The organism is Cellulomonas sp. P1_C4 (assembly GCF_056406355.1).
Genome location: NZ_JBFUAI010000019.1, coordinates 1 through 56,832, shown reverse-complemented (window position 1 = coordinate 56,832; position 56,832 = coordinate 1). Strand labels below are relative to the sequence as shown.

Annotated in this window: 51 protein-coding genes and 4 tRNA genes; 22 read left to right on the top strand and 33 right to left on the bottom strand. The window is 71.5% G+C overall.

The window, feature by feature from the left end:
- Window positions 1-32: 32 nt before the first annotated feature.
- Genes AC1DYZ_RS15345 through AC1DYZ_RS15330 form a run of 4 tightly spaced genes read right to left on the bottom strand, consistent with a single transcriptional unit; the run spans window position 33 to window position 4,020 of the window.
- Window positions 33-689 (bottom strand): LuxR C-terminal-related transcriptional regulator, encoded by a 657-nt coding sequence (locus AC1DYZ_RS15345; protein ID WP_477066037.1) that lies wholly within the window; start codon window positions 687-689, stop codon window positions 33-35.
- Window positions 686-2,152: a sensor histidine kinase gene (locus tag AC1DYZ_RS15340; protein WP_477066036.1), complete on the bottom strand. Its 1,467-nt coding sequence runs from the start codon at window positions 2,150-2,152 to the stop codon at window positions 686-688. The genes AC1DYZ_RS15345 and AC1DYZ_RS15340 overlap by 4 nt, the downstream gene beginning before the upstream one ends.
- Window positions 2,153-2,156: 4 nt before the next feature.
- The gene (locus AC1DYZ_RS15335) at window positions 2,157-2,513 is read right to left on the bottom strand and encodes a response regulator (protein ID WP_477066035.1); all 357 of its coding nucleotides are present in this window, start codon (window positions 2,511-2,513) and stop codon (window positions 2,157-2,159) included.
- Between the two features lie 46 nt (window positions 2,514-2,559).
- Window positions 2,560-4,020, bottom strand: coding sequence for a TRAP transporter substrate-binding protein (locus tag AC1DYZ_RS15330; protein WP_477066034.1), 1,461 nt, complete (start codon window positions 4,018-4,020; stop codon window positions 2,560-2,562).
- Window positions 4,021-4,159: 139 nt separating this feature from the next.
- Here AC1DYZ_RS15330 and AC1DYZ_RS15325 point away from each other — a divergent pair, with 139 nt between their 5' ends.
- Window positions 4,160-5,854: a histidine kinase gene (locus AC1DYZ_RS15325; protein WP_477066033.1), complete on the top strand. Its 1,695-nt coding sequence runs from the start codon at window positions 4,160-4,162 to the stop codon at window positions 5,852-5,854.
- Between the two features lie 84 nt (window positions 5,855-5,938).
- Here AC1DYZ_RS15325 and tuf read toward each other — a convergent pair whose 3' ends face one another.
- The 9 genes from tuf to AC1DYZ_RS15280 all read right to left on the bottom strand — a co-directional run bounded on the left by tuf (window position 5,939) and on the right by AC1DYZ_RS15280 (window position 22,584).
- The gene (gene tuf, locus AC1DYZ_RS15320) at window positions 5,939-7,132 is read right to left on the bottom strand and encodes an elongation factor Tu (protein ID WP_028045070.1); all 1,194 of its coding nucleotides are present in this window, start codon (window positions 7,130-7,132) and stop codon (window positions 5,939-5,941) included.
- A 125-nt stretch (window positions 7,133-7,257) separates the two neighbouring features.
- On the bottom strand, window positions 7,258-9,360 hold the full coding sequence (fusA, locus tag AC1DYZ_RS15315) for an elongation factor G (RefSeq protein ID WP_477066032.1): 2,103 nt from the start codon (window positions 9,358-9,360) through the stop codon (window positions 7,258-7,260).
- A gap of 89 nt (window positions 9,361-9,449) precedes the next feature.
- The gene (gene rpsG, locus AC1DYZ_RS15310; protein WP_028045072.1) at window positions 9,450-9,920 is read right to left on the bottom strand and encodes a 30S ribosomal protein S7; all 471 of its coding nucleotides are present in this window, start codon (window positions 9,918-9,920) and stop codon (window positions 9,450-9,452) included.
- On the bottom strand, window positions 9,920-10,291 hold the full coding sequence (rpsL, locus tag AC1DYZ_RS15305; protein ID WP_013770160.1) for a 30S ribosomal protein S12: 372 nt from the start codon (window positions 10,289-10,291) through the stop codon (window positions 9,920-9,922). The genes rpsG and rpsL overlap by 1 nt, the downstream gene beginning before the upstream one ends.
- A 468-nt stretch (window positions 10,292-10,759) precedes the next feature.
- Window positions 10,760-14,629 (bottom strand): DNA-directed RNA polymerase subunit beta', encoded by a 3,870-nt coding sequence (locus AC1DYZ_RS15300; protein ID WP_477066031.1) that lies wholly within the window; start codon window positions 14,627-14,629, stop codon window positions 10,760-10,762.
- A gap of 106 nt (window positions 14,630-14,735) precedes the next feature.
- Entirely contained in the window at window positions 14,736-18,242 is a 3,507-nt protein-coding gene (gene rpoB, locus AC1DYZ_RS15295; protein ID WP_477066030.1) for a DNA-directed RNA polymerase subunit beta, read from the bottom strand.
- Window positions 18,243-18,727: 485 nt separating this feature from the next.
- Window positions 18,728-19,117 (bottom strand): 50S ribosomal protein L7/L12, encoded by a 390-nt coding sequence (rplL, locus tag AC1DYZ_RS15290; RefSeq protein WP_477066029.1) that lies wholly within the window; start codon window positions 19,115-19,117, stop codon window positions 18,728-18,730.
- Window positions 19,118-19,203: 86 nt separating this feature from the next.
- A complete protein-coding gene (gene rplJ / locus AC1DYZ_RS15285) occupies window positions 19,204-19,737 on the bottom strand; it encodes a 50S ribosomal protein L10 (RefSeq protein ID WP_456826276.1) in 534 nt (177 codons plus the stop codon).
- 267 nt (window positions 19,738-20,004) lie between these two features.
- Complete coding sequence (locus tag AC1DYZ_RS15280) at window positions 20,005-22,584, bottom strand: CHAT domain-containing protein (RefSeq protein ID WP_477066028.1); 2,580 nt, start codon at window positions 22,582-22,584, stop codon at window positions 20,005-20,007.
- Between the two features lie 134 nt (window positions 22,585-22,718).
- Between AC1DYZ_RS15280 and AC1DYZ_RS15275 the strand changes: the two genes are divergently transcribed.
- The 3 genes from AC1DYZ_RS15275 (at window position 22,719) to AC1DYZ_RS15265 (ending at window position 25,330) form a co-directional block, all read left to right on the top strand.
- Window positions 22,719-24,125, top strand: coding sequence for a S8 family peptidase (locus AC1DYZ_RS15275; RefSeq protein ID WP_477066027.1), 1,407 nt, complete (start codon window positions 22,719-22,721; stop codon window positions 24,123-24,125).
- A gap of 67 nt (window positions 24,126-24,192) precedes the next feature.
- Window positions 24,193-24,822 (top strand): RNA polymerase sigma factor, encoded by a 630-nt coding sequence (locus AC1DYZ_RS15270; RefSeq protein ID WP_477066026.1) that lies wholly within the window; start codon window positions 24,193-24,195, stop codon window positions 24,820-24,822.
- A complete protein-coding gene (locus tag AC1DYZ_RS15265; protein ID WP_477066025.1) occupies window positions 24,803-25,330 on the top strand; it encodes a hypothetical protein in 528 nt (175 codons plus the stop codon). Before AC1DYZ_RS15270 ends, AC1DYZ_RS15265 begins: the two co-directional genes overlap by 20 nt.
- A 73-nt stretch (window positions 25,331-25,403) precedes the next feature.
- On the opposite strand, the gene rplA is transcribed toward AC1DYZ_RS15265, so the two are convergent.
- The 5 genes from rplA to AC1DYZ_RS15240 form a co-directional block, all read right to left on the bottom strand.
- A complete protein-coding gene (rplA, locus tag AC1DYZ_RS15260; protein WP_456826271.1) occupies window positions 25,404-26,123 on the bottom strand; it encodes a 50S ribosomal protein L1 in 720 nt (239 codons plus the stop codon).
- A 136-nt stretch (window positions 26,124-26,259) separates the two neighbouring features.
- Window positions 26,260-26,691, bottom strand: coding sequence for a 50S ribosomal protein L11 (rplK, locus tag AC1DYZ_RS15255; RefSeq protein WP_056023364.1), 432 nt, complete (start codon window positions 26,689-26,691; stop codon window positions 26,260-26,262).
- A gap of 82 nt (window positions 26,692-26,773) precedes the next feature.
- Window positions 26,774-27,595 carry a transcription termination/antitermination protein NusG gene (nusG, locus tag AC1DYZ_RS15250; protein WP_477066024.1) on the bottom strand — a complete coding sequence of 274 codons (822 nt, stop codon included), beginning with the start codon at window positions 27,593-27,595 and terminating at the stop codon, window positions 26,774-26,776.
- Window positions 27,596-27,702: 107 nt separating this feature from the next.
- Window positions 27,703-27,993, bottom strand: a complete 291-nt coding sequence (secE, locus tag AC1DYZ_RS15245) for a preprotein translocase subunit SecE (protein ID WP_456826269.1) — start codon at window positions 27,991-27,993, stop codon at window positions 27,703-27,705.
- Window positions 27,994-28,143: 150 nt separating this feature from the next.
- Window positions 28,144-28,216: transfer RNA gene (locus AC1DYZ_RS15240), tRNA-Trp, on the bottom strand.
- A gap of 226 nt (window positions 28,217-28,442) precedes the next feature.
- Between AC1DYZ_RS15240 and AC1DYZ_RS15235 the strand changes: the two genes are divergently transcribed.
- The 6 genes from AC1DYZ_RS15235 (at window position 28,443) to AC1DYZ_RS15210 (ending at window position 34,381) form a co-directional block, all read left to right on the top strand.
- The gene (locus AC1DYZ_RS15235) at window positions 28,443-29,672 is read left to right on the top strand and encodes a pyridoxal phosphate-dependent aminotransferase (RefSeq protein WP_477066062.1); all 1,230 of its coding nucleotides are present in this window, start codon (window positions 28,443-28,445) and stop codon (window positions 29,670-29,672) included.
- Window positions 29,673-29,736: 64 nt separating this feature from the next.
- Window positions 29,737-31,266, top strand: coding sequence for a sensor histidine kinase (locus tag AC1DYZ_RS15230; RefSeq protein ID WP_477066023.1), 1,530 nt, complete (start codon window positions 29,737-29,739; stop codon window positions 31,264-31,266).
- The gene (locus AC1DYZ_RS15225) at window positions 31,263-31,946 is read left to right on the top strand and encodes a response regulator transcription factor (RefSeq protein WP_477066022.1); all 684 of its coding nucleotides are present in this window, start codon (window positions 31,263-31,265) and stop codon (window positions 31,944-31,946) included. Before AC1DYZ_RS15230 ends, AC1DYZ_RS15225 begins: the two co-directional genes overlap by 4 nt.
- The gene (locus tag AC1DYZ_RS15220) at window positions 31,943-32,965 is read left to right on the top strand and encodes an adenosine deaminase (RefSeq protein ID WP_477066021.1); all 1,023 of its coding nucleotides are present in this window, start codon (window positions 31,943-31,945) and stop codon (window positions 32,963-32,965) included. The genes AC1DYZ_RS15225 and AC1DYZ_RS15220 overlap by 4 nt, the downstream gene beginning before the upstream one ends.
- 61 nt (window positions 32,966-33,026) lie before the next feature.
- Window positions 33,027-33,944: a hypothetical protein gene (locus tag AC1DYZ_RS15215; RefSeq protein WP_477066020.1), complete on the top strand. Its 918-nt coding sequence runs from the start codon at window positions 33,027-33,029 to the stop codon at window positions 33,942-33,944.
- Complete coding sequence (locus AC1DYZ_RS15210) at window positions 33,941-34,381, top strand: GntR family transcriptional regulator (RefSeq protein WP_477066019.1); 441 nt, start codon at window positions 33,941-33,943, stop codon at window positions 34,379-34,381. The genes AC1DYZ_RS15215 and AC1DYZ_RS15210 overlap by 4 nt, the downstream gene beginning before the upstream one ends.
- Here AC1DYZ_RS15210 and AC1DYZ_RS15205 read toward each other — a convergent pair.
- The 3 genes from AC1DYZ_RS15205 to AC1DYZ_RS15195 are packed head-to-tail and all read right to left on the bottom strand — an operon-like array spanning window position 34,303 to window position 38,123.
- Window positions 34,303-35,403 (bottom strand): UDP-N-acetylmuramate dehydrogenase, encoded by a 1,101-nt coding sequence (locus tag AC1DYZ_RS15205; RefSeq protein ID WP_477066061.1) that lies wholly within the window; start codon window positions 35,401-35,403, stop codon window positions 34,303-34,305. The genes AC1DYZ_RS15210 and AC1DYZ_RS15205 overlap by 79 nt on opposite strands.
- A gap of 58 nt (window positions 35,404-35,461) precedes the next feature.
- Entirely contained in the window at window positions 35,462-36,712 is a 1,251-nt protein-coding gene (locus AC1DYZ_RS15200) for an MFS transporter (RefSeq protein ID WP_477066018.1), read from the bottom strand.
- A gap of 37 nt (window positions 36,713-36,749) precedes the next feature.
- Window positions 36,750-38,123: an MFS transporter gene (locus AC1DYZ_RS15195; protein ID WP_477066017.1), complete on the bottom strand. Its 1,374-nt coding sequence runs from the start codon at window positions 38,121-38,123 to the stop codon at window positions 36,750-36,752.
- A gap of 181 nt (window positions 38,124-38,304) precedes the next feature.
- Between AC1DYZ_RS15195 and AC1DYZ_RS15190 the strand changes: the two genes are divergently transcribed.
- On the top strand, window positions 38,305-39,369 hold the full coding sequence (locus tag AC1DYZ_RS15190; RefSeq protein WP_477066060.1) for a LacI family DNA-binding transcriptional regulator: 1,065 nt from the start codon (window positions 38,305-38,307) through the stop codon (window positions 39,367-39,369).
- On the opposite strand, the gene AC1DYZ_RS15185 is transcribed toward AC1DYZ_RS15190, so the two are convergent.
- From AC1DYZ_RS15185 to AC1DYZ_RS15165, 5 genes are all read right to left on the bottom strand, one after another.
- Window positions 39,362-39,775, bottom strand: a complete 414-nt coding sequence (locus AC1DYZ_RS15185) for a MaoC family dehydratase (RefSeq protein WP_477052234.1) — start codon at window positions 39,773-39,775, stop codon at window positions 39,362-39,364. The two genes, AC1DYZ_RS15190 and AC1DYZ_RS15185, sit on opposite strands and share 8 nt — an antisense overlap.
- A complete protein-coding gene (locus tag AC1DYZ_RS15180; RefSeq protein ID WP_477066016.1) occupies window positions 39,772-40,221 on the bottom strand; it encodes an FAS1-like dehydratase domain-containing protein in 450 nt (149 codons plus the stop codon). The genes AC1DYZ_RS15185 and AC1DYZ_RS15180 overlap by 4 nt, the downstream gene beginning before the upstream one ends.
- A 10-nt stretch (window positions 40,222-40,231) precedes the next feature.
- A complete protein-coding gene (gene rpmG / locus AC1DYZ_RS15175; protein ID WP_029290226.1) occupies window positions 40,232-40,402 on the bottom strand; it encodes a 50S ribosomal protein L33 in 171 nt (56 codons plus the stop codon).
- A gap of 85 nt (window positions 40,403-40,487) precedes the next feature.
- A tRNA-Met gene (locus AC1DYZ_RS15170) sits at window positions 40,488-40,561 on the bottom strand.
- A 60-nt stretch (window positions 40,562-40,621) separates the two neighbouring features.
- Window positions 40,622-40,694: transfer RNA gene (locus AC1DYZ_RS15165), tRNA-Thr, on the bottom strand.
- A 128-nt stretch (window positions 40,695-40,822) separates the two neighbouring features.
- Between AC1DYZ_RS15165 and AC1DYZ_RS15160 the strand changes: the two genes are divergently transcribed.
- A complete protein-coding gene (locus AC1DYZ_RS15160; protein ID WP_477066015.1) occupies window positions 40,823-41,290 on the top strand; it encodes a hypothetical protein in 468 nt (155 codons plus the stop codon).
- A 102-nt stretch (window positions 41,291-41,392) separates the two neighbouring features.
- On the opposite strand, the gene AC1DYZ_RS15155 is transcribed toward AC1DYZ_RS15160, so the two are convergent.
- A tRNA-Tyr gene (locus tag AC1DYZ_RS15155) sits at window positions 41,393-41,474 on the bottom strand.
- Between the two features lie 168 nt (window positions 41,475-41,642).
- Between AC1DYZ_RS15155 and AC1DYZ_RS15150 the strand changes: the two genes are divergently transcribed.
- Window positions 41,643-42,149, top strand: a complete 507-nt coding sequence (locus AC1DYZ_RS15150; protein ID WP_477066014.1) for a YajQ family cyclic di-GMP-binding protein — start codon at window positions 41,643-41,645, stop codon at window positions 42,147-42,149.
- Window positions 42,150-42,239: 90 nt separating this feature from the next.
- Here the strand turns inward: AC1DYZ_RS15150 and htpX are convergent, their stop codons facing one another.
- Complete coding sequence (gene htpX / locus AC1DYZ_RS15145; RefSeq protein ID WP_456826254.1) at window positions 42,240-43,124, bottom strand: zinc metalloprotease HtpX; 885 nt, start codon at window positions 43,122-43,124, stop codon at window positions 42,240-42,242.
- 108 nt (window positions 43,125-43,232) lie between these two features.
- On the opposite strand from htpX, the gene AC1DYZ_RS15140 reads away from it, so the two are divergent.
- Genes AC1DYZ_RS15140 through AC1DYZ_RS15130 form a run of 3 tightly spaced genes read left to right on the top strand, consistent with a single transcriptional unit; the run spans window position 43,233 to window position 45,740 of the window.
- The gene (locus AC1DYZ_RS15140; RefSeq protein WP_477066013.1) at window positions 43,233-44,069 is read left to right on the top strand and encodes an ABC transporter substrate-binding protein; all 837 of its coding nucleotides are present in this window, start codon (window positions 43,233-43,235) and stop codon (window positions 44,067-44,069) included.
- Window positions 44,070-44,076: 7 nt separating this feature from the next.
- On the top strand, window positions 44,077-44,955 hold the full coding sequence (locus tag AC1DYZ_RS15135; RefSeq protein WP_477066012.1) for an amino acid ABC transporter permease: 879 nt from the start codon (window positions 44,077-44,079) through the stop codon (window positions 44,953-44,955).
- Between the two features lie 11 nt (window positions 44,956-44,966).
- A complete protein-coding gene (locus tag AC1DYZ_RS15130) occupies window positions 44,967-45,740 on the top strand; it encodes an amino acid ABC transporter ATP-binding protein (RefSeq protein WP_477066011.1) in 774 nt (257 codons plus the stop codon).
- A gap of 64 nt (window positions 45,741-45,804) precedes the next feature.
- Here AC1DYZ_RS15130 and AC1DYZ_RS15125 read toward each other — a convergent pair whose 3' ends face one another.
- Entirely contained in the window at window positions 45,805-47,178 is a 1,374-nt protein-coding gene (locus AC1DYZ_RS15125) for an FAD-dependent oxidoreductase (protein ID WP_477066010.1), read from the bottom strand.
- Window positions 47,179-47,390: 212 nt separating this feature from the next.
- Between AC1DYZ_RS15125 and rarD the strand changes: the two genes are divergently transcribed.
- Window positions 47,391-48,371, top strand: coding sequence for an EamA family transporter RarD (gene rarD, locus AC1DYZ_RS15120; protein WP_477066009.1), 981 nt, complete (start codon window positions 47,391-47,393; stop codon window positions 48,369-48,371).
- Here rarD and AC1DYZ_RS15115 read toward each other — a convergent pair.
- The 4 genes from AC1DYZ_RS15115 to eccD are packed head-to-tail and all read right to left on the bottom strand — an operon-like array spanning window position 48,358 to window position 53,063.
- Window positions 48,358-49,092: a PP2C family protein-serine/threonine phosphatase gene (locus AC1DYZ_RS15115; RefSeq protein ID WP_477066008.1), complete on the bottom strand. Its 735-nt coding sequence runs from the start codon at window positions 49,090-49,092 to the stop codon at window positions 48,358-48,360. The genes rarD and AC1DYZ_RS15115 overlap by 14 nt on opposite strands.
- Window positions 49,089-50,315 carry a S8 family serine peptidase gene (locus AC1DYZ_RS15110; RefSeq protein WP_477066007.1) on the bottom strand — a complete coding sequence of 409 codons (1,227 nt, stop codon included), beginning with the start codon at window positions 50,313-50,315 and terminating at the stop codon, window positions 49,089-49,091. Before AC1DYZ_RS15110 ends, AC1DYZ_RS15115 begins: the two co-directional genes overlap by 4 nt.
- Window positions 50,312-51,706, bottom strand: coding sequence for a type VII secretion protein EccB (gene eccB, locus AC1DYZ_RS15105; protein ID WP_477066006.1), 1,395 nt, complete (start codon window positions 51,704-51,706; stop codon window positions 50,312-50,314). Before eccB ends, AC1DYZ_RS15110 begins: the two co-directional genes overlap by 4 nt.
- Window positions 51,707-51,713: 7 nt before the next feature.
- Window positions 51,714-53,063 (bottom strand): type VII secretion integral membrane protein EccD, encoded by a 1,350-nt coding sequence (eccD, locus tag AC1DYZ_RS15100; RefSeq protein ID WP_477066005.1) that lies wholly within the window; start codon window positions 53,061-53,063, stop codon window positions 51,714-51,716.
- Between the two features lie 300 nt (window positions 53,064-53,363).
- Here eccD and AC1DYZ_RS15095 point away from each other — a divergent pair, with 300 nt between their 5' ends.
- The 5 genes from AC1DYZ_RS15095 to AC1DYZ_RS15075 all read left to right on the top strand — a co-directional run.
- Window positions 53,364-53,675: a WXG100 family type VII secretion target gene (locus AC1DYZ_RS15095; protein ID WP_456826244.1), complete on the top strand. Its 312-nt coding sequence runs from the start codon at window positions 53,364-53,366 to the stop codon at window positions 53,673-53,675.
- Between the two features lie 17 nt (window positions 53,676-53,692).
- The gene (locus AC1DYZ_RS15090) at window positions 53,693-53,977 is read left to right on the top strand and encodes a WXG100 family type VII secretion target (RefSeq protein WP_477052909.1); all 285 of its coding nucleotides are present in this window, start codon (window positions 53,693-53,695) and stop codon (window positions 53,975-53,977) included.
- A gap of 158 nt (window positions 53,978-54,135) precedes the next feature.
- Window positions 54,136-54,558 carry a hypothetical protein gene (locus tag AC1DYZ_RS15085; protein WP_477066004.1) on the top strand — a complete coding sequence of 141 codons (423 nt, stop codon included), beginning with the start codon at window positions 54,136-54,138 and terminating at the stop codon, window positions 54,556-54,558.
- Window positions 54,555-55,823, top strand: coding sequence for a S8 family peptidase (locus AC1DYZ_RS15080; RefSeq protein ID WP_477066003.1), 1,269 nt, complete (start codon window positions 54,555-54,557; stop codon window positions 55,821-55,823). The genes AC1DYZ_RS15085 and AC1DYZ_RS15080 overlap by 4 nt, the downstream gene beginning before the upstream one ends.
- Before the next feature lie 58 nt (window positions 55,824-55,881).
- Window positions 55,882-56,832: hypothetical protein (locus AC1DYZ_RS15075; RefSeq protein ID WP_477066002.1), on the top strand; the 951-nt coding region annotated here is incomplete at its 3' end.

The following is a 56,832-nucleotide window of genomic DNA, read 5'->3' as shown; positions in this document are numbered from 1 at the left end:
GGGAGCTGACGCGTGAGCTCGACCGGCCCCGGTCAGGCCGGGTGGTCCGCACGCAGGTAGTGCAGGACGGCCAGGACACGGCGGTTGTCGCCCGCCGATTCGTGGAGGTCCAGCTTCCGCAACATCGTGCGGACGTTCGACTCGACCGTCTTCTCGCTCAGGAACAGCTGGTCGGCGATGGCGGCGTTGGACCGCCCCTCGGCCATGATCGCGAGCACCTCCCGCTCTCGGGCCGAGAGCGTCTCGAGCGGACCGGGGCGACGCGGTCGCCGCAGCAGGGTGCTGACGATCGTCGGGTCGACGACGCACTCCCCCGCCACCACCCGTCGGAGGGCATCGAGCAGCACGCCCAGGTGCGAGACGCGGTCCTTGAGCAGGTAGCCGATGTGGCCAGGGACCTCCTCGAGCAAGCCGGTCGCGTAGTGCGACTCGAGGTACTGCGAGAGGACGAGCACCCCGAGCTCCGGCCTCGTGGCGTGCAGGTCGCGGGCGGCCCGCAGCCCCTCGTCAGTGTGGGTCGGGGGCATGCGGATGTCGACGATGACCGCATCCGGTTCCGTCCGCACGACCTCGTGCATGAGCACAGTGGCGTTGTCGGCGACACCGACGACGTCGACCCCGCTGTCGGTGAGCAGCTTGGCCAGGCCGTCGCGCAGCAGCAGCGAGTCGTCCGCGATGACGACCTTCACCGCGCACCCCCCGTCGGGATGCTCGCGGCGATGACCGTGCCGTGCCCGGGCGGGCTGGTCACCTCGAACGTCCCGCCCAGGGCGGCGACGCGGTCGGCAAGGCCCTGGAGGCCGCCGCCGGCAGGGTCGGCTCCGCCGACGCCGTCGTCGGCGATCTCGACGTGCACCGAGCCGTCCACCTGACGTACGGCGACATGGACGTCCCGAGCGCGGGCATGCTTGGTGGCATTCGTCATGGCCTCGCTGCACATGAAGTAGACGGCCGACTCGATGATCTCGGGCAGTCGTCCCACCGTGACGGTCGCGTCGGCGGGCAGGACGGCCTGCAGGCCGTGAGTGGCGAGCACCTCGGGTCGCAGTCCATGCGCGAAGCGGCCCAGCTCGACCCGCGCCGCGGCCGTCGCCTCGCTGAGCGCCCGCAGCTCGGTCCGCATGTTGGGGTCGGCGGGAACAGCCGTTCGCAACAGCTGCTCGGCTCGTTCCAGGTCGCGTGCCGGGCCGTCGGCGAGATCGGCCAGCAGCAGGCGGCTTTGCTCGTCGGTCGCCTCGACCAGACGTCGTCGGGCGGCGGTCAGCTCCGTCGCCCGCGTGGCGATGTCATCCCGGAGCCGCTGGTTCGCCACGGCGAGCCGTAGGGCCGCGACGGCGCCGGAGAGGAGTGCCGGGTCGTCGAGCAGGCCGCGGTCGTGAACCAGCACCGCCACCACCTGCCCCTCGTCCGTCACGCGGGTGACCGCCTGTTCGCGCCCGTCTGTGTCGATCGGGTCGCCGGCCTCGTCGAGGAACGCCCCGTCCGGTCGGGCATACCCGAGGCGCAGCGTCGCGTCACCCAGGGCGCGGCGCAGCTCCGCTTCGAGGCCGGCATGCTGGTGGTCACCGCCGAGCTGGGTGACGAGGTCGGCGACGGTGGCGTCGGTCCAGCCACCGTGCAGCAGGTCGAGCGCCAGCCAGCCCGCGACGAGGATCATGACGGCGTCGTACGCCAGGGCCAGCGCGTCGTCGGCCTGCCAGTCCAGCAGCTGATTGAGGGCGCCGAGGCCGACGACCGAGGCGAACATCAGCGCGGCGATCAGCGCCGGCAGGCCCGCCTTGCGCGCCGGGCCGGACGTTCGCAGGTAGGTGTCCAGGGCAGCCAGCGCGATGACGACCGCCACCGCGGCCGTGATCGACGGCGCCGAGGCCCACCCCTCGGCGACCGCCCAGGCGTACGCGCCGACGACGACGAGCCGAGTCGGCCAGCGGTGCAGCCTCCCCGTCGGGTAGGACAGGTGCAGGTGGACCATCGGACCACGGTGCAGGAACACGAGATACGCGCTGGCATCGCCCAGGAACCAGGTGGCGGACGCCAGGCCGAGCAGCAGGCCGACCCGGTGGCCGGGCCTGCGGAACAGGACAAGCGTCGCGGCGCCCACCAGCACGAGCCCGACTGCCAGGTCGGCCGCGGCCAAGGTCCGCCCGGACACCGACTCACCGGGCCAGCTCGGCCACGGCGGCTGCCGTGAGGCGGGACTTGGGGACGAATCCGCGCGCCCGGGTGGTGGCCAGCCGGTCGGCGTACTCGGACGCGTCCCGGCTGGAGGTGAGCACGACCGCGGGCGGATCCGGATGCTGCGTCAGGTGCTCGCACACGTCGAACCCGTTGCCGTCCGGCAGCGCGACGTCGAGCAGGACGACCTCGGGGTGCAGCTCTGCCACCCGGGTGACGGCCTCGGCGGCGCCCGCGGCCTCGCCGACGACGTCGTACCCGGCAGCCTCGAACATCCGCCGCGCGACAGCACGGAAACCGGCGTGGTCGTCGACGATCAGGAATCGGACCGCTGTCACCTGTCGATGGTGGCAGCGGCCCGTCCTTCCCGCACCAGTGCTGGCCCTATTTCCCCTGCAGCACCCAGGGGTGACTCGCCCACACCACTTCGACGTCGCACCCGGTCGTCGAGCGCGGGTTCGCCAGCGTGAGAGTCGTGCCGTCGAACGTGAAATCGAAGACCGTCGGCTCGATGCTCGGTTGGTCCTCGGCCAGCTCGAAGTTGTCCCGGTAGGTCTTGTAGCTGCCGGACCAGCCGAGCTTCCGGCTGCCGGTGAAGTAGTCGTACTGGCGGATCTGGTCACCCTTCACGTCCATCTCGACCTTGAACGGCTTGGAGCTCGTTGCGGCCGGGTTGTAGAAGGGGTCCCCGGGCTCGCAGTACTTGGGGATGTCGCCTGCCAGGTCGGCGGTGTACCCGTACGTGCCGTCGGGCAGGACGCCACCGGGCTGCGGCGCATCGTCGACACCATCGCAGGTGACCGTGTCGGGCGGGGTGGCCGATTCGGCCTTCAGGGCGCGGATCTGCTCGAGCCACGCCTTGCTCTTCGCACTGGCGGCCGCGATCTGCTCGTACACCGGCTGGAACGCGGTCTCGAACTGTGCGAGCTGTGCCGGCGTCGAGGACGACAGGGTGATTCCCGCCTTGCACAGGTCGGGGACAACGTCCGTGTCCTCTGAGCGCGATGCGTCCAGCGCGGCGCTCTGGGTCACCTTCACGGCATCGCGGAGGGTCTCCTGCTGCCCGGCTGACAGCTGCTTCCACGCGTCGGGTGCAGCGATGATCGCCAGCGGGCGCGGCCACAGGTTGAGGTTGCCGACGACGTCCGTCGCTCCCTGCTCCTCGTAGTGGTTGCCCCACACGAGCCCGATCTGCGGGTCGTACGCGTCGACCTGGTCGATGGGCGCACCCGTGCCCAGGTGGACGGCGGTCGCGCCGAGCGCGCGGTACGCCGCTTCGGCCAGAGCCGCCGTCTGGGTCCCGACGACCTTGCCCTGGAATGTGTCCGGCGAGGTGAACGGGTCGGCCTTGCTCATCGGCCGACGCAGCGGCCCTGGCAGGACTCCCACCCCGACGACACCGATCTTGTCGACCCCGGCGAGCATCTCATCCGGGATCCCGGCGTCGAACACCTTCCCCTGGAGGTCCTGGCTGTCGATGAGCAACGGCGCGAGCATCGCCTGGAAGTCGGTATCGCCCAGGGTGTCGAAGACCCGCGGCCCGACCCATGCCAAGTCGTAGGTCCCGTCCTTCACGTCCTGCACGATGCTCGACTCGTACTCGGGCTCGGGGTGGTGGATGTCGTCCTTGAACTCGATCGTCAGGGCGCCGTGAGACAGCTTGTCGACGTTCTCGGCGAACGTCGACAGCTGTTCCGGCGGCGAGCCGTTGGCGTCCCCCAGGGTCAGCGTCGTGACCTCCGTGCCGGCGTTGCCACCGGCGCGGTCGTTGCTGGTACATCCCGTCGTCACGAGCCCGACGACCGCGACCGTCGCAGCCAGTTGAGCGATCCTTGTCCGTCGCATTGCGCACCTCCCCGTTCGGATGCACCGACGCTATGGACGCGTGGCCGCCGCAACACCCGGGGTAGCCCTCGTTGATCGGGCGTTCGGGCGAGTGCTGACCATCGTCCCGCGAGGACCCACTCGGTGCCACGATCTACTCATGCCGATCCGGCTGGCGATCATGGCGTGCGGCGTCCTGGTGGGCGCGTTCACGCTCTCGGTCGCGCGCGACGGGCCGGCGTTCTCGGCCACGCAGGGAACGCTGGGCGGACTCGCGCTGCTGCTGGGCGCCTGCGTGGCATTGACGGGCGCCGCGGCCTGGAACGCGACCCGGCGCGGACGGCGTGCGGTCGCGGTCCTGCTGCTCCTCGCGGCCCTCGCCTGGTGCCTCGCCGAATGGGGCAATCCCGCGGCCGGGAGCGTCGTGTTCACGATCGGACTGGCCTTCTTCGCGGCGACGCCCGTGCTCGTCCTGCACGCCGCCGCCGCCGCGGCCGGGATCACCACGAGCCGGTCCGCCCGGATCGTGGTGGTGTCCGGCTACGTCGTGATGCTCGGCGCGGTGGGAGCAGCGAGCGCCCTCACCTTCGATACCGACGCGTCCGGCTGTGCGTGGTGCTCGACGAATCTGCTCGACCTGGTGCACGGGACCGACGCGTGGACACGGGCAGGCGAGCTCGGCGTCCAGGCCGGGACCGTCTGGCTGTGCGCGGCCGTCCTGCTGCTCGGGTGGTGGTTCCTTCGGGCGCGCGGGTTGCAGCGCCGGGACGCTTCCTGGTTCGTCGCCGCGGCGACCGCCTACCTGACGGTGGAGCTCCTCCGGTACGCGCGCAGCCTGGACAGTGGTCAGTTCGCCTCGGGGGCGGATGCCCGCAGGCTGTGGCAGCTCGAGGCACTGTGCCTGATCGCCGTGGCGCTCGCGGCGGTCGGGGACGTGCTGCGGGCCCGCAGGGCCGAACGGGCGCTGACCCGGGTGGTGAGCGAGCTGGGCAGCGCCGACGACCTGACCGCGGGCCTCGCCCGACGGGTGGGTGATCCGGACCTGCACGTGGCCTACCCGTCAGGCGACGGCGACCGCTACCTGGACGGCTCAGGCCGCCCGGTGGATCTCACGGCCAGGCCCGGCCGCACCCTGACTGCCGTGGAGCGCTCGGGGACGACCGTGGCGGTGATCACCCACCGATCGGGCATCTCGCCGCGCCGGGTCCGTGAGCTCGCGGACGCCGTGCGCCTGGCCCTCGACCACGAGCGGCTCCGCGTCCAGGCACTCGCCCAGCTGGACGATCTGCGCCGGTCCGGGGCGCGCCTCGTGGCCGCCGGCGATGCCGAACGCCGCCGGTTGGAGCGGGACCTGCACGACGGGGCGCAGCAGCACCTCGTCACCCTGCTGCTGTCGCTCCGCCTGGCCCGCCGGGAGCCGGGCGAGCTGGCCGAGGTCGAGCGGCTGCTCGAGTCGTCGGTCGAACGGCTGCGCACCGTCGCACGCGGGCTGTACCCGGTCCTGCTGGAGCGGGCAGGGCTCGCCGTGGCCCTCGGAGCGCTCGCCGAGACTCGGCCGCTGCGGATCGACTCGCTTCCGGACGGCCCTCTGCCCGCACTCGTCGAATCCACCGCGTATCTGGTGGTCCAGCGCGCGTCGCGGCTGGCCCCGTCGAGCGTCCGGATCGCGTCGGCCACCGGAACGTTGGAAGTGCGGGTACACGTCGACGGGGGCGTGCCCAACCTCGCGACGGTCACAGACCGGGTCACCACCCTGGACGGCACCATGCGGGTCGATCCGTCCGACGGTATGACCACCGTGACAGCCACCCTGCCGTTGCCGTCTGATCTCCCGGTCGCGGACGGTCCCGCGTAGCCCGTGGGGACAGGGACACAGAAGGGCCCGGGAGCCGAAGCTCCCGGGCCCTTCTCATCGATCAGCTGCCCCGAGGGGCGAGCATCACTTGATGATCTTGATGACCTTGCCCGAGCCGACGGTGCGGCCACCCTCGCGGATGGCGAAGCCGAGGCCCTCCTCCATCGCGATGGGCTGGATGAGGTTCACGTGGATCTCGGTGTTGTCGCCGGGCATGACCATCTCGGTGCCCTCGGGCAGCGTGATGACGCCGGTGACGTCGGTGGTGCGGAAGTAGAACTGGGGGCGGTAGTTCCCGTAGAACGGGTTGTGACGGCCACCCTCGTCCTTGGCCAGGATGTAGACCTGGCCCTCGAACTCGGTGTGGGGCGTGATCGAGCCGGGCTTGACGACGACCTGGCCGCGCTCGACCTCCTCGCGCTTCGTGCCACGCAGGAGCAGACCGACGTTCTCGCCGGCCTCGGCGTAGTCGAGCAGCTTGCGGAACATCTCGACGCCGGTGACCGTGGTCTTGATCGCCTTCTCCTTGATGCCGACGATCTCCACCTCCTCGTTCACCTTGAGCTTGCCGCGCTCCACGCGACCGGTGACGACGGTGCCACGACCGGTGATCGTGAAGACGTCCTCGATCGGCATGAGGAAGGGCTTGTCGATGTCGCGCACCGGGTCCGGCACGTTCTCGTCGACAGCCTCGAGCAGGTCCTCGACGGACTTGACCCAGACCGGGTCGCCCTCGAGCGCCTTCAGGCCGGAGACGCGCACGACGGGGACGTCGTCGCCGTCGAAGCCCTGGGCCGAGAGGAGCTCGCGCACCTCGACCTCGACGAGCTCCAGGATCTCCTCGTCGTCGACCATGTCGGTCTTGTTCAGCGCGACGAGCAGGTAGGGCACGCCGACCTGACGGGCGAGCAGGACGTGCTCACGCGTCTGGGCCATCGGGCCGTCGGTCGCCGCGACCACGAGGATGGCGCCGTCCATCTGCGCCGCACCCGTGATCATGTTCTTGATGTAGTCCGCGTGACCGGGAGCGTCGACGTGAGCGTAGTGACGCTTCTCCGTCTGGTACTCCACGTGCGCGATGTTGATGGTGATGCCGCGCTGCTTCTCCTCGGGCGCCTTGTCGATCTCGTCGAAAGGCGTGAAGGGGTTCAGGTCGGGGTACTTGTCGTGCAGCACCTTCGAGATGGCCGCCGTCAGCGTCGTCTTGCCGTGGTCGACGTGACCGATGGTGCCGATGTTGACGTGCGGCTTCGTCCGCTCGAACTTCGCCTTGCCCACTGGGTGTCCTCCTCAGGACTTGGTAGAGATTGGCCGACGTACTGCGGCTACCGGACGGTAGCCGCTTGACGCGGCGTCCTACGGGTCGGTTTGTGTGATGGAACTACAGGGTTCGACCTGTGGGACTACTCGCCCCGGGTCTTCTTGATGATTTCCTCGGCAACGTTCCGAGGAACCTCGGCGTAGCTGTCGAACTGCATCGAGTACACCGCGCGACCCTGGGTCTTCGACCGCAGGTCACCGACGTACCCGAACATCTCGGAGAGGGGCACCGTGGCGCGGATGACCTTCACGCCCGTTGCGTCCTCCATGGCAAGGATCATGCCGCGGCGCGAGTTGATGTCGCCGATGACGTCACCCATGTACTCCTCGGGAGTACGGACCTCGACGGCCATGACCGGCTCCAGCAGAACCGGGTCGGCCTTGCGGACCGCTTCCTTGAGGATCATCGAGCCCGCGATCTTGAACGCCATCTCCGAGGAGTCGACGTCGTGCGCGGCACCGTCGAGCAGGATCGCCTTGACGCCCACGAGCGGGAAGCCCGCGAGGACGCCGAGCTGCATCGCGCTCTGGATGCCGGCGTCGACCGACGGGATGTACTCGCGCGGGATGCGGCCACCGGTGACCTTGTTCGAGAACTCGTACAGCTCGCCCTCGGCGGGGTCCAGCGGCTCGAAGGTCATCTGGACCTTCGCGTACTGGCCCGAGCCACCGGTCTGCTTCTTGTGCGTGTAGTCGATCTTCTCGACCGAGCGACGGATCGTCTCGCGGTACGCGACCTGCGGCTTGCCGACGTTGGCCTCGACCTTGAACTCGCGACGCATGCGGTCCACGAGGATGTCGAGGTGGAGCTCGCCCATGCCGCCGATGACGGTCTGGCCGGTCTCCTCGTCGTGCTTGACGCGGAAGGTCGGGTCCTCCTCGGCGAGCTTCTGGATGGCCACGGAGAGCTTCTCCTGGTCACCCTTCGTCTTCGGCTCGATGGCGACGTCGATGACCGGCTCGGGGAACGTCATCGACTCGAGCACGACGGGGTGCGCCGGGTCGCTCAGGGTGTCACCGGTGGTGACGTCCTTGAGCCCGATGAAGGCGTAGATGTGGCCCGCCGTGGCGTCGTCGACCGGGTTCTCCTTGTTGGAGTGCATCTGGAAGAGCTTCCCGATGCGCTCCTTCTTGTTCTTGGTCGAGTTGAGCACCTGAGCGCCCTGCGACACCTTGCCCGAGTACACCCGGACGTAGGTGAGCTTGCCGAAGAACGGGTGCGACGCGACCTTGAACGCCAGGGCCGAGAACGGCTCCGTCGAGTCAGGGTGGCGCTCGACGACGAGCTCCGGGTCCTTCATGTCGTGGCCCTCGACCGCCGGGACGTCCAGGGGCGTCGGCAGGTAGTCGATGACGGCGTCGAGCATGGGCTGGACGCCCTTGTTCTTGAACGCCGAGCCGCACAGGACCGGGTACGCCTCGGACTTGACGGTGAGCTTGCGGATGCCGGCCTTGATCTCGGCGATCGTCAGCTCCTCGCCACCGAGGAACTTCTCGAGCAGGTCGTCGTCCGTCTCGGCGACGGCCTCGAGGAGCTCGGCGCGGTACTGCTCCGCCTTCTCCACCAGGTCGGCCGGGATGTCCTCGACCTCGTACTTCTCGCCCAGGGCGGTCTCGCCGCGCCACACGAGGGCACGCATGGTGACCAGGTCGACGACGCCGATGAAGTCGTTCTCGGAGCCGATCGGCAGCTGGATGACCAGCGGACGCGCCTTGAGGCGGTTCACGATGGTGTCGACGGTGAAGTAGAAGTCCGCGCCGAGCTTGTCCATCTTGTTGACGAAGCAGATGCGCGGGACGTCGTACTTGTCGGCCTGACGCCAGACGGTCTCCGACTGGGGCTCGACGCCCTCCTTGCCGTCGAAGACGGCAACGGCGCCGTCGAGGACGCGCAGCGAGCGCTCGACCTCGACCGTGAAGTCCACGTGGCCCGGGGTGTCGATGATGTTGATCTGGTTGTCGTGCCAGTAGCAGGTCGTCGCGGCGGACGTGATCGTGATGCCGCGCTCCTGCTCCTGCTCCATCCAGTCCATCGTCGACGCGCCGTCGTGCGTCTCACCGATCTTGTAGTTGACCCCGGTGTAGAACAGGATCCGCTCGGTGGTCGTCGTCTTGCCGGCATCGATGTGAGCCATGATGCCGATGTTGCGGACCTTCGTGAGGTCCGTCAGCACATCCAGTGCCACGTGAGTTGCCCCTTGTCGGTTGGCTTGGGTGGCGCCACCGGTCCGGCCCGAGGATCGGACCGGCGGCGCAGCGCCCGTGGGTGCCGGGATTACCAGCGGTAGTGCGCGAAGGCCTTGTTGGACTCGGCCATCTTGTGCATGTCCTCGCGACGCTTCACCGCGGCACCGAGGCCGTTGGACGCGTCGAGGATCTCGTTCATGAGGCGCTCGGTCATCGTCTTCTCGCGACGAGCGCGCGAGTAGTCGGTGAGCCAGCGCAGCGCGAGCGTGGTCTGGCGGACGGGGCGCACCTCGACGGGGACCTGGTAGGTCGCACCACCGACGCGGCGCGAACGCACCTCGAGCGACGGGCGGACGTTGTCCAGCGCGCGCTTGAGCACGACGACCGGGTCGCCCTGCGTCTTCTCACGGACACCCTCGAGGGCGCCGTAGACGATGTGCTCCGCGACGGACTTCTTGCCGTCGAGCAGGACCTTGTTGATCAGCTGCGTGACGACCGGGGACCCGTAGACGGGGTCGATGACGAGCGGCCGCTTCGGGGCCGGACCCTTGCGAGGCATCAGCCCACCTTCTTCGCGCCGTAGCGGCTACGCGCCTGCTTACGGTTCTTGACGCCCTGCGTGTCGAGCGCGCCACGGACGATCTTGTAACGGACACCCGGGAGGTCCTTCACGCGGCCACCGCGCACGAGCACGATGGAGTGCTCCTGCAGGTTGTGACCGACACCGGGGATGTACGCGGTGACCTCTACCTGGCTGGAGAGGCGGACGCGAGCGACCTTGCGGAGCGCCGAGTTCGGCTTCTTCGGGGTCGTGGTGTAGACGCGGGTGCAGACACCGCGTCGCTGGGGGGAGCCCTTGAGGGCAGGCGTCTTCGACTTGTTCGTCTTCGCCTGCCGGCCCTTGCGGACCAGCTGCTGGATCGTAGGCACTACGTCTCCGTCTGTTGGATGAATCTCTGGTCGACCGGCACCCGTCACCCTGGACGGCCGGCATGGTCGGGGTTCGTCGCCCGTCGCGCGACTACCCCGCAGGTCGTACGTCCCGCACCGACCCCCGCACCCGGGCGTGTCGCCCCGGTCCTCCGCACCGCATCCCGCAAGGTTGCCTTGACGGAGAGACGGCGCGGTGGGGGAAACCACCCGATGCTCCCGGACCCGCCCTTCCTGTTGACAGGAGGCGTCCACCGAGTGCATGCGCGAGAGCCCGACGGCGCGGGCACGGTGTCCTACGTTACCTGGCGCCCGGTGGGGCGTCAAAGCGGCTGCATACGACCGCGGGCGACGTGGATGAAATCAGAACAAGCCTGCGCCCTGGTCGATTCCCGAGCCAGGGACGAAAGGCCCGAGGGGGCCCACCGCGCGAACGGTGGACCCCCTAGGGGTGAGAGCAGATCGAGGTCAGCGGTAGTCGCCGAAGTCGATGTCCTCGAGCGGGATCGCCTCGCCGGAGCCGAGGCCCAGGGCGGGGAAGTCGATCTCGTCGTAGCCGAAGGTCGGGTACAGCTCGGCCTTGGCCTCCTCGGTGGGCTCGACCGCGATGTTGCCGTAGCGGGGCAGACCCGTTCCGGCCGGGATGAGCTTGCCGAGGATGACGTTCTCCTTGAGGCCGAGCAGCGGGTCGGAACGACCCGACATCGCGGCCTCGGTGAGCACCCGGGTGGTCTCCTGGAAGGAGGCCGCCGACAGCCACGAGTCCGTCGCGAGCGACGCCTTCGTGATGCCCATGAGCTCCGGACGACCCGAGGCCGGCTGGCCGCCCTCGGACACCGCAGCGCGGTTCGCGTCCTCGAAGCGCCCACGCTCGGCGAGCTCGCCGGGCAGCAGGTCGGTGGTGCCGGAGTCGAGGACCGTCACGCGACGCAGCATCTGCCGCACGATGACCTCGATGTGCTTGTCGTGGATGTCCACACCCTGCGACGAGTAGACGACCTGCACCTCGTCGACCAAGTGCTTCTGCGTCGCACGCGGGCCGAGGATGCGCAGGACCTTCTTCGGGTCGACCGCACCCTGGACCAGCTGGGTGCCGACGGAGACGTGGTCGCCGTCCGAGATCAGCAGGCGCGAGCGCTTGGTGATCGGGTAGGCGATCTCCTCCGAGCCGTCGTCCGGCGTGAGGACGAGGCGACGCGAACGGTCACCCTCCTCGACCGCGATGCGGCCCGAGAACTCCGCGATCGGCGCCTCACCCTTGGGGGTGCGGGCCTCGAAGAGCTCCTGGACGCGGGGCAGACCCTGCGTGATGTCGTCGGCCGACGCCACACCACCGGTGTGGAAGGTACGCATCGTCAGCTGCGTGCCGGGCTCACCGATCGACTGGGCCGCGATGATGCCGACGGCCTCGCCGATGTCGACGAGCTTGCCGGTGGCCAGCGAACGGCCGTAGCAGCGCGCGCAGGTGCCGACGCGGGACTCGCAGGTGAGCACCGAGCGGATCTTGAGCGTGTCGACGCCCGCCTCGAGGAGGCGGTCGAGCAGCACGTCGCCGACGTCGTCACCGGCGTGGCCGATGACCTCGCCGTCCACCTCGATGTCGCTCGCCAGCGTGCGCGAGTAGACGCTCGTCTCGACCTTGTCGTGACGGCGCAGGGCGCCGTCCGTACCAGGCACGCCGATCGGCATGGTCAGACCACGCTCGGTGCCGCAGTCGTCCTCACGGACGATGACGTCCTGCGAGACGTCCACCAGACGACGAGTCAGGTAGCCCGAGTCGGCGGTCCGCAGAGCGGTGTCCGCCAGACCCTTGCGGGCACCGTGCGTCGCGATGAAGTACTCGAGGACCGACAGCCCCTCGCGGTAGTTCGACTTGATCGGGCGAGGGATGATCTCGCCCTTCGGGTTGGCCACGAGGCCACGCATACCGGCGATCTGGCGGACCTGCATCCAGTTACCACGCGCACCCGAGCCGACCATCTTGTAGACGGTGTTCTGGCGCGGGAAGTTCTCCCGCATCGCGTCGGCGACCTTGTCGGTGGCCTGCGTCCAGATCTCGATGAGCTCCTGGCGACGCTCGTCGTCGGTGATGAGGCCCTTCTCGTACTGGCCCTGCACCTTCGCCGCGCGACCCTCGTGCGCCTCGAGGATCTCCGCCTTGGCCGCCGGGGTGGCGACGTCGGAGATGGAGATCGTGACGCCCGAGCGGGTGGCCCAGCGGAAGCCGGCCTCCTTCAGAGCGTCGAGCGAGGCCGCGACCTCGACCTTCGGGTAGCGCTCGGCCAGGTCGTTGACGATGACCGAGAGGCGCTTCTTGTCGACGACGCCGTTCTCGTACGGGTAGTCGACCGGCAGAAGCTCGTTGAACAGCGCGCGACCCAGGGTCGTCTCGAAGAGCAGTGCGTCGCCCTCGGTCCAGCCCTCGGGCGCCTCGTCCTCGGCCAGGACCAGGTCGTCGAAGCGGATCTTCACCACGGCGTTGAGGTCCAGGGAACCCTGGTCGAACGCCATGATCGCCTCGGACACCGTGCTGAACGCGCGGCCGGCGCCGAGCGCCTCGTCCTTGTCGTTGGTCAGGTGGTACAGGCCGATGATCATGTCCTGCGAGGGCATGGTCACCGGACGACCGTCCGACGGCTTGAGGATGTTGTTGCTCGAGAGCATGAGGATGCGGGCCTCGGCCTGCGCCTCGGCGCTCAGGGGCAGGTGGACGGCCATCTGGTCACCGTCGAAGTCCGCGTTGAACGCGGCGCAGACGAGCGGGTGCAGGTGGATGGCCTTGCCCTCGACCAGCTGGGGCTCGAACGCCTGGATGCCGAGACGGTGCAGCGTGGGTGCGCGGTTCAGCAGCACCGGGTGCTCCGTGATGACCTCCTCGAGCACGTCCCAGACGACGGGACGCGCGCGCTCGACCATGCGCTTGGCCGACTTGATGTTCTGCGCGTGGTTCAGGTCGACCAGGCGCTTCATCACGAACGGCTTGAACAGCTCGAGCGCCATCTGCTTGGGCAGGCCGCACTGGTGGAGCTTGAGCTGCGGGCCGACGACGATGACCGAACGGCCCGAGTAGTCGACGCGCTTGCCGAGCAGGTTCTGGCGGAACCGACCCTGCTTGCCCTTGAGCATGTCCGAGATGGACTTGAGCGGGCGGTTGCCCGGACCCGTCACCGGACGGCCACGGCGGCCGTTGTCGAACAGCGAGTCGACGGCCTCCTGGAGCATCCGCTTCTCGTTGTTGACGATGATCTCGGGCGCACCGAGGTCGAGCAGCCGCTTGAGGCGGTTGTTCCGGTTGATCACGCGGCGGTACAGGTCGTTCAGGTCCGAGGTGGCGAAACGGCCACCGTCGAGCTGGACCATCGGACGCAGGTCCGGCGGGATGACCGGGACGGCGTCGAGCACCATGCCGGTGGGCGAGTTGGTCGTCGTGAGGAACGCGTTGACGACCTTCAGGCGCTTGAGGGCACGCGTCTTGCGCTGGCCCTTGCCGGTCTTGATGATCTCGCGCAGCGAGTCGGACTCGGCCTCGAGGTCGAACGCCTCGAGGCGCTTCTGGATCGCCGCGGCGCCCATCGAGCCCTCGAAGTAGTTGCCGTACCGGTCCTGGAGCTGGCGGTACAGCATCTCGTCGCCCTCGAGGTCCGCGACCTTGAGGTTCTTGAACCGGTCCCAGACCTGGTCCAGGCGGTCGAGCTCGAGGTCGGCACGCTTGCGCAGCTGAGCCATCTCGCGCTCGGCCGAGTCGCGCACCTTGCGGCGGGCGTCGGCCTTGGCACCCTCGGCCTCCAGCTCGGCCAGGTCGGCCTCGAGCTTGGTGGCGCGGGTGTTGATGTCGTTGTCGCGGCGGTCCGAGATCTCCTTCTTCTCCAGGTCGATCCCGTTCTGGAGGTTGGGGAGGTCCTCGTGCCGGCCGTCGACGTCGACCCACGTGATCATGTAGGCCGCGAAGTAGATGACCTTCTCGAGGTCCTTCGGGGCGAGGTCGAGCAGGTAGCCGAGGCGCGACGGCACACCCTTGAAGAACCAGATGTGCGTGACGGGCGCGGCGAGCTCGATGTGGCCCATGCGCTCACGACGGACCTTCGAGCGGGTCACCTCGACGCCGCAGCGCTCGCAGATGATGCCCTTGAAGCGCACGCGCTTGTACTTGCCGCAGTAGCACTCCCAGTCGCGGGTGGGACCGAAGATCTTCTCGCAGAACAGGCCATCCTTCTCCGGCTTCAGGGTCCGGTAGTTGATGGTCTCGGGCTTCTTCACCTCACCGTGCGACCAGGCACGGATGTCGTCGGCCGAGGCAAGGCCGATACGCAGCTCGTCGAAGACGTTGACGTCGAGCAAGGGGGGTCCTACTTCCTTCGCTTGCCGGCAGAACCGGCTGAACGGAAATGTTGCTAAAGGTGCGGGCCCGCCGCCCACCCTTCACGGAAGGGCGGCAGGCTCGACGTCAGATCTCTTCGACGCTGCTGGCGTTCGGGCGCCGGGACAGGTCGATGCCGAGCTCCTCCGCTGCGCGGTAGACCTCGTCGTCGTTCTCCTTCATGTCGATGGAGACGCCGTCCGAGGAGAGCACCTCCACGTTCAGGCAGAGCGACTGCATCTCCTTGAGGAGCACCTTGAAGGACTCCGGGATGCCCGAGTCGGGGATGTTCTCCCCCTTGACGATCGCCTCGTACACCTTGACGCGTCCGGGGACGTCGTCCGACTTGATGGTGAGGAGCTCCTGCAGCGTGTAGGCAGCGCCGTACGCCTCCAGGGCCCAGACCTCCATCTCGCCGAACCGCTGGCCACCGAACTGCGCCTTACCACCCAGCGGCTGCTGCGTGATCATCGAGTACGGACCCGTCGAACGTGCGTGGATCTTGTCGTCGACGAGGTGGTGCAGCTTGAGGATGTACATGTAGCCGACCGCGACCGGCTCCGGGAACGGCTCGCCGGAGCGCCCGTCGAACAGGCGCGCCTTGCCGTCACCGCCCACGGTGCGCTCGCCGTCACGGTTCGGCAGCGTGGCCGAGAGCAGACCGGTGAGGGTCGTCTCCGGGACACCGTCGAACACGGGCGTCGCGACCGGGTTGCCGGCCGGCGAGGACGCGGCGATGGCCGGGACGTCGTCCCGCCACGAGACGTCACCCTCGGCGAGCTGGATGTCCCAGCCCTGCTTGGCCACCCAGCCGAGGTGCGTCTCGAGGACCTGGCCCACGTTCATGCGGCCGGGGACACCGAGCGGGTTGAGGACGACGTCGACCGCGGTCCCGTCGGCGAGGAACGGCATGTCCTCGACCGGAAGGATCTTGGAGATGACGCCCTTGTTGCCGTGACGGCCGGCGAGCTTGTCGCCGTCCGTGATCTTGCGGCGCTGCGCGATGTACACGCGGACCAGCTCGTTCACGCCGGCGGGCAGCTCGTCGCCGTCCTCACGGCTGAACGTGCGGACCTCGATGACCGTGCCGGACTCGCCGTGCGGGACCTTGAGCGACGTGTCGCGGACCTCGCGCGCCTTCTCACCGAAGATCGCGCGGAGCAGGCGCTCCTCCGGGGTCAGCTCGGTCTCGCCCTTGGGCGTGACCTTGCCGACGAGGATGTCGCCGGCCGCGACCTCGGCACCGATGCGGATGATGCCGCGCTCGTCGAGGTCCGCGAGGACCTCCTCGGAGACGTTCGGGATGTCCCGAGTGATCTCCTCCGGGCCGAGCTTGGTGTCGCGCGCGTCGACCTCGTGCTCCTCGATGTGGATCGAGGACAGCACGTCGTCCTGCACGAGGCGCTGCGACAGGATGATCGCGTCCTCGTAGTTGTGGCCCTCCCACGACATGAACGCGACCAGGAGGTTGCGGCCGAGCGCGAGCTCGCCCTCGTCCGTGGCCGGGCCGTCGGCGAGCACCGAGTTGACCTCGACGCGGGCGCCCTGGTCGACCAGCACGCGCTGGTTGTACGAGGTGCCCTGGTTCGAGCGACGGAACTTGGCGACGCGGTAGGTCGACGTGGTGGCGTCGTCGTTGGCGACGACGATCAGGTCAGCCGACACCTCGGTGACGACACCCGGCTTCGTCGCGACGATGACGTCGCCCGCGTCGATGGCCGCGCGCCGCTCCATGCCGGTGCCCACGAGCGGGGCCTCGGAACGGACCAGCGGGACGGCCTGGCGCTGCATGTTGGCACCCATGAGGGCACGGTTGGCGTCGTCGTGCTCGAGGAACGGGATCAGGGCCGTGGCCACCGACACCATCTGGCGCGGGGAGACGTCCATGTAGTCGACGGCCTCGCCGGCGACGTACTCGATCTCGCCGCCCTTGACGCGGACCAGGACGCGGTCCTCCTCGAAGGCACCGTTCGCCTTGAGCGGGGCGTTCGCCTGCGCGATGACGTGGCGGTCCTCGTCGTCGGCGGTCAGGTAGTGGACCTCGTCCGAGACCTTGCCCTTGATGACCTTGCGGTACGGCGTCTCGACGAAGCCGAACGGGTTGATCCGCCCGTACGTGGCGAGCGAGCCGATGAGGCCGATGTTCGGGCCCTCAGGGGTCTCGATCGGGCACATGCGGCCGTAGTGCGACGGGTGGACGTCACGGACCTCCATGCCGGCGCGGTCGCGGGACAGACCACCCGGGCCCAGCGCGGACAGGCGACGCTTGTGCGTCAGGCCCGCGAGGGGGTTGTTCTGGTCCATGAACTGCGACAGCTGCGACGTGCCGAAGAACTCCTTGATCGACGCCACCACGGGGCGGATGTTGATCAGGGTCTGCGGCGTGATCGCCTCGACGTCCTGCGTCGTCATGCGCTCGCGCACGACGCGCTCCATCCGCGACAGGCCCGTGCGGACCTGGTTCTGGATGAGCTCGCCGACCGCGCGGATGCGACGGTTGCCGAAGTGGTCGATGTCGTCGGGCTCGACGCGGATGTCGACCGACTCGCCGGCACGCGTGCCGGGCAGCGAGGGCAGGTCGATGTGCAGCGACGCGAGGTACTTGATGGTCGCGACGACGTCGTCCTTGGACAGGACGGAGTCGGCGAGCGGCACGTCCAGGCCGAGCTTCTTGTTCAGCTTGTAGCGGCCGACCTTTGCGAGGTCGTAGCGCTTCGGGTTGAAGTAGAAGTTCTCGATGAGCGCGCGACCGGCCTCGACCGTGGGCGGCTCGCCCGGGCGGATCTTGCGGTAGAGGTCGAGCAGCGCCTCGTCCTGCGTCTGGACGTGGTCCTTGTCCAGCGTGTCGATGACGGCCGGGTACGCCGCGAACTCCTCGCGGATCTCCGCGTCCGTCATGCCGAGCGCCTTGAGCAGCACGGTGGCGTTCTGCTTGCGCTTGCGGTCGACGCGCACGCCGACGTTGTCGCGCTTGTCGATCTCGAACTCGAGCCAGGCACCGCGGCTCGGGATGACCTTGGCCGTGAGGACGTCCTTGTCGGACGTCTTGTCGGCCGTGCGCTCGAAGTACACGCCGGGCGAACGGACGAGCTGCGAGACGACCACGCGCTCGGTGCCGTTGATGATGAAGGTGCCGCGCTCGGTCATGAGCGGGAAGTCGCCCATGAAGACCGTCTGGCTCTTGATCTCGCCGGTGGTGTAGTTGACGAACTCCGCAGTGACGAACAGCGGGGCGGCGAAGGTGAAGTCCTTCTCCTTGCACTCCTCGGCCGTGTACTTCGGCGGCTCGAAGCGGTGCTCACGGAACGACAGCGACATGGATCCGCCGAAGTCCTCGATAGGCGAGATCTCCTCGAAGATCTCCTCGAGACCAGCGGTCTCGGGAACGTCCTGACGGCCGGCCTCGAGGGCCTTGGCCACACGGCCCTGCCACTTCTCGTTGCCGAGCAGCCAGTCGAAGCTCTCCGTCTGCAGACCGAGCAGGTCCGGGACCTCGAGGGGCTCGTGGATCTTGGCGAAAGAAATACGGCGGGATGCGGTGCGGTTCGCGATGGCGTCGGCGGTCGGAGCAGAAGGGGTGCGCGAGGCAGCCAAAAGAGGGGTCCTTCCCAGCGGATCGAGTGCACGCTGCGCTGGTCCTGGCTAGGCGCGATCCCCCGGCCGGCGAACCTCCGGACGTCGTGTACGAACGACGAGGGTGGGCTCGGGTTATACGGGATCGCGGGCACAGGCCAGCGCAAAGCGCTAGCATACTCGGCCGCTGTGGCAAAGTCCACCCGGCATCGACACCTCGGGGCGAGCTCCCCGTCGGCGTCGACGTGGACCCTGAGGCGTCCGATAGAACAGGCGTCTCCGCCCGTCCCGGCGACGACGTTGTCGCCGCGCACATGGTGGCACACCCGGCGGGCCCGCGAAAGCCTGGCACCCGTCCGGCTGTGGACGGAGCCCGGTCGTCGCGACGCCACCGGCGCGACGAAGCCCGCGCCCCTGATCGGGGCGCGGGCTTCGTCGAACGCGCTGCGGGAGCTTGGCTCCCTACCTCCGACCGGTCGGCGTACCGACGTGGGCGGAGGCGGTGATCACTTGAGGGTGACCGTGGCGCCAGCGGCCTCGAGGGTCGCCTTGGCCTTCTCGGCAGCGTCCTTGGCAACGCCCTCGAGGACGGCCTTGGGGGCGGCGTCAACGAGGTCCTTGGCCTCCTTCAGGCCGAGGGACGTCAGGACGCGCACCTCCTTGATGACCTGGATCTTCTTGTCACCGGCGGCCTCGAGGACGACGTCGAACGAGTMCTTCTCCTCCTCGGCCTCGACCTCGGCAGCGCCACCGGCGCCGGCGGGGGCCGCAACGGCGACGGGAGCAGCAGCGGTGACCTCGAAGGTCTCCTCGAACGCCTTCACGAACTCGGAGAGCTCGATGAGGGAGAGCTCCTTGAACGCGTCGATGAGCTCGGTGGTGGTGAGCTTCGCCATGATGGCGGTTCCTTCCGTTCGATGCCCGGCGGCCGGTGCGGCCTACCTGGGCGGGGGGGTTCAGTAAGTGCCTGGAGCCGGATGGCTCAGGCAGCGACCTCGGTCGACTCCTCGAGCTTGAGCCGGAGAGCGTCGACGGTGCGTGCCGCCTGAGCGGCGGGCGCGGTGAACAGGTAGGCCGCCTGGAAGAGCGACGCCTTGAACACGTTGGCCGCCTTGGCCAGCAGAACCTCACGGGACTCGAGGTCCGCGAGCTTGGTGACGTCCGCAGCGGTCAGGGCGCGTCCGTCGAGGACACCGCCCTTGATGACCAGTGCGGGGTTCGCCTTGGCGAAGTCACGCAGTCCCTTGGCCGCCTCGACCGGGTCACCGGAGACGAAGGCGATCGCCGACGGGCCGGCAAGCGCGTCGTCGAGGCCCTCGAGGCCGGCATCCTTGGCCGCGATCGCGGTCAGCGTGTTCTTCACCACGGAGTACGTTGCGTTGCCGCTGAGCGCCTTGCGCAGCTTCTTGAGCTGAGCAACGGTGAGCCCGCGGTACTCGGTCAGCACGGCCGCGTTCGACTCGCGGAACAGGTCCGTGAGCTCTGCGACAGCGGCTGCCTTGTCCGGCCTCGCCATGGCAATCCTTCCGATGGTGGTGCCACCGGTCGTCACGCCCCACAAACGAAAGAGCCCCGCGCAGGCGCGGGGCTCGTCAGGCGGCTCGGCGCAAACCGAACCTTCCGGGAACTCTCACCTGCGCTGGCCTCCGCTGCTGCGGGACTTCGGGCGGGCCGCGATGCTCACTGGTGTGCGCACGACGGACCGACGACCGGCGGTCTTTGGATGTCCCTAAGGTACGGCACGCCCGGACGACGGCCAAATCCGCTCCCCGCCGCCAGCAAGTCAGGCGGCGCCGTGCGCGCTGAACGTGCACCAGTTGACGAAGCCCTCCGGCGACGACCTGTCCACCCCGGCGCGCGCCGCGTGCAGCGCTCTCGCGAGCGTCAGGCCCTGCCGCAGGCCACGGTGCAGGCCGAGCATGAGGTCGACCGCGGCCACGTCCGGCACCGCGGCGATGCTGGCCACCACGCCGGCCGTGCCTTGCGCCAGCATCGCGCTGACGAAGCCGAGGATCTCGTCGCCCGCGTACGCGACGTCGGCACCCGAGTGGCACGACGCGAGGACCAGCCGGTGGGGCGCCACTCCCGCGCCGTGCAGCTCCTGGACGGTCACCGGGCCGTCCGCGAGCAGCAGCGAGGAGAACATCGGGTTGTCGGCCCGCTGCGAGCCGTGGCAGGCGAGGTGCGCGAGGTCGGCGTCGGCCAGCGCGGCGACGACCTGCTCGGCCCGGGCGTGCTCCGGGGTGAGCACGAGGGCGCCGGGGTGGACCTCGCGGAGCGCGTCGACCTCTTCGCCGGCACCCACGAGATCCGGGCCCGCGACGAGCACGGTGCCGCCCGCCCCGCGCGGGGCTTGCGCGGCGCGGCGCGTCCGGACCCAGAAGCTCGCCGACGGCGCCTGGGCGAGCGGACCGCCGTGCAGGCAGGACCACGGCACGCCGTGCAGCATGCCGACCGGAACCACGACCAGCTCGTCGTCGTCCCGCACGCCCAGCGGCGCGATCAGCAGGGCGCGCAGCCGCGCGATGCGCAGGTCGGCGCTCGCCCGGGCGGCGTCCGCGGCGGCACCCCCGCGAGGGTTGGCCAGCCGTCGCAGGGCGAACAGCAGCGGCCGGAGCTCGGCGGCCACGTCCTGCTGGTCGGCGAGCTCCACCAGACGGGCGCCCCGCGGTGCGACGACGACGGCGACGAGCCGACCCTCGAACTTCCCGAACTCGACCAGGGTCCGCCCGTCGAGCGCCTCGCGGACCGCGGCGAGCCCCGGCGCGCGGGGGCGGGCAGGCACGGGCGCCGGCGACTCGTACTCCGTGGACCAGTCGAGCACGGGCACCCGCGCGTCCCGTGACTCGTTCAGGCCACGCACGGCCACGGCCCCGGTCGGTCCCCACGACTCACGCGTCCCGACCTGACGGGCCTCCGACGTCTGCAGCCGGGCGCTCAGCGCCGCGGCGCGGGTCCGTTCCATCCACGCGAGCGTCTGCGCCGGCGACGCACCGGCCAGCACGACCCCGAGCCCGATCTCGCCGAGCTCCGCCCCGTGCCCCGACGCGAGCGCGCGCAGCTCGATGGTGGGGAGGCTCGAGCGGTGCGTGGCGAGGTCCCGCAGGCCCGCCCTGCACTCCGTCAGCACGCCGGCCGGGTGTCCCGACGCCCGCTCGGCGAGCGCACCCGCGAGCCGGCCGCGCAGCCGGACGAGCACCTGGCCACGCCCGGCGAGCGCACGGGCCCGGGACAGCGCTGGCCCCGCAGCACCCGGAYGGTCCTGGTCGAGCGCCACCCGACCCGCGACGAGGTACGCCTCAACGGCACCGTGCAGATCCCCGGACCGTTCGAGCCGCCCCKCGGCGCGGCGCGCCACCCCGAGCTCGCCGAGCCCTGCGGTGCCCGCACGGAGCCGCGCCTCCACGCCGATGAGCTGCGCGCGGGCGGACCACGTCGCGCGTCGCTGGCGCCGGGCCGCCTGAGCAGCCACGTCCGCCAGTGCGCCGGCCTCCTCGGGCCGACCGGTGAGGAGGTAGATCCGCGCGAGCCGCATCTGCGCCTCGGTCAACGCGAGCTGGAGCCCCGCCGCGTCGAGCTCCTCGACCGCGCGAGCCGCGGCGGCGGCCGCCTCGGGGAGCAGCCGGAGGTCGGTCATGGCGTCGGCGTACTCCGTGTAGTACTCCCCCAGCGGGATGCCCGCGTCGACGTAGGCCCGGGCCGACCGGTCGAAGTCCCGCATGCCCTCCTGGAGGCGGCCGGCTCGGACCGCGATCCAGGCGCGGCTCTGCACCAGGGGCCCCTCGATGCTCGGCACCTTCGAGATGGCGAGCGCCACGGCTCGGTCGGCGGTGCGGATCGCCTCGTCGTACTCGCCGCGCTCGGCCAGGACGAGCGCCAGGTTGTTCGTCGCGATCGCCTCGGAACGCGGCTCCAGGCCGCGGGCCGCGAGCAGCGACCGGTAGCGCTGCTCGGACTCGGCCAGCCGCCCGGCGTGCTGCTCGACGATCGCGAGCGAGAGCCCGACCCGACCGAGGAAGCGCGCGCGCTCCGCCGGCTCGATGTCCGTCGCGCGGCTCATCGCCGCGATCGCGGCGTCGAGGTCCCGGGCTGCTGCGCCGGCGTCGCCGAGATCGTGCAGGACGGACGCGCGGCTGGCCAGCACCGTCGCCGCGACGTGCCAGACGCCGTGCCGACGCGTGACGCGCAGCGCCTCGTCGAGCAACGGGCGCGCGGACGAATCGTCCCATCGTGCCCTAAATGTCCCGGCCAGCAGCCGTAGGCTCAATCCCAGCAGCTCGGGGTCCTTGCGCGTGCGCGCCACCTGCACGACGGCCTGCGCCTGAGGCTCCACCGACCGCGGATCGATGTCGACCGCGTCCATCAGCGAGCTGAGATGTATCAGGAGGTCGGCTCGGGCCTCTGGTAGGGCATGAGGATCGTCGTTCGGTGGAGGCGGCTCGACCCCGAGACCGGACGGGCACATCTTTCGGAGTCTAGGCGGAGCAAGGAGTACATGTGAGCACGTCAGCGGACGAACCCCGTACCCCGGGAAGGCCCTTCGGTCGCGACTACCGGACCGGTCCGGCCGTCGAGCCAGTCCCCCCACGGGTACGACAGCGTGTCCAGCGGCAGGTCGACGAGCTGGCGCAGCGGCGCACCGACGCCGGGCTGCGACGGAGGCTGAACACCGCGGTCCAGGAGCGGTGGAACCTGCGGCACGACACCCGGCTCGACGTGGTGGTCAAGGACAACGGGCTCGAGACGATGGTGGTGACCGGGGAGATCCTGGTGACCGAGTCGTCCTGGCAGGACCGAGGCGTCCGGACTTACGTGCAGCGCCGGGGGCTGGCCGAGGCGCCGCTCGGGTGCACCGACCTCGAGAGCCGGCTGGTCAGGCTGGTCAGCACCGAGCCGACCACGACCCAGCACCTGGAGGACACGGTCGGCGAGCTGCGCGCCCGCGGCTTCGCCGCGTCGCTGACCCACATCGCGCCCCTCGGCCCGATCGTCAAGCCCTTCAGCGGGGTCGCGGTGCCGACGATCGGAACCTTCGACTCGTACGACACCTTCGCCACGGGCGACGGTGCCGGTGCGCGCGTCGCCGTCATCGACACCGGAATCGACGGCGCTCTGCGGGGCGACGGCTGGTTGACCGGCATCCCGCGGATCACCCAGGACGACCCGGCCACCCACGCCGTCGACATCAACGTCGACCCGCTCGACGCCGACCCCCTCGACGGTTTCCTCGACTTCTCCGCGGGTCACGGGACGTTCGTCAGCGGGATCATCGCCCAGGTCGCACCCACCGCCGACATCACGATGTACCGGGCGCTCGGCACCGGCGGCACGGGCAGCGAGATCGACGTGGCCTGCGCGATCGTCCGCGCCGTGCGGGACGGCGCGCAGGTGGTCAACCTGTCGCTCGGCACCCAGACCCAGTTCGACCAGCCGTCGCTCGCGATGGCCGCGGCACTCGAGGTGGTGCGAGAGATCGAGATCGAGCGCGGGGAGGACACGCTGATCGTCGCCGCCGCCGGCAACTTCGGCGACACGACGCCGACCTGGCCCGCGGCGTTCCGCCGCGTGGTGTCGGTCGGTGCCCTGACGGCAGACCTGCGCCCCAGCGCGTTCTCGAGCCACGGCTGGTGGGTGGACTGCTCCGCCGTCGGCGAGGGCGTGCTGTCGACGTACGTGCAGGGCGAGCAGTCCCCCGACTTCACGGAGGACCCCGAGACGTTTCCCGMCGACTCGTTCTCGCGCTGGAGCGGGACGTCGTTCGCCGCGCCGCAGGTGGCGGGCGCGGTCGCGCGTCTCATGCAGGAGCGTGGGCTCTCCGCCCGCCAGGCCTACGTCCAGCTGCTGGCCGACGGCCGGCCCATGYCGGACTTCGGCCAGACGTTCGACATCCTGCCGGGGGTCTGAAGTGCTGGGCACCGTTCCCACCGCGCGCCATGATGGCTCCCGAGTCCTCGGACGAAGGGATACAGACATGGACGACGAGGATCCGTACCGCCGGTGGGACGCCCCCGCGCTGGTGGCGGGCGCCCTGGGCGGGGACTCACGTGCCTGGGGCGAGATCGTGCGACGGCACACCCCGGCCGTCGTGGCCCGGGTGCGCCAGTTCCGGCTCACCCCGCACCAGGCCGAGGACGTCGCGCAGACCGTGTGGCTGAACCTGCTCGAGAACCTCGAGAAGCTCCGGGACCCGCACGCGCTGCCCGGCTGGATCGCCACCACGGCGCGGCACGAGTGCATCCGCGTCACCAACGTCAACCGGCGCACCGTCCCCGTCGACCCCCAGGGTGGCCGGCTCGACGGCGTGTCCGACTCCGACATGGACGAGCGGATGCTGCACCTCGAGCGGGAGCGCGCGCTGCGCGAAGGTCTGGCAGAGCTGCCGGTCCACCAGCGCGAGATCCTGCTCATGCTCGCCGTCGACCCCCCGCTCAGCTACGCGGAGATCGCGGAGAAGCTCGGGGTACCCGTCGGATCGATCGGCCCCACCCGGGGTCGTGGCCTCGCCCGCCTGCGTCAGACGGCGGCGATCAAGAACTACGTGAAGGCCTGGACGGCCTCCACGGCTGAAGAAGGAGGACGCGATGTCCTGGCACTCGGATGACCGCGCCCACACCACCGGAGCGCACGGCGACTCGCCGTGGCCCGACGACGAGGCCCTCGCGGCTGACCTGAACCTCGCACTCGCCGAGGCGGACACCTACGACCGCGTCGTCGCCAGCGCCGACCTGGCGTTCCGCGCCCACCGCGGCATGGTCGACGCCCGCGCCGGCCTCGAGATGGACCTGCTGCTGCTCGAGCTCGTCTACGACTCGACCTCGCTCGACGCGCCGGTCGGCGTCCGCGACCGCTCCGGTGGAGCGTCTCGCACGCTCGTGTTCGAGGGGCACGGCCTCGGTGTCGAGGTGGAGGTCGAGACGTCCTCGATCGAGGGCCAGCTGCTCCCCGCGACGCGGGGCCGGGTCACGCTGCGCACGCCCGAGGGCGACGTGGCGACGATCGAGACCGACGACGTCGGGTACTTCCGCTTCGACGTCCGCCCCGGCGGACCGCTGCGGCTGGAGTGCTCGAGCGACGGCGGCACCTGCATCACGCAGTGGTTGCCGTACTGACAGCCCGTCCCGCAGGACGACGAAGGCCCGGTCCGCAGGGGGAACCGGGCCTTCGTCGTGCGTGCTGCCAGCGTCAGGCGGCGTCGTCCTCGGAGGTGAGGTTCCGCGTCTTGTTCTGGTCGACCAGGATGCCGGGGCCGTTCGTGGTCGAGAACGTCGCCTTGGCGATGTAGCGACCCTTCGAGGCGGACGGCTTCAGACGCAGGATCTCGTCGAGCGCAGCGGCGTAGTTCTCCACGAGGGAGACGTCGCTGAACGAGGTCTTGCCGATGATGAAGTGCAGGTTCGCGTGACGGTCCACGCGGAACTCGATCTTGCCGCCCTTGATGTCGGACACGGCCTTGGCCACGTCCATCGTCACGGTGCCGGTCTTCGGGTTCGGCATGAGACCACGCGGGCCGAGGACCTTACCGAGGCGACCGACCTTGCCCATGAGGTCGGGCGTGGCGACGGCGGAGTCGAAGTCCGTGTAGCCGGCCGCGACCTTGTCGATGAGCTCGTCGCCGCCGACCTCGTCGGCACCCGCGGCGCGGGCCTGCTCGGCACGCTCGCCCGTGGCGAAGACGATGACGCGGGCGGTCTTGCCGGTGCCGTGCGGCAGGTTGACCGTGCCGCGCACCATCTGGTCCGCCTTGCGGGGGTCGACACCGAGGCGGAAAGCCACCTCGACGGTCGAGTCGTACTTGGTGGTGGACGTCGCCTGCGCGAGACGGACGGCCTCGAGAGGGCTGTAGAGGTGGCCCTCCTCGATCTTCTCGACCGCGGAGCGGTACGCCTTGCTGTGCTTGGCCATGCTGTTCTCCTGTCGTGGTCAGTCAGGCCGTTCAGGCCCTTCCACACTTCTCAGCGAGCTGGGATCAGCCCACTGTGTTCTTGCTAGGTCAGCCCGATGCTCTTTCTTCTCGGTCTGACCTGCGCTCACACTCCGGTCAGCCCTCGACCTTGATGCCCATCGAGCGGGCCGTGCCCGCGATGATCTTCTCGGCCGCGGCCAGGTCGTTCGCGTTGAGGTCCTCGAGCTTGGTGCTCGCGATCTCGCTGACCTGCGCCTTGGTGAGGGTGGCGACCTTCACGGTGTGCGGGGTCGGGGACCCCTTGGCCACACCGGCGGCCTTCTTGATCAGCTCGGCGGCCGGCGGCGTCTTCGTGATGAAGGTGAACGAGCGGTCCTCGTACACCGTGATCTCCACGGGGATGACGTTGCCGCGCTGCGCCTCGGTGGCAGCGTTGTACGCCTTGCAGAACTCCATGATGTTGACACCGTGCTGACCGAGCGCCGGACCGATCGGCGGCGCAGGGGTGGCCGCGCCGGCCTTGATCTGGAGCTTGATGAGGCCGGTGACCTTCTTCTTCGGGGGCATAGCTGCTTCCGTTCGTGTCGTGGGCCGACGCCGTGGGCGATGACCCGGTTGCAGTGCTGAGCCGCAGGGCGGCGCAGCTCAGTCAGATCTTGGCGACCTGGCTGAAGGACAGCTCGACCGGGGTCTCCCGGCCGAAGATGGAGACGAGAACCTTGAGCTTCTGGTTCTCGGCGTTGATCTCGGAGATCGTGGCCGGCAGCGTGTCGAACGGGCCGTCCGTGACGGTGACCGACTCGCCGACCGTGAAGTCGACCTTGATCTGCGCGGCGGCCTTGGCGGCGCCGGCGGCCGTGGTCGGCTGCTTGGGCTCCAGCGATGGCGCGAGCATCGAGAAGACCTCGTCCAGCGTGAGCGGGACGGGCTGGTGCGTGTGGCCGACGAAGCCGGTGACGCCCGGCGTGTGCCGGACGGCGCCCCACGACTCGTCGGTCAGGTCCATGCGGACGAGGACGTAGCCGGGGATCCGGACGCGCTTGACGACCTTGCGCTGCGCGTTCTTGATCTCCACGACCTCCTCCATGGGGACCTCCACCTGGTAGATGAAGTCCTCCATGTTGAGGCTCTGGCGACGGTTCTCGAGGTTCGCCTTCACGCGGTTCTCGTAGCCGGCGTAGGAGTGGATGACGAACCAGTCGCCCAGCTGGCTGCGCAGCTGCGACTTGAACGCCGCGACCGGGTCCTCCTCGACGTCGGGCTCGTCGTCGGCCTCGGCCTCGTCGGACTCGGCCTCGTCGGACTCGGCCTCGTCGGACTCAGCAACCTCGTCGCTCTCGGTGGCCTCGTCGACGGCAGCGTCGTCGACGACGCTGTCCTGCGCCGACGCCTCGACGGCCTCGACCGACGCGATGGCGTCCTCGAGCTCCGCCTCGGCGCCCGTGGTGGGCTCCTGCGACTCCTGCGACACGTGCGAACCTGCTTTCTCCAGCGTGTGCGCCCGGCGAACCGGCGCGGTGGTTGCTCAACCCTGGTGGGGCGACTGCCTAGCTGTCGGGGCCGGGCCCCGAGCGGCCGTCAGCCTCCGAAGACCCAGAACGTGAGCTTGCCGATGCCCAGGTCGATCACGGTGACGAAGGCCATGATCACGGCGACGAACACGAGCACGACGCTCGTGTAGGTGATCAGCTCCGACCGCGTGGGCCGGACGACCTTCTTCAGCTCCGCGACGACCTGGCGGACGAAGAGCGCGATGCGGGCGAACAGGCCGCGACGAGCATCCGACGAACCCTTGCGGGCCTTGGGTGCCGACGGGCGCGCCGCCGAACCCTCGGCGTCGGACGCCGCAGCCGGTGCTGTTTCGCTCACGTCTGGCCCCTACGTCTCGTGGTGGTTCCTCAAGCCGGGCCCCGTGCGGATACCCAGCAGACGGGCGGCCGACGCGTCGCGCCGGACCGACCGGCGGTCCTGCTCGCCATCTCGTACGTCCCGACACACCTGAACGTAGAAACGCGTGCGCAGGGCAGACAGGACTCGAACCTGCAACCTGCGGTTTTGGAGACCGCTGCGCTACCAATTGCGCCACTGCCCTACGGCGGCCTGGGCCTCCACGACTCCCCGTGCGCACGCACCGACGGACACCACCCGCTGGGGGGTCCGAGCGGCCACCCGGAGGCCTCCGGGGCACGGCTCATCATGGCGGACGTCAACCGCCGGGGGTTCACTGTACGCGACGAGCGCCCGTGGGTCGAACCGCGCGGAGGGCACCAGCCCACGCGCCGATACGACGGGCACGACCCGACGTGACCTCTGCCACTATGGGGGCCGTGAGCGAGCAGACCCCTCCCCGTGCCCGTGTGTCCGCCCGACTGGCCGCGATCGCCGAGTCCGCGACGCTGGCGGTCGACGCCAAGGCCAAGGCGCTCAAGGCGGCCGGCCGGCCGGTCATCGGCTTCGGTGCCGGGGAGCCCGACTTCCCGACCCCCGCGTACATCGTCGACGCGGCCGTCGCCGCCGCCAAGGACCCGGTGAACCACCGCTACACGCCGGCGGCCGGCCTGCCCGCCCTGCGCGAGGCGATCGCGACGAAGACGCTGCGGGACTCGGGCTACGAGGTCAAGCCGTCGAGCGTGCTGGTGACCAACGGCGGCAAGCAGGCCGTCTATCAGTCGTTCGCGGCGATCGTGGACCCGGGCGACGAGGTGCTGCTGCCAGCGCCGTACTGGACCACCTACCCGGAGGCGATCCGGCTCGCGGGCGGCGTCCCGGTCGAGGTGTTCGCCGGTGCGGACCAGGGGTACCTGGTGACAGTCGAGCAGCTCGAGGCGGCCCGGACGCCGCGGACCAAGGCGCTGCTCTTCTGCTCCCCGTCGAACCCGACCGGCGCGGTGTACTCCCCCGAGCAGACGGCCGAGATCGGCCGCTGGGCGCTCGAGCACGGCATCTGGGTCATCACCGACGAGATCTACGAGCACCTCACGTACGACCACGCGGTGTTCACGCCGATCCTGCGCGTGGTGCCCGAGCTGACGGACACGACGATCGTGCTCAACGGCGTCGCCAAGACCTACGCCATGACCGGCTGGCGCGTGGGCTGGATGATCGGCCCTGCCGACGTCATCTCCGCGGCGACCAACCTCCAGTCGCACCTGACGTCCAACGTGGCGAACGTGTCGCAGCGGGCGGCGATCGCCGCCCTCAGCGGCGACCTCGCGGCCGTGGAGGAGATGCGGACCGCGTTCGACCGGCGGCGCCGGACCATCGTCGAGATGCTCGGTCAGATCGACGGCGTGCGGATCCCGACGCCCGAGGGCGCGTTCTACGTGTACCCGTCGGTCGAGGGTGTCCTCAGCCGGACCATCCGCGGCGTGACCCCGACGACGTCGGCCGAGCTGGCGACGCTCATCCTCGAGGAGGCCGAGGTGGCCGTCGTGCCCGGTGAGGCGTTCGGGCCGAGCGGGTACCTGCGCCTGTCCTACGCGCTGGGCGACGACGACCTCGTCGAGGGGATCACCCGGATCCAGTCGCTGCTGGCCGAGGCCGAGTAGGCGGTCGCGGACGGCCGACCTGAGACGCCTGCGCACGGCCAGACCCGGCGGACATACTGGGCCCATGCATCGCAGCGCCCGCGCCGACGTTTCGGGCGCCGTGAGCGCTGCCGCCCCTGCACACCGGCGCACGCTCGCGCACCTCACGGTCCGGGCGCGCCTGCTCACGGCCGTCGTCCTGCTGGCGGCCCTGACGGTGATGATCGCCGGCGGCACCGCCTTCGCGCTCCAGGCTGCCGAGACCGACGCCCGGATCGACAACTCGCTGTCGCGCGCCGTCGCCGCGCTGCGTCAGGTGCAGGCCGGCAAGGACCCCACGACGAACCTTCCCTTCGACAGCGTGAGCGCAGTGCTGAAGGAGGGCGTCCGCAACCGCGTGCCCGGCAAGAACGAGGGCGTCATCACGCTGGTCGACGGCGAGCCGAAGTGGCTCCCCGCAGCCGAGACCCGGTCGCTCCGGCTCGAGCGTGACCCCGAGCTCGTCGCGGCCCTGGCGACGCTGCCGGTCGACACCGCAGCGCTGGCCCGGACGGTCACGACCGGCACCACGCGGTACCGCCTCATCGCCGTGCCGGTCCTCCTGTCGGGAGACCCGGGCACCGGCATGTTCGTCGTCGCCTTCGACCGCTCCGCCGAGATGTCGGGCCTGCGCAGCACCTTCCTCACCTACTCCGCCGTCGGGCTCGCGGCCCTCGCTGTCATCGCGGTCGTCGCCTGGTTCGTCGTCGGGCGCCTGCTGCGGCCGATCCGCCTGCTGCGGGACACCACCCGCCGGATCACCGAGTCGGACCTGTCCGAGCGCATCGCCGTGACCGGCAAGGACGACCTGTCGAACATGGCGCGCACCGTGAACGCGATGCTCGACCGGCTCCAGCGGGCCTTCGGGTCGCAGCGCGAGCTCCTCGACGACGTGGGTCACGAGCTGCGCACGCCGCTGACGATCGTGCGCGGCCACCTGGAGCTGCTCGACCCGGACGATCCCGACGACGTCCGCGCCACGCAGGCCCTCGCCCTCGACGAGCTGGACCGGATGCAGCGCCTGGTCGACGACCTCATGACGCTCGCCACCACGGACCGACCCGACTTCGTCCAGTACTCGGCGACCGACGTCGGGCGGCTCACCGACGACGTGTACGACAAGGCCCGCGCGCTGGGCGACCGGCGCTGGGTGGTGGCCGCCCGGGCGGACGTGACGGTGCAGCTCGACGCGCAGCGCGTCACACAGGCCTGGTTGCAGCTGCTCGCGAATGCCTGCCGCTACTCAGCACCGGGCTCCACCGTGCGCCTCGGCAGCGAGGTGTCGGGCGACCGACTGCTGCTGTGGGTGCGCGACGAGGGTCCCGGGGTGCCGCCCGGCGAGGAGGGCCGGATCTTCGAGCGGTTCCACCGCGGGCAGGCCGACCGCATCTCCCACGGCGCCGGGCTGGGGCTGCCGATCGTCGCCGCGATCGCCCACGCCCACCACGGAGAGGTGTTCGTGGAGCATCCACCGGCTAACGTCGGGCCCGGCGTGGTCTTCGTGCTGGACCTGCCGGCCGTCGATCTCGTGGACGGCGAGACCCGAACCGTCGCCCAGCTGGTGGAGAACCGATGACGCACATCCTCATCGCGGAGGACGAGGAGCGCATCGCCGCCTTCGTGGCCAAGGGCCTGCGCGCCGCCGGGTTCGAGACGAGCGCCGTGACGTCCGGCGAGGACGCGATCGCCCGGGTCCAGGCGGGCGACGTCGACCTGCTCGTCCTCGACCTCGGCCTGGTGGACATCGACGGGTTCGAGGTGCTGCGGCGCTTGCGAGCCGCCGGTGAGACCGTGCCCGTCATCGTGCTCACCGCGCGCTCGTCGGTCACCGACACCGTGACGGGGCTGGAGTCCGGGGCCGACGACTACATGGCCAAGCCGTTCCGGTTCGAGGAGCTGCTGGCCCGCGTCCGGCTGCGTCTGCGCGCCCAGACGGCGGCGCCCGGGGAGGCCTCCGTGCTCAAGCACGGGGCGCTCCAGCTGGACCTGCGGACCCGACGGATGAAGGTCGGCACCCAGGAGGTCGACCTCTCCGCACGGGAGTTCGCGCTGGCCGAGACGTTCCTGCGCCACCCCGGCGATGTCCTCACTCGCGAGCGCCTGCTGTCCGAGGTGTGGGGTTTCGACTTCGACCCCGGGTCCAACGTGGTCGACGTGTACGTGAGGTACCTGCGGCGCAAGGTCGGCGCGGAACACTTCGACACGGTCCGGGGCGTGGGGTACCGGTTGATCGACGCGACCACGGCTGGCGTGTGAGCAGTCGCGATCTGGCCCTCCTGCCGAAGGCCCACCTGCACCTGCACTTCACGGGCTCCATGCGGGTTTCCACGCTGGCGGAGCTGGCCGCGACCCACGGCATCCGCCTGCCGTCCGCCCTCCTCGACGACGACGCCCTGCACGTGCCCGCCGACGAGCGCGGCTGGTTCCGGTTCCAGCGGCTCTACGACGCCGCGCGCGCGTGCGTCCGCGGCGAGGCGGACATGCGCCGGGTAGTGACCGAGGCCGTCGAGGACGACGCGCTCGAGGGGTCGGGCCGGCTCGAGATCCAGGTGGACCCGACGTCGTACGCGCCGTTCGTCGGGGGCCTGACGCCCGCGCTGGAGATCGTGCTCGACGCGGTGCGGTCCGCATCGGCGAGCACCGGGGTCGACGTCGGCGTCATCGTCGCCGCCTCCCGCATGCGGCACCCGCTCGAGGCGCGCACGCTGGCCCGGCTCGCGGCCCACCACGCCGGCGACGGGCCCGGCCAGGTGGTCGGCTTCGGGCTGTCCAACGACGAGCGCCGGGGCGAGACGTCCGAGTTCGCGCACGCGTTCGCGATCGCCCGTGACGCCGGGCTGGCCTCGGTGCCCCACGGCGGGGAGCTCCTGGGGCCCGCGCACGTCGAGGACGTCGTCGAGCACCTGCACCCCGACCGCCTGGGCCACGGCGTCCGGTCCGCCGAGGACCCCCGCGTGCTGGCGCGCGTGGTCGACGAGGGCGTGGCGCTCGAGGTGTGCCCCGCGTCCAACGTGTCGCTCGGCGTGTACGACAGGGCGTCCGACGTCCCCCTGCGCGCGCTCGTCGAGGCCGGCGCGACCGTGGCGCTCGGGGCCGACGACCCCCTGCTGTTCCGGTCCCGGTTGGTCGACCAGTACGTGCTGGCGCGCGAGGTGCACGAGTTCACCGACGACGAGCTCGCGGAGCTGGCGCGGTCGTCGATCCGGGCGAGCCGCGCGAGCGACGGCGTGCGGGCGCGGCTGCTTGCCGGGGTGGACGACTGGCTGGCGTCTTGACACCGCGCAGCGACTCACGTCATTGTATCAATACATCAACTCATTGATACAGGAGACGGTCATGGTCGTCAGCATCTGGCTTGTCCTCGCACTCGCTCTCGTCGGCGGCGTCGCCTGGGCGCTGCGGCCCGTTCGCACGACCGGTCCGATCTCACCGTCGGAGGCGTGGATCGCGGCCACCGGGCACGCCCGCCGGGTCTCCCTGCTCGCCTGGTGCGTCCTGATCCCGGTGCCATTGGCCGTCCTCGCCCTCTCGACCCCGTATCTCCAGGGGCTCACGCTCGGCGCGATCACCGCCGCTCTGCCGTCCCTCGCCGGAGTCGGGTTCGTGGTCGTGCACCTGGTCGGAGAGCTGACCTGGCCCCGACCGGCGGGTCCGGTGCGTCGCGCTCCCCTGGTCCGGCGCCGGATCCGAGACATCACCCCCCGCGCGCTGGCCGCCCTGACCTGCACGTGGCTCGCGCTGCTCGGCTTCCTGCTGGTGCTCTGCGGGGCGGTGGCGGGGACCGGTGGCCGCTCGCTCTCCTACGCTCAGGTCGACGGGTCGGTGAGCACGATGAGCCCGTTCCCGGGGTGGTACTACGGGCGATTTATCGGGGTCCCCATGGTCGTCCTCGTCGCGGGCTGCATCGCTGTCCTCGCCCTCGTCGCCCGTCGGCCGGCCGTGGCCGACACGGACCCCGCTGCGGACGCCACGCTGCGGAGAACCTCCGCCCGGCGGGTGCTGGCCGGGGTGCAGCTGATGGTCGCCTGGACGCTCACACCGTGCGTCTTCGTGGCCGCGAACGCCGTACGAGGGGTGGACCCCCGATGGGCCGACGCCTTCGGCCCCGGATCCGCACGGGCCCTCGCCGCGACCGCGGCCGTCGCCGCCGTCGTCATCGCGCTCACCGCCGCGGTCGTCGCGCTGCGTTGCAGCCGCGCCCCCGCGGCAGGTGCCGCCACCGTGCCGGTCCTTGCCCCGCCCGTGACGGCATGACCGCGCAGCTCGAGGTCGATCTCACCTCCGGCGTCCCCGCGTTCGAGCAGATCCGCGCGCAGGTGGTCGCGCACGTCGCGGCCGGGCGGCTGGTGGCCGGCGACCGGCTGCCCACCATCCGCGCGCTGGCCACCGACCTCGGTCTGGCCGCCGGGACGGTCGCGCGGGCGTTCCGCGAGCTGGAGGCCGAAGGCGTCGTCGAGACCCGTCGCCGAGCCGGGACGGTCATCGCGGAGGGCGCCTCCGTGCCGACCGACATCGCGCGCCGGGCCGCCGAGACGTACGTCGCCGCCGTCCGGGCGGCCGGCCTGACCGACGACGAGGCGCTCGTGCTGGTGCACGGCGCGCTGCTCGGGCGTCAGAGCGTGACGCCCACCAGCACCGGTTCCGGCTCGAGCTCGACCCCGAAGGACGCCCGGACGCCGTCGCGCACCTGACGGGCGAGCGCGAGCAGGTCCTCGGCCTTCGCTCCCCCGCGGTTGGTCAGCGCGAGCGCGTGCTTGGTCGAGAGCGTCGCGGGGCCGGGAGCACCGAAGCCTCGCGAGAAGCCGGACCGCTCGATGAGCCAGGCGGCGCTCGACTTCACGCGCCCGTCGTCCGTCGGGAAGCGGGGGGCGTCCTCCGGCAGCGCGGCCGCGGCGTCGGCGGAGAGGAACGGGTTGGTGAAGAACGAGCCCGCGCTCCACGTGTCGTGGTCGGCGGGGTCGAGCACCATGCCCTTGCGGGCCCGCAGGGCGAGCACGGTCTCGCGGACCTGGGCGAGCGGCGCGCGCTGGCCGACCTCGATCCCCAGCGTCCGGGCCAGCTCGGCGTAGACGATCGGGCGGGACAGATCACCGGGGCGCAGCTGGAAGGTCACGTCCAGCACCACGTAGCGGGGCGTCGGCGACCATGGGGCACGCGGATCGTCGGCGTCAGCCGACCGCATCGACCGCTTGAGCAGCGACGTGCGGTAGCCGAACGCGAGCGTCACCAGCGGCAGCGTACGAACCTTGCCGCGGCTGCGGTCCCAGACCCGGACGGTCGCGATGCTCTGCGACACCTCCTGGCCGTACGCGCCGACGTTCTGCACCGGCGTCGCACCCGTCGAACCCGGGATGCCCGAGAGCGTCTCGATGCCCGTGAGCTCCTGCTCGACCGCGTACCGCACGACGTCGTCCCAGGGCGTCCCGGCCGGCACGCTCAGCGTCGCCCCGGCGCACGCCGAGGCGTCCGGGACATCGATCCCGCTGCGCACGTCACGCACGACGACCCCGTCGAACCCCGCATCCGCCACCAAGAGGTTGGACCCACCGCCGACGACCAGCACGGGCTCACCCGCCTCGTCCGCCGCGCGCACGGTCTCGATCAGCTCGGCCTCGGTCGCCGTCTCCACGTACCGGCTCGGCGCACCGCCGACCCGCAGGGTCGTGAGGTCGGCGAGGCTGGAGGACAGCGCGGTCGTGGCGGGCCAGTGGATCGTCGGAGGGACGCTCGCGGGCGAGCAGTCGTCCGTGCTCAGCTCGGTCTGCACGCGATCAGGCTAGCCCTCGCTGCTTGAGCGGGGCGGCCGCGTTCACCACCAGCAGACCGAGGACCACGGGCACGACGATGACCAGCAGTGCGTGCCGGTACCCGACGTGCTGGGCGAGCAGGCCGAGCAGCGGCGGGCCGGCGAGGAACGCGCTGTACCCGATGGTCGAGACCACGCTCACCCGCGCGGCGGCGCGGATCGGGTCGTCGGCGGCCGCGCTCATGCCGACGGGGAAGCCGAGCGCGGCGCCCGCACCCCAGGCCACGATGCCGATCACCGCGAGCCAGAGGTGGCCGGCGAGCGCGAAGGTGACGAGTCCGACGATCGACAGCGCTGCGCACAGGCGCAGGATCGCCACGCGGCCGTACCGGTCGAGCAGCGTCGTGCCGAACCAGCGCATGCCCGTCATCGCCGTGACGAAGATGGCGAACGTGAGCGCGCCCAGGGCGTGCGGGACGTCGAAGCCGTCGACGACCGCGAGGCTGACCCAGTCGTTGGCGGAGCCCTCGGTGAGGGCGGCGGCCAGCACGACGAGACCGATGAGCAGCGTGCGCGGCTCGAGCCAGGCGGCCAGCGCCCCCCGGGCACCCTTCTCCGGTCGGTCGGCCGGGTGCCGCAGGTCCGGCTCGTCGGCCGCGGGCAGGAAGGCCCGCACCGCGAACGCGACGCCGACCACCGACAGGACCACCGCGATCGGGATGTGCACGATGACCGGGACGTGCAGCCACGCCGCGACCGCGGCGATACCGGCGGCGGCCACGGTGCCGAACGAGAAGCCCGCGTGGTAGCGCGGCATGATCGTGCGACCGAGGTGCTGCTCGACGACCGCACCCTCGACGTTCATCGACGCGTCCCAGACCCCGGTGCCGACGCCGAACAGCACCAGCCCCAGGCCGACGACCGCGACCTCGCCGAGCGCCACGCCGATCGAGGCCACGACGAGCCCGCTGGCGTTGAGGATCGCGAACGCGAGCACCGTCCGGCGGGCACCGAGCCGCTCGATCACCATGCCCGACAGCGGCAGCGCGACCAGCGACCCGACCGCGCCGACGAGCAGCAGCAGGCCCATCTGCGCCGGGTCGAACCCGAGCCCGTCGCGGATCGCCGGCAGGCGCGCGGCCCAGCTGGCGAAGTTGAAGCCGTTGAGGAAGAAGACGACGAAGACGGCGATCGAGGCCTTCTCCACCACGCGCGAGACGTGCGCGGACGCGCTCGTCCCGAGCAGCTCGTCGTCGTGTCCCGCTGGCGTCGTCATCGGCCCTCCGGTGTTCATGATGTCGTCCGTTCGCTAGTTAGGGCACACGCACGAGGCGGCGGCGGGTGTGACGGCGGTCGGCCGTCACGTGGTCGGCGTGCCGGGCGGCGATCGCGCCGTACGGGTCCGGGTCGGCGTCCGCGAGATGGACGATCGGCTCGTCGTCCTTTGGACGTGTGGGCGCCTCCGCGATCGACACCCGCTCGGGGGCTACGCGCCCGGCGAGCAGCACGCTCGCCACCATCGCGACGGCGATGACGACGAGGGCGTGCCGGGCGCCGGTCGACGCGGCCGCGATCCCGAGCAGCGGTGGGGCCGCGATCGAGGCCACCGAGGCGAACGAGGACACCACGGCGACGCGACCGGCCGCGCGCATGGGGTCGTCGGACGCCGCGGCGATGCCCACGGGCACGGCGAGCGCGGCGCCGAAGCCCCAGAGCACGATGCCGACGGCGGCCAGGACCAGGGACGGCGCGAAGCCGAAGAGCAGCAGGCCGACGATCGACACGACCCCCGAGACCCGCAGGACAGGGACGCGGCCGAACCGGTCGATGAGGCGGGTGCCGAGCAGGCGGACCAGGGTCATCGCGCCGACGAAGACGCCGAGCATCGCGCCGCCGACGGCCTCGGTCTGGTCGAACCCGTCGACCACGGCGAGCGACAGCCAGTCGTTGGCGGACCCCTCGGAGAGGGCCGCGGCCATGATGACGACGCCGATGAGCAGAGTGCGGGGCTCCCGCCACGAGTCGAGCGAGCTGGCGATCCGGCGGCGTCGGCCCATCGTCGCCGCCCCGGCGGGCGTGACCGCACGCGTCCGGGGGCGGTCGCCGTGGGCGTCGGCGAGCACGACACCGCGCAGCGAGGCCAGCCGCCAGACGACGGCCAGGACCGCGACCGCGACGAACTGCGCCGTGACCGACACCCCGAGGTGCGACGCCGTCGCCCCCAGCGCCGAGCCGGTCACGGCGCCGATCGAGAAGGCGGCGTGGAACTGCGGGATGACCGTGCGGCCCATGGCGCGCTCGATGCGGGCGGACTCGACGTTGAGGGGCACGTTGCCCAGCGCGACGGCCACGCCGTTGAGGAAGATGCCGATGCCGAGCATGGTCAGCGACCCGATGGAGGGTCCGATGCCCATGAGGACGAGGGCGACCGCGAGCACGGCCGTCGACGCGATGATCCCGACGCGGCTGCCGAACCGCTGCACGACCATGCCCGAGACCGTGACCGTGAGCAGGGCGCCCACCGAGCCGACGAGCAGCAGGACGCCGAGCTCGGACGTAGACAGGTCGAGCAGGTCGCGGACCGTCGGGATCCGCGCGAGCCAGCTGGAGAAGGTGATGCCCGCGAGGGCGAAGAGACCCATGAGGAGCCAGCGGGCTCGACTCACTGCGGGGGTGGGGTGGCGCACGGCTCGCTCCATCGTTCTGGCTTGCGTATCGAATCGATTCGACCGGGCGCCGTCGGGATCGGTCGAATCGATTTGAGGGACGGCCACAGTCTGCGGGTACGCTGGCCGCTGCGTCAAACGCTTTGCCCGTCCGCGCGTCGCGTCCCTCCAGGTCCGCGCCGCCGACCCGGAGGTCCGAGACCTGTCTTCCCTACGCCCCACCCTGGCCGACGTCGCCGCCGCGGCGCACGTGTCGGTGTCGACCGCGTCGCTCGCGTTCTCGGGCGCCGGTCCGATCGCCGCGGCCACCCGGCAGCGGGTGCTCGACGCGGCCGCCGCGCTGGACTACTCGGGGCCCAACCCGCTCKGCCGCCAGCTGCGCCGCGGGCGGTCGGGGATCGTCGGCGTGATCGTGGGCGACTCGCTGCGCCGCTCGTTCCGTGACCCCGTGTCGATCCAGGTGCTCGACGGCCTGGTCAGCACGCTCGGCCCGCTCGATCTCGGCGTCCTGCTCATCCCCGGGTCCAGCGACCCGAGCGGACCGGCGGTCGACCCCCTGATCGAGTCCGCCGCGATGGACGTCGCCGTGATCATGTGGGGCGGCACGACGGACGACCCCATGCTCGGCGCCCTGCGGCGGCGCGGCATCCCGACCGTCCTCCTCGAGGGCCAGCACCAGAGCGACGTCAGCTCGGTCGGGATCGACGACCGCGGCGGGATGCGCCAGGCGACCGAGCACCTGCTCTCGCTCGGGCACACCCGGATCGCCACCGTCACGCTTCCGTTCGACCGGTCGCGCGGCGAGGGGCTCGTGGCCGCCGACCAGATGGACCACCTCAACTGGGAGATCACCCGGCGGAGGATGGCCGGCGTCACCGACGCGGGGGTCACGCCCGTCGCGATCTGGGAGACGCCGGCGTCGCTGGTCGAGCACGGCCGCACCGCCGGCACCGCGCTGCTCTCCACGGCCGACCGGCCGACCGCCATCGCCTGCCAGTCCGACCTGCTGGCGTCCGGCGTCGTGCTCGCCGCCCGGGAGCTCGGGCTGCGCGTGCCCGAGGACGTGTCCGTGAGCGGGTTCGACGGGCTCGACCTGCCGTGGCTCCAGCCGGACGTGCTCACCACGGTCGTGCAGCCGCTGGAGGAGAAGGGCGCCGCGGTCGGTCACGCGGTCGAGGACTTCCTGGCCGGCTCGGGCCCGTCCACGCGCGAGCTGCCCGTGGAGCTTCGGGTCGGGACCACGACGGGCCCCGCGCCCGTCAGCTGAGGCGGACGACCGCCTGGGCCTTGCCGAGCACGCGGACGCCGGCGACGGCGACCGTGAGGTCGATGCGCGCGGTCCCGGCCTCCGGGTCGAGGGCGCCGACGACGGCGACGACCTCGATGGTCGCGGCCCCGGGATCGGGCACCGGGACGGGACGCGTGAAGCGGACCTGGTAGTCGAGGACCGCACCGGGGTCCCCCGCCCAGTCGGCGACGACGCTCGAGGCCGCGCCCATGGTCCACATGCCGTGCGCGATGACGCCCGGCAGGCCGACCGAGGTGGCGACGCGGTCGTTCCAGTGGATGGGGTTGAAGTCGCCGCTGGCGCCGGCGTACCGGACCAGCCGCGCGCGGTCGACGGTGATCTCGCGGCGGGCGACCTCGTCGCCGACGGTCAGCTCGCTCGTCATGACTCCTCCGGGCGCACGGCCAGCGTGGACACGACGGTCGCGACGGCCTCGCCGTCCTCCGCCGAGATCTCGGCGCGCGTCGTGATCATAGCCAGCCCGGCGCGCACGGTGATCGAGTCGACGTGCAGGACCGTGACCAGGCGGTCGCCCGCGTGGATGGGCCGGTGGTGCGTGAACCGCTCGTCGGCGTGCACGACGCGGCTGAAGTCGATCCCGGCGGCGGGGTCCTCGAACAGCTGGGCCTCGGCCCGCTGGGCCACGACAACGGCAAACGTCGGCGGCGCGATGACGTCGGGATACCCGAGCGTGCGCGCCACCGACGGATCCGTGTGGGCTGCGTGGGAGGCGCCGACCGCGTCGGCGAACTCCCGGAGCTTCTCTGCGCCTACCTCGTAGGCCTCGGTCGGCGGGTACTGACGTCCCGCGTACCCGACATCGACCGGCATGGACGCGAGGTCAGCGGGTCTCGCGGTGCAGGGTGTGGCGGTTGTCGCGCGGGCAGAACTTCTTCATCTCGAGACGGTCGGGGTCGTTCCGACGGTTCTTCTTCGTGATGTAGTTCCGCTCCTTGCACTCCGTGCACGCGAGCGTGATCTTCGGACGGACGTCCGAGCTCTTGCTGGCCATGGTCTTGCCACCTCTCGCACCCGGTACGGGATGCATGCGATCTCGTCATTGCGCGCCGGCCGACGCGCTGTTGTGTCACTGGCGGTAGCGGGAGCGGGACTCGAACCCGCGACACCACGATTATGAGCCGTGTGCTCTAACCACCTGAGCTACCCCGCCATGTCGATGCGCCCGGGTCAGTGCCGCGGAATCACGACACATCCTTCGAACACACCACAGAGCCCCGAAAGGGAATCGAACCCTTGACCTTCTCCTTACCATGGAGACGCTCTGCCGACTGAGCTATCGGGGCAGCGCGAGCAAGGTTACACGGGCCCTGGGGTGGTCGCGAAATCGGCCGCCGTGCCGTGCGTCACCGCCCCGTTCCTAAACGATTCACGTCATGGTCGGTGCCGCTCGCTGCGTGCCACGATCCGGCCCATGCGCCAGCCTCGACGCAGCATCGTTGCTGCCCTCACGCTCACCGCCGCCCTCCTGCTCAGCACCACCGCGTGCACGGGTGGCGACGACGACGCCGCCACCTCGGGTGCCGGCACGGCGGGCACGCAGGCCGCCACGACCTGGCCCACCGCGATCGACCCCACCGCCGCCGCCGACCAGTTCTGGGTGGTGTGGACCGACGTCACCGAGACCGGCGACGGGGACACGACCACGCTGCAGCCCTCGATCGACTCCCTGTCCGCCCTCGGCTACCAGACGCTGCCGTGGGATCCCGCGTGCCAGAGCGGCGCCGAGGAGCAGCTGGCCGGCCTGACCGGGTTCGCCGACCCGCTGGGCGTGGGCGTCGCGTTCGGGTCGGCGCAGGACGCCGGGACGTTCGACACGCTCTACGAGGGTGCGACGGTCTCGCTCACCGAGGGGACGTACACCTGCGCCGCGACGGCCTGACCGACCCACGAACGGGCTGTCCTCGACCTCGGGGGCGGCCCGTCGTGCTGTCCCGGGAACGACGAACGGCCGCTCTCGCGAGGAGAACGGCCGTCCGGTCCGTGGCGGGTGAGGGATTCGAACCCCCGTAGGCGTTGCCAGCTGATTTACAGTCAGCCCCCTTTGGCCACTCGGGTAACCCGCCAAGGGTGTGCCCACCGACCGAGAGGACGCCCCAGGGGCGAACGCGCGTGCAGCGTGCGGGTGGAAGGATAGCAACTCCCGGGCAGTGCTCGCGAAACGCAGGCGAGCACCACGAGCACCGACGCCCACGAGACCAGTCCGCGCGACCGCGGGCAGCAGGAGGAGAGCCATGGCGAGCGAAGCCTCGTTCGACGTCGTCAGCAAGGTCGACCGCCAGGAGGTGGACAACGCCCTCAACCAGGCCTCGAAGGAGATCGCCCAGCGGTACGACTTCAAGGGCGTCGGCGCCTCGATCGCGTGGAGCGGCGAGAAGATCCTGATGATCGCCAACTCCTCCGAGCGGGTGCTCGCGATCCTCGACGTCTTCCAGACCAAGCTGATCCGGCGCGGCATCTCCCTGAAGTCCCTGGACACCGGCGGCGACGACGCACCCGAGCCGAAGCCGTCCGGCAAGGAGTACCGCCTCGAGGCGCTCATCAAGGAGGGCCTCAGCAGCGAGACCGCCAAGAAGGTGGCGAAGATCATCCGCGACGAAGGGCCCAAGGGCATCAAGACGCAGATCCAGGGCGACGAGCTGCGGGTCACCGGCAAGAGCCGCGACGACCTGCAGGCCGTCATCGCGCTGCTCAAGGGCGCCGACGTGGACGCCGACCTGCAGTTCACGAACTACCGCTGACCCTCCGGTGCCGCGGGGAGCGGCCGCCGACGGCGCGGCTCGTCGCGCTGCGCGTGCCTGCGTCGTGATGGACGCCGGACGGGTCGCAGGTCAGTAGCGTTCGATGCCGCCCTGCTGGCCGGCTTGGGCCTCCAGGCGCGCGATGCGGTCGGCCATCGGCGGGTGCGTCGAGAAGAGCCGGCCGATGCCGGCGCCGCGGAACGGGTTGGCGATCATGAGGTGCGAGACGTCGACGAGCTGGCGGTCCTGCGGGAGCGGGCGCGCCTTGGTGCCCTGCTCGAGCTTGCGCAGCGCGGAGGCGAGCGCCAGGGGGTCGTTGGTGAGGCGGGCGCCGTCCTCGTCGGCGTCGAACTCGCGGGTGCGGCCGATGGCGAGCTGGATCATCGTGGCGGCGATCGGTGCGAGGAACGCGAGGAGCAGACCGGCGATCGGGTTGCCGCCGCGGTCGCGGTCGCTGCCCCCGCCGAAGAAGAGCGCGAACTGCGCGAGCGACGTGATGACGCCCGCGACGGCGGCGGCGACCGACGACGTCAGGATGTCGCGGTTGTAGACGTGCATGAGCTCGTGCCCGAGGACCCCGCGCAGCTCGCGCTCGTCGAGCAGCTGGAGGATGCCCTCGGTGCAGCACACGGCGGCGTTCTGCGGGTTGCGGCCGGTGGCGAAGGCGTTGGGGGCCGCCGTCGGGGAGATGTACAGGCGCGGCATGGGCTGGCGCGCGGCCGTCGAGAGCTCGCGCACGATGCGGTACATGCCCGGCTGCTCGATCTCGCTGACGGGCCGCGCGCGCATGGCACGGATCGCGATCTTGTCGGAGTTCCAGTAGCTGTAGGCCGTCATCACGAGGCCGAGGCCCGTGAACAGGAGCAGGTACTTCGGGGTGCCGCCGCCGAGCAGCCAGCCGATGCCGAGCAGGACGGCCCACATCGCTCCGAAGAGCGCGGCCGTCTTCAGTCCGTTGTTGTGCTGGTGGCCCATCGTCCTTCTCTCTGTCTCGGCTCGTGCACCCCTGGAACGCGCGCCGCCGTGTCCAGGTTCCCTCGTATCCTGTCCCCACGTCCCACGACAAGCCTCCGGAGAACGCCCGTGCGCACAGCCCGCTGGACCGCCCTCGCCGCCCTGGCCGCCCTGGCGCTCGCCGCGTGCGCCCCGACCGACGACGACGCGGGGGCCGCGCCGAGCGACGGCAGCCTCGCGACGGTGACGGACGGGGTGCTCACGATCGCCACCTCCGACCCCGCCTACGAGCCCTGGGTCGTGGACAACGACCCGACCAGCGGCAAGGGCTTCGAGTCCGCCGTGGCCTACGCCGTCGCGGACCAGCTGGGCTTCGACAAGGACCACGTGAAGTGGACGGTCGCCAGCTTCGACCAGATCATCGCGCCGGGCGCCAAGAAGTTCGACTTCGCGGTCAACCAGGTGTCCATCAGCGACGAGCGCAAGGCCAACCTGGACTTCTCGTCGCCGTACTACACGACCTCGCAGGCCGTCGTGACGCTCGAGGGATCGCCCGGAGCGGGCGCGAAGACCCTGGCGGACCTCAAGGCCCTGAAGATCGGTGCCATGGTGGGCACGACGAGCCTCACGGCCGCCCAGGAGGCCATCGACCCGACCACGCCGGTGTCGCCGTTCAACGACAACGACCAGGTCAAGCAGGCCCTGACGTCGGGCCTCGTGGACGCGATCGTCGTCGACCTGCCGACCGCGCTCTACATCACCTCGGCCGAGCTGGACGGCGGGATCATCGTCGGCACCCTGCCGGACAGCGCGGGCGGCGACCAGTTCGGCCTGGTGCTCGACAAGGGCAGCGCGCTGACCAAGCCGGTCACGGAGGCCGTCGACGCCCTGGACGCCGACGGCACGCTCGGTGACCTCGAGGCGCAGTGGCTGACCGACGCCGCGGGTGCTCCGGTCCTCCAGTGATCCTCCCGTGAGCTCGTCGGTGGGCTTCGTGCCCTCGGAGCGCCAGCAGGAACGGGACGCCTACCGTCAGGCCCGCACCCGCCGGTCCACGGCCGTGGCCGCCGTCTCGACGGTCGCGCTCGTCGCGATCGCGGTCCTCGCGCTCACGTCGTCACCGGGATGGCCGCGGGTCAAGGCGTCGTTCTTCGACTGGGACGTCGCGACCGCGTCCTTCCCGGCGATCCTGCGGGGCCTGTGGCTGAACATCCGCGTCATGGCGGTGAGCGCGGTCTTCATCGTGATCTTCGCGATGATCCTCGCGCTCGCGCGTACCCTGCGCGGCCCGGTGTTCTACCCGATCCGCGCGCTGGCCACCGGCTACGTCGACGTGTTCCGGGGCCTTCCGCTCATCCTCGTGCTGCTCCTCGTCGGTTTCGGCCTGCCCGGGCTCCGCCTGCAGGGGATCCCCACGTCGGCGGTCGTCCTCGGCGGGCTCGCCCTGGTGCTCACGTACTCGGCGTACGTGGCCGAGGTGTTCCGCGCCGGCATCGAGTCGATCCACCCGTCGCAGGTGGCCGCCGCGCGCTCCCTCGGGCTCACGCACGCGCAGGCGATGCGGCACGTGGTGCTCCCCCAGGCCGTGCGCCGCGTGATCCCGCCGCTGCTCAACGACCTGGTCGCGCTGTCCAAGGACTCGGGCCTCATCTCGATCCTCGGCGCCATCGACGCGGTGCGCGCCGCGCAGATCGAGACGGCGCGCTACGCCAACTTCACGCCGTACGTCGTGGCCGGGGTGCTGTTCGTCGCTCTGACCATCCCGCTCACTCGGTTCACGGACGCGTTCGCGAAGCGCTCCGGCTGGGTGGGGTCGCAGGGTGCGCTGGCCGGCGGCGGGGCGATGCGGTGACGCCCGGGCGGATGCGCGACCCGATGCCGGGCAAGCCCCTGCAGCTGGGAGCGCCGCTGCTGTCGGTGCACGGCGTCCGCAAGGCGTTCGGCGACCACGTGGTCCTCGACGACCTCTCGCTCGACGTGCAGGCGCACAAGGTCGTCGTCCTGATCGGCGCCTCGGGGTCCGGCAAGTCCACGCTCCTGCGGTGCATCGACCTGCTCGAGGAGATCGACGACGGCGTCATCGAGCTCGAGGGGCAGGACATCACCGACCCGCGGCTCGACGCCAACGTGGTGCGCGCCCGCATCGGCATGGTGTTCCAGGCGTACAACCTGTTCCCGCACCTTCGCGTGATCGACAACGTCACGCTCGCGCCGCGGCTGGTGCACAAGACGTCGCGCGAGCAGGCAAAGGCCGAGGCGCTCGCCGTCCTCGAGCGGGTCGGCCTGGCGAGCAAGGCCCAGGCGTTTCCCGACGAGCTCTCCGGCGGTCAGCAGCAGCGCGTCGCGATCGCGCGCGCCCTCGTCGGCAAGCCCGCCGTGATGCTGCTCGACGAGGTGACCAGCGCGCTCGACCCGGAGCTCGTCGGCGAGGTCCTGTCCCTGCTCGCCGAGCTCAAGCAGACCGGCCTGACCATGGTCGTCGCGACGCACGAGATGGCGTTCGCGCGCGAGGTGGCCGACGAGGTCTGCTTCCTGCACGAGGGCCGTGTGCACGAGCGCGGCACGCCCGAGCAGGTGCTCGGCGACCCGCAGCAGGAGCGCACGCGCGAGTTCCTGCGCCGCATCACCGGCCCCTGAACGACAACGTCCGAGCAGATGCAGGCCCTGACCTGCCTCTGCTCGGACGTTGCGGGTGGTTCTCTCAGGCGCGGCCGAGCGAGACCGACACCATCTCGTCGCGCGGGACCAGCTTCACGCGCTCGCGGCCGTGCGGCTCGCCCAGCGAGCGCTCGTAGGCGTCGAGGAGCTCCCAGCCCTGCCACGTGATGACGTCGACCCCGCGGCCGTGCAGGAACTCGGTGACGGCCTCGGGCTCGCGGTCGGTGGCCGTGTAGAAGCCCTCGCCGCCCTCGGCCACGTCCTCGCCCAGGTGTCGGATGGTCTCCGACGCGTCCGACTTGGTGTGCCCGATCAGCCCGACCGGACCGCGCTTGATCCAGCCCGTGGCGTAGACGCCCGGCAGGTGCTCGCCGTCGACGTCGACCACGCGGCCCTCGCGGTTGGGGATCACGCCCGCGACGTCGTCGAACGGGATGTCGACCAGCGGCGAGCCGAAGTAGCCGACCGCGCGGTACACGGCCTCGACCGGCCAGTCGTGCGTCTGGCCCGTGCCGGTGACGTTGCCGTCGCCGTTCAGCGCGGTGCGCTCGGTGCGGATGCCGACGACGTGCCCGTCCTCGCCGAGGATCTCGACCGGCTTGTGCAGGAAGTGCAGGTGGATGCGCCGGCTCGCGGTGTTCTCCTCCGGCTCCTTCAGCGTCCAGTCGGTGAGGGTCTTGACGACCTGCTTGGTCTGGTTCGAGGAGTGGATGGCGGCCATCGAGCCCTCGTCGAAGTCGAAGTCCTCGGGGTAGACGATGACGTCGACGTCGGGGACGTGGCCGAGCTCGCGCAGCTCCAGCGGGGAGAACTTCACCTGGGCCGGACCGCGGCGGGCGAAGACGTGCACGTCGGTGACCGGCGAGGCCTTGAGGATGTCGTAGACGTTGCCCGGCAGCTCGGTGGGCAGCAGGTCGTCGGCGTGCTTGGCCAGGATGCGGGCCACGTCGAGCGCCACGTTGCCGGCGCCGAGGACGGCGACGTGCTGGGCGTTCAGCGGCCACGTGCGCGGGACGTCCGGGTGGCCGTCGTACCAGGACACGAAGTCCGCGGCACCGTAAGAGCCCTCGAGGTCGATGCCCGGGACCGGCAGGGACGCGTCGCGGATGGAGCCCGTGGAGAAGATGACGGCGTCGTAGAACTGGCGCAGGTCGTCCAGCTTGAGGTCCGTGCCGTAGTCGACGTTGGCCAGGAGGCGGATGTCACCGCGCTCCAGCACCTTGTGCAGCGCGACGATGATCTGCTTGATGCGCGGGTGGTCCGGCGCGACGCCGTAGCGGACGAGGCCGAACGGCGCGGGCAGGCGCTCGAAGAGGTCGATGCTGACGTCGAGGTCGGTCTTCGACAGGATGTCGGCGGCGTAGATGCCGGCCGGTCCTGCGCCGACGACGGCCACTCGCAGAGTCGGGGTGCTCACGGGACGCGGGTGCCTTCCGATCAGGGGAGCCCTGCGGGCTGGTGCGTCCTGCCGGTTACCGGCAAGAGCCAGGCACGACCGACGGCACCGTGCAGGACTGTGCTCGCGACCAGTGTAGGACCGGCGGTGAGGCGACCCTTCGTCGGACGCCAGCATCTGGACACGCGTGAGACGGACGAAGGGGCGCAGGCACCGGGACCTAGGCTCGCCCCGTGCCCGACTCCCCCACCGCCGCGCGCCCGTCTGCCGCACTGCGCAGCACCTCCCCCGAGGCCCCGCTCGACCGCCTCGGCCTCGCCGCCGGCATCGGCGCGTACGTGCTCTGGGGCGTGCTGCCCCTGTACTTCCCGCTGCTGCAGCCGGCGGGCGCCGTCGAGATCATCGCGAACCGCGTCGTCTGGTCGCTGCTGTTCTGCATCCTGCTGCTGGGCGTCACCCGCACGTGGGGCGCGTTCGTCGCCGCGCTGCGGCACCGGCGCACGCTCGGGTTGCTCTCGATCGCGGCCGTCCTGCTCGCCGTCAACTGGCTCGTGTTCGTGTTCGGCATCCTCACCGACCGTGTGGTCGACGCCGCGCTCGGGTACTACATCAACCCCCTGGTCACGGTGACGCTCGCGGTGGTCGTGCTGCGCGAGCGGCTGCGCCTGGTCCAGTGGGTGGCCCTCGGCTTCGGCGCCGCCGCCGTCGTCGTCATCACCGCCGGCTACGGGCAGCTGCCGTGGATCGCCCTGGCCCTCGCGCTCAGCTTTGGGTTCTACGGCCTCATCAAGAACCGGGTCGGCCGCAGCGTCGGCGCCGTGCCGGGCCTCGCCGTCGAGACGCTCGTGCTGGCCCCGCTCGCGGCCGGCTACCTGGTCTGGATCAACGCGACGGGGACCGGGACGTTCGCCACCGAGGGCGCCGGCCACGCGCTGATCCTCGTCTCGTCGGGCGTCGTCACTGCCATCCCCCTGCTGTTCTTCAACTCCGCCGCCCGACGGCTGCCGCTGTCGATGCTCGGGCTGCTGCAGTACATCGCGCCGACCCTGCAGCTCATCATCGGCGTCGTCGTGCTGGGCGAGCAGATGCCCGCCGCGCGGTGGTGGGGGTTCGGGCTCGTCTGGGTGGCGCTCGCGCTCCTGACCGTCGACGGCGTCCGCAACGGGCGCGCCCAGCGCCTGGGGCGCCGCGCGGCCGAGGTCAGCGCCGGCTGAGCGTCGCGTCGACGACGATCGCCGTGACGTTGTCCCGGCCGCCGGCCGCCAGGGCCGCGCTGACCAGCCGGTCCGCCGCGGCCTGGGCGGCGTCCTCGGCGCGCAGCTCTGCCTGGATGCGCGCGTCCGACAGCTCGTCGGTGAGCCCGTCGGAGCACACGAGCATCCGGTCCCCGGGACTCACGGGCAGCAGCCAGACGTCGGGCTCGACCTGCGAGGCGCCGCCGCCGAGAACCCGCGTGACCACGTTTCGCCTCGGGTGCATCCTCGCCTCGTCCGCGGTCAGCAGACCCTCGGCGACGAGCTCCGCCACCTCCGAGTGGTCCGTGGTGACCTGCTCGAGGACGCCGCCGGCCATCCGGTACGTCCGCGAGTCGCCGACGTTGAGCACCAGCCAGCACGGGGTGTCGCCGTGCACCGTGAGCACGACGCCCGTCGCCGTGGTGCCCGGGCGGCGACCGGTCGAGGAGGGCAGCGCCCGCACGGCGGCGTGGGCGGCCTCCACGGCGCGCCGGACGTCGTCGGTGGTCCGCGCCGCGCCGCCGAGCTCCTTGAGCACGCCGATCGCCGTCGCGCTGGCCACCTCGCCGGCGTCGTGCCCGCCCATGCCGTCGGCCACCATGTAGACACCGTCGACGGCCCAGACGCTGTCCTCGTTCTGCAGGCGCCGCGCCTGCGCGGTGGCCACCCCGACCTCGAGCGTGACGCGGTCGTCGATCATCGGGAGACCGGGCGGCGTCGACGGTCCCCCACCACGCGCGCCCCGAGTGCCGTCAGGGCCACCGCCGTGAGTCCGCCGAGCACCCACCACGCCGCGGCACTCCGTGGGGCGGCGAGCGGCGACACCTCGACCGACGTGTCGATCACCTGCGCGGGCGCCACCTGGGCGGCCGGGCGCGCGTTCACCGGGCTGTCCGGCCCGCGGGCGGAGCCGTCGTCGACGAAGTTGAGCGCCGACGCCGGCCGCACCAGTCCCCAGCCGACGAGGTCGTCCCGCTCGGCCGGGTGCTCCCGCGCCGCCGTGACCTCGAGCCGGTACGCCCACTGCGCCGGCGACTCGTCGGGGTGCTGCTCCGCCAGCAGCGCGGCGGCCGCGCTCACGTACGCCGTCGCGTAGCTGCTCGACGCCTCGACCCCGAGCATGCAGTCCCCGCCGCCGGGCAGGGTGGTCAGCACGTTGGTCCCAGGCGCGGCGACATCGACGTGCGGCCCGTGGATCGAGTCCTCGGTGGCGTTGCCGTCCACGTCCACGGCCGTCACGGCCAGCGCGTCCGGGTACGCGGCCGGGTAGTGCGGGACGTCGGCCTTGTCGTCGGCCGTAGCGCGGTTGCCCGCGCTCGCGACCACGAGCGAGCCGGCCGCGGTCGCCTGCTCGACGGCCGAGCGCAGGACCGGGTCGTCGACGGTCGTGCTCATGGAGACGTTGATGACGCGGGCGCCCCGCTCGGCGGCCGCAAGGATGCCGGCGGCCATCCGGCCCGCGTCGGGCGCGACGCCGTCCCGCGTCGCCTGATCGTCGTCCGAGTAGTAGACGCGGACGGGCAGGATCGTCGCGTCCGGCGCGAGGCCGACGACCCCGGAGCCCTCGATCGTGCGGGCGGCGATCTCGCCGGCGACCGCCGTGCCGTGCCCGAAGACGTCCGTGCGGCCCGTCGTCTCGGTCGCTACGCCGACGACGTCGACGCCCGGCACGACGGCCGTGCTCAGGTGCGGGTTGCTCGAGTCGACGCCGGAGTCGACCACCGCCACCAGCACGCCGGCCCCGGTGGCCGTGGTCCAGGCGAGGTCCGCGGAGAGCCGGTCGAGGGCGGGCGGGCGCTGGTCGATCAGCACCGGATGGTCGAGCTCGCACGCGGTGCCTGCGGCCAGCGCGGGCGATCCCAGCGCGACGAGGCCTACGGCGACCAGCACCGCCGCCACGCCACCCGCCAGACCCTTGATCATGCGCCGGCCGGGCTCACCTGCGTCGCGGCGGCGTCCTCGGTGAGCGCGGGCCCCGCCGGCAGGAGCGCGGTCCACGCCGGGGGCACCCGCGTGACGTGCGAGGGCGTGTAGCCGAGCCTGGCCAGCACCTCGTCGCTCGCGTCCGGCACCGGGAACGCCGAGCCGCTCTCGTCCACCAGCAGCACGCCGCCCGCGCCCGCGTCGGTCGTGGCCGCCCGGACCAGGGCACCGCCGGCGGGGGCGACGAGGACGCCGGCGGCGGCGTCGGGGTCGGCCGCCGTGGTGACCAGGTCCACGTGCGTCTCGGCGCCGGTGGTCAGGCGCGCGCACGCCGACCGGTCGGCCGGCACGGGCACCGGTGCGGTCTGGGGCCAGTCGGCGGGCGCGGCGGACTCGGTCGCCGTGCGGACGTCCGCCATGTCGGCGGCGCTCGCCCGCACGACCGCGGCGTCCTGCCCGGAGCCCAGCTCGTACAGCGGGAGGGCCAGGTCGCCCAGCGGCGCGAGGTCCCCGGCCTGGTTCACGACGTAGCGCTTCGTGTCGGTGCCGACGCCCGAGACCTCGACGACCGTGCCGATCACGGTGTCGAGCGGCAGGCCGGACGTCGACGGCACCTGCTTGCCGGCGTCGGGCACGGTCACCGGCTCGAGGTCGGTGCCCGCGGGGAAGAGGTTGAGCCAGCCGGCCGGAGCCGGGACCGGAGTCACGGTGTCCAGGCCGAGGGCGCGGAGCACCGCCGACCGGACCTCCAGCGGGATCAGGTACCGCAGGCCACCGGCGACGACGTAGACGTCGTCGTCGTCGTCGACCGAGACCAGCACACCCGGGGCGGGGCCCGAGGCCACCGGCGGGGCGGTCGCGGCGTCGTCGGCCCCGTCCCCGTCGACGTCGACCGGCAGGTCCACGCCGAGGGTGGTGCGCGCGCCGTCGGGCACCAGGCACGAGAGCCAGCCCGTGGCGACCAGCCGGTCCTCGGCGGGCGGGGCGTCGGGGGCGCCCGCGATGCCGATCGCGGCGCCCCGAGGCGTGTCGGCGATGTCGTCCTCGGACACCTGCACCACGTGGAAGCTCGACGACGGGACGACGAGGCGAGCGCTCGTCGTGTTGAGCACCGGGTAGAGCGTGCCCTTGACCGCGACGTACCGCGTGCCGACGTTCTTGACGACCACGAGCGAGCTGTCGTCCCAGCCGTCCGGGAGCGTCGGCTTGAGCAGGCCGTACGCGAGGCTGCCGAGCACCAGGATCACGGTGAGCAGGATGCCCGCGACGACGCCGCGCATCGGCTTGGTGGGCTCGAGCTCCTGCCCGGCCGGCGCGCCGCTGACGAACGCGGTGAGGAGCCGACGGCGGCTGTAGGTCTGCGCCTCGACGAGGTCACGCTTGGACGCCATCGGCCGCTCAGACCAACCCTGCAGCGGCGACGCCGAGCGGCAGCAGGACGGCCAGGCAGGTCACCTCGAGGACGTCGCCCGCCCGCGCGAGGCCGACCCTCTGGCGCGGGGCCACCAGGCCGACCCCCACGACCACAGCCGCACCGGCGCCCGCGAGCGCGACCAGCGCGCCCCGCCAGGACGGGTGCAGCACGGCGGCCTCGAACACGGTCGCCGCCATCCCGACGATCCCCGCGGAGACCACCAGCAGGACGTCGAGCCGCGAGTACGACTGCCGGCTCGACAGCAGCACGCCGGCGAAGCCGACGAGCAGCAGGACCGTGCCGACGACGCCCAGGGCGACCACCGCGGGGGTGGCCGCGAGCGCGAACAGGCCCACGGCGACCCGCAGCGAGACCTGCAGGCGGTGCCCGCTCTCGAGCTGCCGACGCACGCGCTCGGGGTCGACGGGGGGCGGGTCGAGCAGGATCTCCGCCTCGGTCCGCGCGCTGACCACGCGCAGAGGGGTGCTGGACAGCGCGAGCCACGGCACGCCGATGCTGGCGGTGACGACGATCGCGACGACGACCGCGAGCACCTCTCCTGCGGCGGCGTCGGTGAGCGCGACGGTCGCCCCGCTGACCGCGAGCGCGAGCCCGAGCACCACGGGACCGGCGGCGAGCTCGCGTCGGTCGACCAACGCGGGCATCCCGACGAGGCCGGCGACCACGAGCCCGACGCCCGCCCACACCGCAGGCCAGCCCCAGCCCGGCGCGGACGTGCCCACGGTCAGGCCGGCGACCCCACCCAGGACGGCGGCGGCCAGGACGAGGATGCGCCCGGTGGCGGGTTCCCGACCGACGCGCCCGACGACTGCTCCGCAGGCGAGCGCGAGCACCGCGCCTGCCGCCGCGACGACCGGCGGCATGGCCGCGGCCGGGTCCGCGCCGACGAGCAGGGCGGCCGCGACGAGCACGAGCGCCACGGCGCCCCACGCCGCGCCCAGCGCGCTGTCACGCGACGTCCAGGGCTGGTACTGCGACTCGACGGCATCGGCCACGGCCTCGACGACGTCGTCGTACACACGCACCTCGGGCTTGCGGGCGCCCGACTCGAGCGTGAGCACCGCGCCGTCCTCGACGCCCGCGGCCAGCAGGCTCCGCGCGGAGTCGACGGGCTCGCCGTCGGCGCGCACCAGGCGGTAGCCCCCGTAGACCGACCCGGCGTCGAGCACGCCCAGCGTCCGCGCGAGGCCGGGGACGATCTCGGCGGCCGCGACGTTGCCCGGGACCCCGAGGTCGACCCGGCGGTCCCCGGCGGTCACGGAGACCCGCAGGAGGGTGCCGACGGGCGTCGGGGACGAGCTCGGATCGGTCATCGGCGTCCTTCGTGTGCGTCGGCGGGCGCCGATCCGCGAGAGGTCGTCGGTCAGCATAACCAGTGGCGTCCGGCCCGGCCGTCGCTACCCACGGACCCGCCTCCACTGGCTTCCACGCCCTCCACCGGCCGGGTGAACGCTGTCCACAGGCCGTCGCCCGAGGCGACGAGCGGTGTCCGTTTCGGCTAAGGTCCAGTCGGTTCCGTGAGGAATATCCTCCGGTTCCGGCACCGCCCGAACCGGGGGTGTCCCAAGGTTCGGCCCCGGGTCGTTGTCGGGGCCGCGTGCAGGGGAGGTGTCATGGCAGCAGAAGTCTCCGCAGCAGATGGTGCGCTCAAGCAGGGCGCGGACGTCGTCGCCCGTTCCCGTGGGGAGCTGCAGCGCGAGCTGAGCTCGCTGGAGGGCAAGCTGGCCGGCATCGGGTCGCACTGGCAGGGCCAGGGCGCCGTCGCGTTCAACCAGCTGATGACGCGCTGGCGTGAGGACGCCACGAAGATCGTCTCGGCGCTCAACGAGTTCGAGTCCAACCTCGTCTCGTCCCAGTCCACCTACACCGCGTCCGACGACGCCCAGCAGTCGGTGTTCTCCCGGCTGTCGGGTCGCCTCGGCTGAACGACGAGGAGCTGACGATGAGCGACCTGAAGGTCAACTTCGGTGGCCTGGCCACCGCCGCCGCCGACATCCAGGCCGGCGCCCGCCAGATCGAGGCCCGCCTGGCCGACATGGACTCCTCGCTGCAGCCGCTGCGCGCGAACTGGTCCGGCGAGGCGGCCTCGTCCTACGAGGCCTCGCGCGCCAAGTGGACCGCCGCGATCGAGGACATGAAGGCGCTGCTCGCCGACGTCGGGCGTGCCGTGTCGACCTCGGGCGAGGACTACCAGTCCACCGAGAAGTCGAACGCCTCGCGCTGGTGAGCCGGCCGCCGGTCCGCTGACGGACCGGCATCCGCACGACCCGTGGCGGTCGCGCACCCCCGAGAGGTGGTGCGCGGCCGTCGCGCTCAGCATCGCTGCAGGACGGTCAGGGGGTACGCATGGGCACCGACCCAGGCACGCAGACGAAAGGTTCCACGGTGGCCGCAGGGGACATCCAGCTCGAACGCGAGGTCGTGAAGGCGCGCCTCGAGACACTCGTGCACCTGCAGGAGTACGTGTCGATGCTGCGCAGCTCCCTGCACGACCTGCGCGCCCGCCAGACCACCGGCACGTGGTCGACGGCCGGGCAGACGCAGCAGTTCGTCAACGCCTACCGCGGGCAGCTGACCTCCCTCGACACCGAGCTGCGGCTGATCCACCAGCAGATGGCCGACTACCACGCGACCCTGCAGTCGAACATGTCCAGCCTGGTCAGCACCGACGAGGACGTCCAGGCGCGCCTCATGCAGGTCGCCCAGCGCCTCAACGCCTCCCCGAACGGCGCCACGGCGCCTCCGGGCACCCCTTCATCGGTGCCCGCGCCCACGAGTGCGGCGCCGCGCGAGCACGGCGTCGGATGAGGCTGCCCGCACGGGCCGTCGCCGCCACCGCACTCCTGCTCGGCCTGGTGTCCGCCACGGCGTCCGGCGCGCTCGCCGCCGACGACCCGATCCGTGAGCAGGGCCTCTGGTACTACAACCAGACCGGCATGGCCGACATCCACCAGCGCACCACCGGCACGGGGATCACGGTCGCCGTCATCGACGGGCCGATCAACCCGCAGTCCGCCGACCTGGCCGGCACCGACGTCACCACGCACGAGCCCGCGTTCTGCGCCGAGGCCGAGGGCGGTCCGCCGATCGCGACGGTCACCACGTCGGCGGCGGCGGAGCACGCCACGGCGATGTCGACGATCCTGCTCGGCACGGGCACGGGAGCCGGTGGGCAGCCCGGCACGCTCGGCATCGCGCCCGGCGCCCGCGTGCTGCACTACGTGGCAACCACCGGCGTGCAGGTCGCGGACGACGGCTCCACCGCACCCTGCCTCGCCCCGGCGGGCCTGCAGGGCAGCGCCCTGCGGCAGGCCGTCGACGACGGCGCGAAGATCATCAGCATGTCGATCACGGACGACAACCTCGACTGGGCCGACGTCGCCTACGCCCAGCATCACGGCGCGATCGTCGTGGCCGCCGCCCCGCACGACGGAGCGACCGGCCTGCTGCCGCCCGCATCAGGCAACGGCGTCGTGTCCGTCGAGTCGATCGGCCCGGACGGGCAGCTCGCGCCCGAGAACAACACCGACCCCCGCCTCACGGTCACGGCACCGGGCGAGTACTACGCCATGCTCGTCGCGGAGGAGGACTGGACCGTCTACCGGTACACCACCGGGTCCTCGAACGCGACGGCGTTCACGTCCGGCGCCCTCGCGCTCGTCTGGTCCGCCTACCCGACGGCGACCGCGAACCAGATGATCCAGACCCTCGTCCGCAACACCGACCCGACGGATCACGAGCTGGGGCGCGACGACGCGTGGGGCTACGGCGCGGTGAACGTCCGCCACATGCTCGAGCACGACCCGACCACGTACCCCGACGAGAACCCGCTGCTCACCGACGACCCCAGCGTCCAGCCGAGCATCACCGAGATCACGGGCACCACCACGGCGGACCCCACGCCGGCGGCCACGCCGTCCACACCGCCCGCAGACCCCGAGAGCGACGCCGAGGGCGGCACCTCGACGCTGCTGGTCGTCGGCGGGATCCTGGTCCTGCTCGTCATCGCCGGGATCGTCGTCGGAGTGGTCGTCGCCCGACGACGTACGGGATCCGCACCACCGTCCGCCTGAGCCTCGCCGGCCCGGCCGGCACCCCTGAGACCCGCAAGCACAGCAGGAGGGAACCGAGATGGGACAGCACGCCGACGACCTGAGCGCGTCACTGGACGCCGAGGTCGGTTCGCTGCACGACGACACCGACCAGCTCGGCCTGATCAGCAACGCGGTGAGCACCTACGCCCAGTCGCTCCGTTCGATGGCGACCGACCTGGGCATCGGCGGCGACACCGCCGACGTGGCCGGCCAGTCCTTCGCGGCCCTGGCCACGGCCATCGTCAACACCGCCGACCGCTTCGACGGCGTCGCATCGTCCGCGGCCACGGCCCGGGCGGCGATCCTGCAGGCACGCGAGGACTACCGCGCGCTGCCCGACGGCGAGCTCAGCGGCGCCGAGCAGGCCGCGCTGACGGTCGGCGGCACCATCGCGCTCCCGGGGATCGGCACCGTGGCGGCGAGCATCGCGGGCAGCATCTGGTCGAACCAGCGTGAGGAGGAGCGGGAGAAGGCGGCCCAGAAGGCGATCGCCACGCTCAACGCGTCGCTCCAGGCGGCCAGCAGCAGCTTCCCCCCGGCTACGCACCTGCCCGACGGCCCGACCGACGGCGGTCAGAGCCAGGAGGACGGCAAGGGCGAGCGGGTGGGCGGCACCCCTGTCCAGAGCGCGCCCTCGCTGGGCGGCCACGCCCCGTCCGCACCCGGCGGCTCCGGCAGCACGCCGACGTTGGGGTCGACGGCGGGCGTCATCGTGCCGCCGACGATCGGCCGACCTCCGGTCACCGTGATCCATCCCCCGACCGGCACCACGCCGACGGACCCGAGGCCGCCCGTCGTCGACCCCAAGCCACCCGTGACGCCGCCCGGCCCGCGGACCGACACGACGCCCGACGGCGACCTCGACGGCACYGTGCCCGGCACCGATCCCGGCAGCCTGGGGCACGGCAACGGGCCGCACGGCGGCGGCGTGGGCGTGGGCGGCAGCGCGGCCGGTGGCGGCGCGCTCGCCGGTGGCCTCGCCGTCGGC

Excerpts from the sequence above, each read along its gene's own strand:
- AC1DYZ_RS15330 (WP_477066034.1), bottom strand. The coding sequence starts at position 4,020 with ATGCGACGGACAAGGATCGCTCAACTGGCTGCGACGGTCGCGGTCGTC.
- AC1DYZ_RS15130 (WP_477066011.1), top strand. The coding sequence starts at position 44,967 with ATGCGCGACCCGATGCCGGGCAAGCCCCTGCAGCTGGGAGCGCCGCTG.
- htpX (WP_456826254.1), bottom strand. The coding sequence starts at position 43,124 with ATGGGCCACCAGCACAACAACGGACTGAAGACGGCCGCGCTCTTCGGA.
- rplK (WP_056023364.1), bottom strand. The coding sequence starts at position 26,691 with ATGCCCCCGAAGAAGAAGGTCACCGGCCTCATCAAGCTCCAGATCAAG.
- AC1DYZ_RS15235 (WP_477066062.1), top strand. The coding sequence starts at position 28,443 with ATGGGGGCCGTGAGCGAGCAGACCCCTCCCCGTGCCCGTGTGTCCGCC.
- rpmG (WP_029290226.1), bottom strand. The coding sequence starts at position 40,402 with ATGGCCAGCAAGAGCTCGGACGTCCGTCCGAAGATCACGCTCGCGTGC.
- AC1DYZ_RS15200 (WP_477066018.1), bottom strand. The coding sequence starts at position 36,712 with ATGACGACGCCAGCGGGACACGACGACGAGCTGCTCGGGACGAGCGCG.
- AC1DYZ_RS15185 (WP_477052234.1), bottom strand. The coding sequence starts at position 39,775 with ATGACGAGCGAGCTGACCGTCGGCGACGAGGTCGCCCGCCGCGAGATC.
- rplA (WP_456826271.1), bottom strand. The coding sequence starts at position 26,123 with ATGGCCAAGCACAGCAAGGCGTACCGCTCCGCGGTCGAGAAGATCGAG.
- AC1DYZ_RS15215 (WP_477066020.1), top strand. The coding sequence starts at position 33,027 with ATGGTCGTCAGCATCTGGCTTGTCCTCGCACTCGCTCTCGTCGGCGGC.
- AC1DYZ_RS15095 (WP_456826244.1), top strand. The coding sequence starts at position 53,364 with ATGGCAGCAGAAGTCTCCGCAGCAGATGGTGCGCTCAAGCAGGGCGCG.
- AC1DYZ_RS15230 (WP_477066023.1), top strand. The coding sequence starts at position 29,737 with ATGCATCGCAGCGCCCGCGCCGACGTTTCGGGCGCCGTGAGCGCTGCC.
- rplJ (WP_456826276.1), bottom strand. The coding sequence starts at position 19,737 with ATGGCGAGGCCGGACAAGGCAGCCGCTGTCGCAGAGCTCACGGACCTG.
- AC1DYZ_RS15090 (WP_477052909.1), top strand. The coding sequence starts at position 53,693 with ATGAGCGACCTGAAGGTCAACTTCGGTGGCCTGGCCACCGCCGCCGCC.
- AC1DYZ_RS15210 (WP_477066019.1), top strand. The coding sequence starts at position 33,941 with ATGACCGCGCAGCTCGAGGTCGATCTCACCTCCGGCGTCCCCGCGTTC.
- AC1DYZ_RS15225 (WP_477066022.1), top strand. The coding sequence starts at position 31,263 with ATGACGCACATCCTCATCGCGGAGGACGAGGAGCGCATCGCCGCCTTC.
- AC1DYZ_RS15265 (WP_477066025.1), top strand. The coding sequence starts at position 24,803 with ATGTCCTGGCACTCGGATGACCGCGCCCACACCACCGGAGCGCACGGC.
- AC1DYZ_RS15150 (WP_477066014.1), top strand. The coding sequence starts at position 41,643 with ATGGCGAGCGAAGCCTCGTTCGACGTCGTCAGCAAGGTCGACCGCCAG.
- AC1DYZ_RS15160 (WP_477066015.1), top strand. The coding sequence starts at position 40,823 with ATGCGCCAGCCTCGACGCAGCATCGTTGCTGCCCTCACGCTCACCGCC.
- AC1DYZ_RS15110 (WP_477066007.1), bottom strand. The coding sequence starts at position 50,315 with ATGATCAAGGGTCTGGCGGGTGGCGTGGCGGCGGTGCTGGTCGCCGTA.
- rpsG (WP_028045072.1), bottom strand. The coding sequence starts at position 9,920 with ATGCCTCGCAAGGGTCCGGCCCCGAAGCGGCCGCTCGTCATCGACCCC.
- AC1DYZ_RS15115 (WP_477066008.1), bottom strand. The coding sequence starts at position 49,092 with ATGATCGACGACCGCGTCACGCTCGAGGTCGGGGTGGCCACCGCGCAG.
- eccB (WP_477066006.1), bottom strand. The coding sequence starts at position 51,706 with ATGGCGTCCAAGCGTGACCTCGTCGAGGCGCAGACCTACAGCCGCCGT.
- AC1DYZ_RS15080 (WP_477066003.1), top strand. The coding sequence starts at position 54,555 with ATGAGGCTGCCCGCACGGGCCGTCGCCGCCACCGCACTCCTGCTCGGC.
- AC1DYZ_RS15325 (WP_477066033.1), top strand. The coding sequence starts at position 4,160 with ATGCCGATCCGGCTGGCGATCATGGCGTGCGGCGTCCTGGTGGGCGCG.
- eccD (WP_477066005.1), bottom strand. The coding sequence starts at position 53,063 with ATGACCGATCCGAGCTCGTCCCCGACGCCCGTCGGCACCCTCCTGCGG.
- AC1DYZ_RS15180 (WP_477066016.1), bottom strand. The coding sequence starts at position 40,221 with ATGCCGGTCGATGTCGGGTACGCGGGACGTCAGTACCCGCCGACCGAG.
- AC1DYZ_RS15270 (WP_477066026.1), top strand. The coding sequence starts at position 24,193 with ATGGACGACGAGGATCCGTACCGCCGGTGGGACGCCCCCGCGCTGGTG.